This is a genomic window from Pseudoalteromonas sp. DY56-GL22, from assembly GCF_041414715.1.
Taxonomy (GTDB): Bacteria; Pseudomonadota; Gammaproteobacteria; order Enterobacterales; family Alteromonadaceae; genus Pseudoalteromonas; species Pseudoalteromonas simplex.
Window position 1 is genome coordinate 1 of record NZ_JANHZR010000012.1, and the last position, 57,671, is coordinate 57,671.

At 39.9% G+C, this 57,671-nt stretch carries 54 protein-coding genes, 1 tRNA gene and 1 pseudogene (1 of these 56 running past the window's edge); 45 read left to right on the plus strand and 11 right to left on the minus strand.

The annotated features are described in order from the left end of the window. Nucleotides 1-326: 326 nt before the first annotated feature. The 22 genes and pseudogenes from cysD to NO991_RS18865 all read left to right on the plus strand — a co-directional run bounded on the left by cysD (nt 327) and on the right by NO991_RS18865 (nt 22,864). Nucleotides 327-1,241 carry a sulfate adenylyltransferase subunit CysD gene (gene cysD, locus NO991_RS18760; protein ID WP_058583902.1) on the plus strand — a complete coding sequence of 305 codons (915 nt, stop codon included), beginning with the start codon at nt 327-329 and terminating at the stop codon, nt 1,239-1,241. 80 nt (nt 1,242-1,321) lie between these two features. Then, complete coding sequence (locus tag NO991_RS18765; protein ID WP_062566045.1) at nt 1,322-1,666, plus strand: four helix bundle protein; 345 nt, start codon at nt 1,322-1,324, stop codon at nt 1,664-1,666. A 47-nt stretch (nt 1,667-1,713) separates the two neighbouring features. Further along, the gene (cysN, locus tag NO991_RS18770; protein WP_371352279.1) at nt 1,714-3,144 is read left to right on the plus strand and encodes a sulfate adenylyltransferase subunit CysN; all 1,431 of its coding nucleotides are present in this window, start codon (nt 1,714-1,716) and stop codon (nt 3,142-3,144) included. Next, nucleotides 3,141-4,034 (plus strand): sulfotransferase, encoded by an 894-nt coding sequence (locus tag NO991_RS18775; protein ID WP_371352280.1) that lies wholly within the window; start codon nt 3,141-3,143, stop codon nt 4,032-4,034. The genes cysN and NO991_RS18775 overlap by 4 nt, the downstream gene beginning before the upstream one ends. Then, nucleotides 4,018-5,136, plus strand: coding sequence for a glycosyltransferase (locus tag NO991_RS18780; protein ID WP_371352281.1), 1,119 nt, complete (start codon nt 4,018-4,020; stop codon nt 5,134-5,136). The genes NO991_RS18775 and NO991_RS18780 overlap by 17 nt, the downstream gene beginning before the upstream one ends. Before the next feature lie 2 nt (nt 5,137-5,138). After that, nucleotides 5,139-6,260, plus strand: coding sequence for a hypothetical protein (locus NO991_RS18785; protein WP_371352282.1), 1,122 nt, complete (start codon nt 5,139-5,141; stop codon nt 6,258-6,260). Then, on the plus strand, nt 6,247-7,275 hold the full coding sequence (locus tag NO991_RS18790; protein ID WP_371352283.1) for a hypothetical protein: 1,029 nt from the start codon (nt 6,247-6,249) through the stop codon (nt 7,273-7,275). Before NO991_RS18785 ends, NO991_RS18790 begins: the two co-directional genes overlap by 14 nt. An 81-nt stretch (nt 7,276-7,356) precedes the next feature. Further along, nucleotides 7,357-8,367, plus strand: a complete 1,011-nt coding sequence (locus tag NO991_RS18795) for a glycosyltransferase (RefSeq protein ID WP_371352284.1) — start codon at nt 7,357-7,359, stop codon at nt 8,365-8,367. Nucleotide 8,368: 1 nt separating this feature from the next. Further along, entirely contained in the window at nt 8,369-8,911 is a 543-nt protein-coding gene (locus NO991_RS18800; protein WP_371352285.1) for a KdsC family phosphatase, read from the plus strand. A gap of 38 nt (nt 8,912-8,949) precedes the next feature. After that, on the plus strand, nt 8,950-9,747 hold the full coding sequence (kdsA, locus tag NO991_RS18805) for a 3-deoxy-8-phosphooctulonate synthase (protein WP_300583637.1): 798 nt from the start codon (nt 8,950-8,952) through the stop codon (nt 9,745-9,747). A 20-nt stretch (nt 9,748-9,767) separates the two neighbouring features. Then, nucleotides 9,768-10,523, plus strand: coding sequence for a 3-deoxy-manno-octulosonate cytidylyltransferase (kdsB, locus tag NO991_RS18810; protein WP_371352287.1), 756 nt, complete (start codon nt 9,768-9,770; stop codon nt 10,521-10,523). Continuing rightward, nucleotides 10,520-11,449 carry an SIS domain-containing protein gene (locus tag NO991_RS18815; protein ID WP_300583644.1) on the plus strand — a complete coding sequence of 310 codons (930 nt, stop codon included), beginning with the start codon at nt 10,520-10,522 and terminating at the stop codon, nt 11,447-11,449. The genes kdsB and NO991_RS18815 overlap by 4 nt, the downstream gene beginning before the upstream one ends. 41 nt (nt 11,450-11,490) lie before the next feature. Then, nucleotides 11,491-12,870: an undecaprenyl-phosphate glucose phosphotransferase gene (locus NO991_RS18820; protein ID WP_371352288.1), complete on the plus strand. Its 1,380-nt coding sequence runs from the start codon at nt 11,491-11,493 to the stop codon at nt 12,868-12,870. Between the two features lie 14 nt (nt 12,871-12,884). Continuing rightward, the gene (locus tag NO991_RS18825) at nt 12,885-14,219 is read left to right on the plus strand and encodes an oligosaccharide flippase family protein (RefSeq protein WP_371352289.1); all 1,335 of its coding nucleotides are present in this window, start codon (nt 12,885-12,887) and stop codon (nt 14,217-14,219) included. Nucleotides 14,220-14,318: 99 nt separating this feature from the next. Continuing rightward, nucleotides 14,319-16,046 (plus strand): SLC13 family permease, encoded by a 1,728-nt coding sequence (locus NO991_RS18830; protein ID WP_371352290.1) that lies wholly within the window; start codon nt 14,319-14,321, stop codon nt 16,044-16,046. Nucleotides 16,047-16,359: 313 nt separating this feature from the next. Next, nucleotides 16,360-16,707: a four helix bundle protein gene (locus tag NO991_RS18835; protein WP_371352291.1), complete on the plus strand. Its 348-nt coding sequence runs from the start codon at nt 16,360-16,362 to the stop codon at nt 16,705-16,707. Between the two features lie 41 nt (nt 16,708-16,748). Beyond that, nucleotides 16,749-17,348 carry an adenylyl-sulfate kinase gene (gene cysC / locus NO991_RS18840; RefSeq protein WP_371352292.1) on the plus strand — a complete coding sequence of 200 codons (600 nt, stop codon included), beginning with the start codon at nt 16,749-16,751 and terminating at the stop codon, nt 17,346-17,348. Nucleotides 17,349-17,455: 107 nt separating this feature from the next. Further along, nucleotides 17,456-18,412 (plus strand): DHH family phosphoesterase, encoded by a 957-nt coding sequence (locus NO991_RS18845; RefSeq protein ID WP_371352293.1) that lies wholly within the window; start codon nt 17,456-17,458, stop codon nt 18,410-18,412. Nucleotides 18,413-18,638: 226 nt separating this feature from the next. After that, the gene (gene galU / locus NO991_RS18850; RefSeq protein ID WP_371352294.1) at nt 18,639-19,547 is read left to right on the plus strand and encodes a UTP--glucose-1-phosphate uridylyltransferase GalU; all 909 of its coding nucleotides are present in this window, start codon (nt 18,639-18,641) and stop codon (nt 19,545-19,547) included. Nucleotides 19,548-19,661: 114 nt separating this feature from the next. After that, nucleotides 19,662-20,135 (plus strand): annotated as a pseudogene (locus NO991_RS18855) (SDR family NAD(P)-dependent oxidoreductase); the annotation flags it as partial. Between the two features lie 147 nt (nt 20,136-20,282). Beyond that, the gene (locus NO991_RS18860) at nt 20,283-22,424 is read left to right on the plus strand and encodes a YjbH domain-containing protein (RefSeq protein WP_371352295.1); all 2,142 of its coding nucleotides are present in this window, start codon (nt 20,283-20,285) and stop codon (nt 22,422-22,424) included. A gap of 95 nt (nt 22,425-22,519) precedes the next feature. Further along, a complete protein-coding gene (locus NO991_RS18865; protein WP_130167815.1) occupies nt 22,520-22,864 on the plus strand; it encodes a four helix bundle protein in 345 nt (114 codons plus the stop codon). 186 nt (nt 22,865-23,050) lie between these two features. Here NO991_RS18865 and NO991_RS18870 read toward each other — a convergent pair whose 3' ends face one another. From NO991_RS18870 to NO991_RS18880, 3 genes are all read right to left on the minus strand, one after another. Further along, complete coding sequence (locus tag NO991_RS18870) at nt 23,051-24,454, minus strand: MBL fold metallo-hydrolase RNA specificity domain-containing protein (protein WP_371352296.1); 1,404 nt, start codon at nt 24,452-24,454, stop codon at nt 23,051-23,053. Nucleotides 24,455-24,736: 282 nt separating this feature from the next. Further along, nucleotides 24,737-25,816: a phosphotransferase enzyme family protein gene (locus NO991_RS18875; protein ID WP_300363134.1), complete on the minus strand. Its 1,080-nt coding sequence runs from the start codon at nt 25,814-25,816 to the stop codon at nt 24,737-24,739. Between the two features lie 41 nt (nt 25,817-25,857). Next, on the minus strand, nt 25,858-26,745 hold the full coding sequence (locus NO991_RS18880) for an NTP transferase domain-containing protein (protein ID WP_300363136.1): 888 nt from the start codon (nt 26,743-26,745) through the stop codon (nt 25,858-25,860). Nucleotides 26,746-27,227: 482 nt separating this feature from the next. On the opposite strand from NO991_RS18880, the gene NO991_RS18885 reads away from it, so the two are divergent. The 5 genes from NO991_RS18885 to NO991_RS18905 all read left to right on the plus strand — a co-directional run bounded on the left by NO991_RS18885 (nt 27,228) and on the right by NO991_RS18905 (nt 35,314). Further along, nucleotides 27,228-27,704 carry a DUF721 domain-containing protein gene (locus NO991_RS18885; protein ID WP_300362515.1) on the plus strand — a complete coding sequence of 159 codons (477 nt, stop codon included), beginning with the start codon at nt 27,228-27,230 and terminating at the stop codon, nt 27,702-27,704. 722 nt (nt 27,705-28,426) lie between these two features. Further along, entirely contained in the window at nt 28,427-31,135 is a 2,709-nt protein-coding gene (gene secA, locus NO991_RS18890) for a preprotein translocase subunit SecA (protein WP_138619695.1), read from the plus strand. 62 nt (nt 31,136-31,197) lie between these two features. After that, nucleotides 31,198-31,599: an 8-oxo-dGTP diphosphatase MutT gene (gene mutT, locus NO991_RS18895; RefSeq protein ID WP_166341067.1), complete on the plus strand. Its 402-nt coding sequence runs from the start codon at nt 31,198-31,200 to the stop codon at nt 31,597-31,599. A 474-nt stretch (nt 31,600-32,073) separates the two neighbouring features. After that, complete coding sequence (locus NO991_RS18900) at nt 32,074-34,146, plus strand: M13 family metallopeptidase (protein ID WP_209328708.1); 2,073 nt, start codon at nt 32,074-32,076, stop codon at nt 34,144-34,146. 721 nt (nt 34,147-34,867) lie between these two features. Then, nucleotides 34,868-35,314, plus strand: coding sequence for a transposase (locus tag NO991_RS18905; protein WP_300421116.1), 447 nt, complete (start codon nt 34,868-34,870; stop codon nt 35,312-35,314). Nucleotides 35,315-35,429: 115 nt separating this feature from the next. On the opposite strand, the gene yjgA is transcribed toward NO991_RS18905, so the two are convergent. Beyond that, entirely contained in the window at nt 35,430-35,951 is a 522-nt protein-coding gene (yjgA, locus tag NO991_RS18910; protein ID WP_054552889.1) for a ribosome biogenesis factor YjgA, read from the minus strand. A 137-nt stretch (nt 35,952-36,088) separates the two neighbouring features. Between yjgA and pmbA the strand changes: the two genes are divergently transcribed. Further along, nucleotides 36,089-37,426 carry a metalloprotease PmbA gene (pmbA, locus tag NO991_RS18915; protein WP_055021365.1) on the plus strand — a complete coding sequence of 446 codons (1,338 nt, stop codon included), beginning with the start codon at nt 36,089-36,091 and terminating at the stop codon, nt 37,424-37,426. 129 nt (nt 37,427-37,555) lie between these two features. Beyond that, a complete protein-coding gene (locus tag NO991_RS18920) occupies nt 37,556-37,972 on the plus strand; it encodes a VOC family protein (protein WP_194442076.1) in 417 nt (138 codons plus the stop codon). A 546-nt stretch (nt 37,973-38,518) separates the two neighbouring features. On the opposite strand, the gene NO991_RS18925 is transcribed toward NO991_RS18920, so the two are convergent. Continuing rightward, nucleotides 38,519-39,178 (minus strand): LiaF domain-containing protein, encoded by a 660-nt coding sequence (locus NO991_RS18925; RefSeq protein WP_194442075.1) that lies wholly within the window; start codon nt 39,176-39,178, stop codon nt 38,519-38,521. 330 nt (nt 39,179-39,508) lie between these two features. Here NO991_RS18925 and NO991_RS18930 point away from each other — a divergent pair, with 330 nt between their 5' ends. Genes NO991_RS18930 through NO991_RS18945 form a run of 4 tightly spaced genes read left to right on the plus strand, consistent with a single transcriptional unit; the run spans nt 39,509 to nt 40,755 of the window. After that, nucleotides 39,509-40,075, plus strand: a complete 567-nt coding sequence (locus NO991_RS18930; RefSeq protein WP_054552867.1) for a BON domain-containing protein — start codon at nt 39,509-39,511, stop codon at nt 40,073-40,075. A gap of 57 nt (nt 40,076-40,132) precedes the next feature. Beyond that, nucleotides 40,133-40,291 carry a YqaE/Pmp3 family membrane protein gene (locus tag NO991_RS18935; RefSeq protein WP_064971745.1) on the plus strand — a complete coding sequence of 53 codons (159 nt, stop codon included), beginning with the start codon at nt 40,133-40,135 and terminating at the stop codon, nt 40,289-40,291. Between the two features lie 21 nt (nt 40,292-40,312). Beyond that, nucleotides 40,313-40,495 carry a hypothetical protein gene (locus NO991_RS18940; protein ID WP_138599296.1) on the plus strand — a complete coding sequence of 61 codons (183 nt, stop codon included), beginning with the start codon at nt 40,313-40,315 and terminating at the stop codon, nt 40,493-40,495. Between the two features lie 50 nt (nt 40,496-40,545). Beyond that, complete coding sequence (locus NO991_RS18945; RefSeq protein ID WP_054552865.1) at nt 40,546-40,755, plus strand: hypothetical protein; 210 nt, start codon at nt 40,546-40,548, stop codon at nt 40,753-40,755. On the opposite strand, the gene NO991_RS18950 is transcribed toward NO991_RS18945, so the two are convergent. Beyond that, the gene (locus NO991_RS18950) at nt 40,740-42,764 is read right to left on the minus strand and encodes a methyl-accepting chemotaxis protein (RefSeq protein ID WP_138599295.1); all 2,025 of its coding nucleotides are present in this window, start codon (nt 42,762-42,764) and stop codon (nt 40,740-40,742) included. The genes NO991_RS18945 and NO991_RS18950 overlap by 16 nt on opposite strands. Before the next feature lie 112 nt (nt 42,765-42,876). Here NO991_RS18950 and NO991_RS18955 point away from each other — a divergent pair, with 112 nt between their 5' ends. Beyond that, on the plus strand, nt 42,877-43,647 hold the full coding sequence (locus NO991_RS18955) for an NADP-binding protein (RefSeq protein WP_300544346.1): 771 nt from the start codon (nt 42,877-42,879) through the stop codon (nt 43,645-43,647). Here NO991_RS18955 and hutC read toward each other — a convergent pair whose 3' ends face one another. Beyond that, entirely contained in the window at nt 43,648-44,355 is a 708-nt protein-coding gene (gene hutC, locus NO991_RS18960) for a histidine utilization repressor (protein WP_300359254.1), read from the minus strand. Between the two features lie 142 nt (nt 44,356-44,497). On the opposite strand from hutC, the gene hutI reads away from it, so the two are divergent. Then, nucleotides 44,498-45,739, plus strand: coding sequence for an imidazolonepropionase (gene hutI / locus NO991_RS18965; protein ID WP_300359257.1), 1,242 nt, complete (start codon nt 44,498-44,500; stop codon nt 45,737-45,739). A gap of 121 nt (nt 45,740-45,860) precedes the next feature. Next, the gene (locus NO991_RS18970; RefSeq protein ID WP_300359305.1) at nt 45,861-47,531 is read left to right on the plus strand and encodes a GGDEF domain-containing phosphodiesterase; all 1,671 of its coding nucleotides are present in this window, start codon (nt 45,861-45,863) and stop codon (nt 47,529-47,531) included. Between the two features lie 50 nt (nt 47,532-47,581). Here the strand turns inward: NO991_RS18970 and NO991_RS18975 are convergent, their stop codons facing one another. Beyond that, entirely contained in the window at nt 47,582-48,502 is a 921-nt protein-coding gene (locus NO991_RS18975; protein ID WP_138616089.1) for a triacylglycerol lipase, read from the minus strand. 423 nt (nt 48,503-48,925) lie between these two features. On the opposite strand from NO991_RS18975, the gene NO991_RS18980 reads away from it, so the two are divergent. Both NO991_RS18980 and NO991_RS18985 read left to right on the plus strand, forming a co-directional pair. Continuing rightward, nucleotides 48,926-49,513: a YceI family protein gene (locus NO991_RS18980; RefSeq protein ID WP_054552858.1), complete on the plus strand. Its 588-nt coding sequence runs from the start codon at nt 48,926-48,928 to the stop codon at nt 49,511-49,513. Next, nucleotides 49,513-50,031 carry a DUF1285 domain-containing protein gene (locus tag NO991_RS18985; RefSeq protein ID WP_300359264.1) on the plus strand — a complete coding sequence of 173 codons (519 nt, stop codon included), beginning with the start codon at nt 49,513-49,515 and terminating at the stop codon, nt 50,029-50,031. Before NO991_RS18980 ends, NO991_RS18985 begins: the two co-directional genes overlap by 1 nt. Before the next feature lie 4 nt (nt 50,032-50,035). On the opposite strand, the gene yihA is transcribed toward NO991_RS18985, so the two are convergent. Then, nucleotides 50,036-50,683 carry a ribosome biogenesis GTP-binding protein YihA/YsxC gene (gene yihA / locus NO991_RS18990; RefSeq protein ID WP_138599290.1) on the minus strand — a complete coding sequence of 216 codons (648 nt, stop codon included), beginning with the start codon at nt 50,681-50,683 and terminating at the stop codon, nt 50,036-50,038. A gap of 283 nt (nt 50,684-50,966) precedes the next feature. Between yihA and NO991_RS18995 the strand changes: the two genes are divergently transcribed. From NO991_RS18995 to NO991_RS19005, 3 genes are all read left to right on the plus strand, one after another. Beyond that, a complete protein-coding gene (locus NO991_RS18995) occupies nt 50,967-51,599 on the plus strand; it encodes a cytochrome c (RefSeq protein WP_054552855.1) in 633 nt (210 codons plus the stop codon). A 750-nt stretch (nt 51,600-52,349) separates the two neighbouring features. Beyond that, nucleotides 52,350-52,949 carry a Der GTPase-activating protein YihI gene (gene yihI / locus NO991_RS19000; RefSeq protein ID WP_166341076.1) on the plus strand — a complete coding sequence of 200 codons (600 nt, stop codon included), beginning with the start codon at nt 52,350-52,352 and terminating at the stop codon, nt 52,947-52,949. Continuing rightward, nucleotides 52,946-53,461 (plus strand): DUF2489 domain-containing protein, encoded by a 516-nt coding sequence (locus NO991_RS19005; RefSeq protein WP_054561152.1) that lies wholly within the window; start codon nt 52,946-52,948, stop codon nt 53,459-53,461. Before yihI ends, NO991_RS19005 begins: the two co-directional genes overlap by 4 nt. Before the next feature lie 63 nt (nt 53,462-53,524). Here NO991_RS19005 and hemN read toward each other — a convergent pair whose 3' ends face one another. Continuing rightward, nucleotides 53,525-54,898 carry an oxygen-independent coproporphyrinogen III oxidase gene (gene hemN / locus NO991_RS19010; protein WP_300359274.1) on the minus strand — a complete coding sequence of 458 codons (1,374 nt, stop codon included), beginning with the start codon at nt 54,896-54,898 and terminating at the stop codon, nt 53,525-53,527. 274 nt (nt 54,899-55,172) lie between these two features. Between hemN and NO991_RS19015 the strand changes: the two genes are divergently transcribed. The 4 genes from NO991_RS19015 to NO991_RS19030 all read left to right on the plus strand — a co-directional run bounded on the left by NO991_RS19015 (nt 55,173) and on the right by NO991_RS19030 (nt 57,307). Further along, nucleotides 55,173-55,249, plus strand: a tRNA-Ile gene (locus NO991_RS19015). Between the two features lie 250 nt (nt 55,250-55,499). Then, the gene (locus tag NO991_RS19020; protein ID WP_371352298.1) at nt 55,500-56,207 is read left to right on the plus strand and encodes a hypothetical protein; all 708 of its coding nucleotides are present in this window, start codon (nt 55,500-55,502) and stop codon (nt 56,205-56,207) included. A gap of 21 nt (nt 56,208-56,228) precedes the next feature. Beyond that, nucleotides 56,229-56,732: an RNA polymerase sigma factor gene (locus tag NO991_RS19025; RefSeq protein ID WP_371352299.1), complete on the plus strand. Its 504-nt coding sequence runs from the start codon at nt 56,229-56,231 to the stop codon at nt 56,730-56,732. Nucleotides 56,733-56,737: 5 nt separating this feature from the next. Then, nucleotides 56,738-57,307, plus strand: a complete 570-nt coding sequence (locus NO991_RS19030) for a hypothetical protein (protein WP_054552829.1) — start codon at nt 56,738-56,740, stop codon at nt 57,305-57,307. Here NO991_RS19030 and NO991_RS19035 read toward each other — a convergent pair. Then, nucleotides 57,292-57,671 carry the 3' portion of a LysR family transcriptional regulator gene (locus NO991_RS19035; RefSeq protein WP_054552828.1) on the minus strand. It continues 526 nt past the right edge of the window, so the window shows 380 of its 906 coding nt (coding positions 527-906); its start codon lies off the right edge, out of view — the gene reads right to left on this strand; its stop codon occupies nt 57,292-57,294. The two genes, NO991_RS19030 and NO991_RS19035, sit on opposite strands and share 16 nt — an antisense overlap.

Sequence of the window (57,671 nt, forward strand, 5' to 3'; positions counted from 1 at the left end):
CCTAGAACCTAGAACCTAGAACCTAGAACCTAGAACCTAGAACCTAGAACCTAGAACCTAGAACCTAGAACCTAGAATAATAGAGTTTAATAAAAAATTTTAAATAATCTCGGTGATTGAAGTCTAATATCTGAAATCAAAGCACCGATATCCGAAAACAGACACCTGATATCTAAAACTGATATCTGAAACCTGATATCTAACCCCTGATATCTAACCTCTGATATCTTTCACTTGATATCTTTTGTCTAACCTCTGATATCTAACTTCTGACTTCTCCTGCGGCTTCTTTCTTTCGAAATCTAGCATACTTTCATGGAGTAAAAATGGAAATCTCCCAAGCCCGCATGACTCACCTAAAGCAACTAGAAGCTGAATCTATTCACATTATTCGCGAAGTTGCTGCCGAATTTGATAACCCAGTAATGCTTTACTCTGTCGGCAAAGACTCTGCGGTAATGCTGCATTTAACAATGAAAGCGTTTTACCCTGCTAAACCACCGTTTCCGTTAATGCATGTTGATACAACATGGAAATTTAAAGAAATGATCGAGTTTCGCGACAAAATGGCCGAAAAGCTAGGTTTTGATTTGTTAGTACATATTAACCAAGAAGGTGTGGATGCCGGCGTAGGCCCGTTTACTCACGGTAGTGCAAAGCATACCGACATCATGAAAACTCAAGGTTTAAAACAAGCGTTAGACAAATACCAGTTTGACGCTGCATTCGGTGGTGCACGCCGCGACGAAGAAAAATCTCGCGCTAAAGAGCGTGTTTATTCATTCCGCGATAAAAACCACCGTTGGGATCCTAAAAACCAGCGCCCAGAGTTATGGAATACTTTTAACGGTAAAGTAAACAAAGGCGAAAGCATTCGTGTATTCCCATTAAGTAACTGGACTGAGCTTGATATTTGGCAATACATCTACCTAGAAAACATCGATATTGTACCACTTTACCTAGCAGCAGAGCGCCCAGTGGTTGAGCGTGACGGTACATTAATTATGGTTGATGACGAACGTATGCCACTTGAAGAAGGTGAAGTACCAATGAAGAAAATGGTACGCTTTAGAACCCTAGGTTGCTACCCATTAACAGGTGCGGTTGAATCTAACGCCACAACGCTACCAGAAATCATTCAAGAAATGTTACTAACAAAAACATCAGAGCGCCAAGGCCGTGTAATCGACCACGATTCATCAGGCTCAATGGAGAAAAAGAAAATGGAAGGTTACTTTTAAAAAGCCGTAAGCTCTAAGCTCTAAGCTGTAAGTCTTAAGTGGATTAAAGACTTTACTAAATAGATACAACAAGGATTGTTATGAATTTTGAAAATTTAGAAGTTTGGAAGCGTTCGGCAAGGTTGTCTTCGAATATTTATAAAGGAACAACTGAATTGCGGGATTACGGCTTTCGAGATCAGCTGACTAGAGCTGGCTTATCAGTACCTAGTAACATCGCGGAAGGGATGAGTAGAGATAGTAATAAAGAAAAACGTCGATTTTTAGATATTGCTCGCTCATCGCTTTCAGAAGCTCGGACTCAAATTTATATCGGAATAGAGATAGGATATTTATCTAACGATATAGGGTCTATATGGGTTGCAGAAACAAAAGAGTTACAGGCAATGCTTTGTGGCCTGAAAAACTCAATAGAAAGTATTTAGACTTCAAGCTTATGGCTTATAGCTTATAGCTTAAGTAAGGATGGAAAATGACTGAACAAATTACCCAAAACCTTCTTGAAACAGATATCGAAGGTTACTTAAAACAACACGAAAATAAAGATCTATTACGCTTTTTAACCTGTGGTAATGTTGATGACGGTAAATCAACATTAATTGGCCGTTTATTACATGATTCAAAATTAATTTTTGAAGATCACATGGCGGCTATCAAAAACGATTCAAAAAAATTCAATACCACAGACGAAGAGTTCGATTTAGCGTTACTTGTAGATGGTCTTCAGTCAGAACGTGAGCAAGGTATTACTATTGATGTAGCTTACCGTTATTTTGCCACTGAAAAGCGTAAGTTTATTATTGCTGACTGCCCAGGGCACGAACAATACACGCGTAATATGGCAACCGGTGCATCTAACTGCGACCTTGCTATTGTGATGATTGATGCGCGTAAAGGTGTACAAACACAAACAAAACGCCACAGCTATATTGCATCACTACTTGGCCTTAAGCACGTAATTGTAGCCATTAATAAAATGGATTTAGTTGATTACAGCCAAGATGTTTACCGCCAAATTAAAGCTGATTACAAAGCCTTTGCTGAGCAATTAGATATTCCTGATGTACGCTTTGTACCAATCTCGGCGCTTAAAGGCGATAACGTTGTTGATAAAGGTAGTAACCTAGACTGGTACCCGGGTGCCACATTAATGCAATTACTTGATACAGTAACCATTAGTGACGATAAAAACTTAGATACTTTCCGCCTACCTGTACAGTATGTTAATCGCCCTAATTTAGATTTCCGCGGTTTTTGTGGCACCATTGCCAGTGGCATTATTAATGTAGGCGACCAAGTTACAGCATTCCCATCAGGTAAAACATCATCAGTAGAGCGTATTGTTACTGCCGATGGCGATTTACCAACGGCTTTTGCAGGACAAGCCATAACATTAACCTTAAAAGACGAAATTGATATCTCTCGTGGTGATGTCATTGTTAAGTCAAGTACCGATCAAAAGCAGCTACCTACAACTAGCTCAAACTTTGCAGCAACCATTGTGTGGATGGCCGATGCCGCAATGCAACCAGGTAAAGAGTACGAGCTAAAAATTGGTACTAAAAACACCTTTGGTAAAATCAGCAATATCAACCACCGTATTGATGTAAACACCCTAGAGCAAATTGATGCCAGTGAATTACAACTAAACGAAATTGCAAATTGTACTATCGAAACATCTGCCCCAGTGGTGATTGACCAATATAAACAAGTGGTAGGCACAGGCTCGTTCATCATCATTGACCGCTTAACCAATGTAACGGTTGGTGCGGGTATGATCACAAATACAACGAGTGAGCCACAAAGCTCGAATTTTGAAACTCGTGTTTATACAGATGCTGAGAAGGCTTTGAATAAATATATATGTGAACATTACCCTGAATGGGATTGTAAGAGAATATGAAAAAAACAATCGTAAATACATTTATAGCTGGTTCTCCTAAGTGTGGAACTACAGCCTTATATTCTATTTTAAATAGATCTAAAATAATTTTTTTTCCTGAGTATAAAGAGCCTCACTTTTTTGCTGATGATTTGGGTGGGTATAAGGCCCATGATAATATTGGTGACTTTCATAGTTTGTATAGTAAACTAAAAGATGAAAAGATAGTTGGTGACGCTTCGATATTTAATCTTTACTCTAATTCCGCATTGAAAAATATTAAAAATTATAACCCAGATGCAAAAATAATTTTAATGCTAAGAAATCCAGTTGATGCCGTACCATCTTTTCATGGTCAGTTACTTTATACTCAAGATGAAAATATCGAATCTTTGGAAGAGGCTTGGGATTTGTCAGGAAAGAGGGTCAAAGGTGTAAATGCACTGGAAACATGTAAATGTGAAAAAATATTGGACTATAAGAAAATTTACTGTTACGGAACTCAGCTAGAGAAACTTTATTCGATCTTTGATAGAGAACAGGTCCATGTTGTTATATATGATAAATTTAAAAACGATTATGAAGGAGAACTAGTTAAGTTGTTTTCTTTTCTGGATATTAAATATGAATTTATTGAAAATGAGATAGTTAATGAAAATACAAAAAATAGAATTAATTGGTTTGCTAGGCTTTTAAGGCGTCCACCTAAATTTCTCGTCATTTTAAAAAGGTTAATTATGGGAAGGGGAGAGAATTTTATTTATAGGTTTTTATTAAATTTAAACACCAAAAAGAAATTGAGAGACCCTGTATCAGATGAACTTAAATATCGTATTTATTTAAATTATAAAAGTGAAATAGCTGCGTTAGAATCAATATTAGGAATGAAATTAGATGAGTGGAAAATCTAAAAATGTTGCTTTTATAGTTAGAAATACAGATTTTGGCGGAATAAACTCTGTGACTTTAGAGTTGGTTAGAGAAATGAAAAAGGTAGGTGATGTTAATCCTATTGTTTTTTCTCTATCAAAATCTAAGAATAATATATTTTCAGACTTTGAGGTTCATTGTTTAAAAGGTTATTTGAATGGAATGGTGGGTTTTCTTAACAGAGTTTTTAATAAGTTTTTACCGCTCCTTGGTGGCTTTTTGTTAAAGCCTCACTTTGTTAGAAAGCTAGAGGTTGAGCTATCTAAGTTTGGTTATATAGACAAGGTTTTTTTGTGTGGGTTTGGTGTATATAGTTTTTTTCCTAGATTAAATAATGGTAAATTCTATTATATTTCGCATAGTATAAAGTCTAAGATGTTAAAAAATAGAAATAAATTTACTTATAAGTTGAGTTTGTACTTACTAAAAAAATCAGTTGAGTTAGATAAGTTAGTTGTTGTTTCTGAAGCTGTTAAAAAAGACTGGCTTAGAAATGTTAATCTAAATGAATCGAATATTTATAAAAGAATTTATAATCCTATTAATTGTGAAAGGATTCAAAATTTATCATATGACGTGAAATTAGATGACTTTGATAAATACTTTGTTTTTTGTGGTCGCCTATCAGTTGAAAAAAATATTTTTTTAATTATAGATAGTTTTGTGGATAGTGGTATTGATTTTCCACTATTGCTGATAGGTGACGGCCCCCTTAAAAGTGATGTATCCAATTATATTAAGGAAAGACGTTTAGAATCGAAGGTTAAGTTGGTAGGAGCATTGAGAAACCCTTATCCGTTAATTAGGCGAGCTCAAGCGCTAATTCTATTTAGTCAATATGAAGGGTTACCAACAGTAGCTTTAGAGGCAATCTGTTTAAATGTAAACCTTTTAATAGGTGAGTGTGGAGGGGCGGCTCTCGATGTGATAGATAAAAATCAACACGATAAAATTATTCCTGATAATAATACGGAAGAATTAACAAGTGCCATCTGTGAAGTCGCGCTAGGAAAAGAAAGAAAATTCAGTTTAAAAAATGACTTTTTGCCTCAAAGAGTAGTCATGAAGTACCTACAGGATTAACTGTGACTTTTAAAATACTTTTATTTTTATCATTGTTTTTAAGTACTTTTACCTTTTCATCCGGTGGGGATGGTTCTGGACTTTACAAAATATATTATCCTATAGTTTTGTTTTTTACTTTGACTACTCTTTTTTTTAGTAAAGGGTTGAAGGTTTATAAAGATGTGTATCTTTTCTTTTTATTTTTTTTGTTATACCTTCTAGTTTCCTTTTTAAATAATGCTAGTGTTGATTTTTATATTGTTGCAGCAGTGTTAGCTGTTTGTGGTCTTTCTTTATCATTATCTATCTTGAATGACCCAGTTTCTGCCGTATTAGTCATCAGAGCTTTTATTTTATTTAATATGGCTTTTCTAACTTATCAATTTCTTTATACAGTAATATTAGGTGAGGGGGTTTATTTGCATGGCAAACTCTTTTCATTTTCTAGAGAGGTTTACAGCCTAGTAGAAATGGGAACATTTTATCGAATGTCAGGGTATCACCTTGAGCCTGGTAGCTATGCAACAGTTATTGCATTGATGCTTTTCCTATATAAATATCTCAATAATGGTAAAGTTGAAACTCCTATTCATTTTTGTTCACTGTCTTTACTATTAACATTCTCTGTTATTGGTTTTATTCTTTTTACAATCTTTTATTTAAGTTATTTTAAGGATACACTTTCATTTAAAAGGTCATTTTTTATTTTAATGGTTTTAGCTTTATTCTGCAGTATACTTATATATGAAATGGGCGTTTTTTCTTATGTAGAGCAAAGATTTGCATTTGGTGCATCAGGTGATAGTTCTGCAAGTGTTAAAATGGCAAATCTTTATTATTTTATTCAAAATTATGATTTGGAAAAGTTTTTGATCGGGTATGGGATGAAACCAGACCTTATTCTATGTTCTACATGTGGTCACGTACAAAGTAACGGCGTGATCTTCAATTTGTTTTTTCTGACAGGGGTTATATTAACATTTTTTTTCTTTGCATTACTTTATTATTCAGGTGCTTTAAAAGTATTTCTCCCCCTAATAATAGGTTTTTCTATAATTAGATACGGGCCTAGTTTTATTATCTTTTGGTTAGTTTTTTCATTCATGCTTAATGCCAGGTCTTACAAATATGCAATCCAGTAGAGTTTTATTTTTACAACCAAGACCTTATTTTGAAGAGTTATTGGGGTGCGATTTTGATGAAGGGATTACTGCTGTATTTGGTATTTGTTTTTCTTTAAATGTTTCAAAACATCTATCTAAATTTGACTTGGTTGTTAGTTGCCTTGATCATGATATTTCATGTAGAAAACTATGTGAAATTGCAGAAGGAATAGGCATACCTACTGCATACTTTATGGATGGTATATATGATAATGATAATGCCAAAAATTCATGGGTTTTTAAGAAAAATAATACCATTCAATTTGGGGTTGATTGTTATACTTTTATTTTCACACCTTCACCTAAGTCAATAGAAAAGTTAAATTTAAAGTCGGTTGTTTTTAAATATATTCCGATGAGAGTTCACTACCTTGTTTCTCAGGATGAGGGGAATAGAAGGGATATATTGATAACGACGGCAAATACACCTTATTTCGATGAACTTGAGAAGGAAAGTTTAATATCACTTTTAACAAGGTTGATTGTATTTTTAGATGCCGCGTCTTTACCTTATAAGTTAAGACTTTTTGATGGTGACTTATTAAAAGCTGTTTCTGATCGGTTGGGTTATTTACCGAAAAATTACACTAACTCAAATTTTGAAGATTACGCTTACTCTGGTTTATATTTGTTTTCCACAATATCATCGGTCTTTGTTCCTTTTAATCAGCAAGGGGGAGTAACAATTGAGTTATCTCATAGGTCAAAGAGTTCAACTGAAGATTTTGTTGATTACTCTATTGGAAATGAGTTTTCTCTTAGAGATTTGGAAAATATTTTCAAAATAGTGCCAAACTTTTCAAGTTGCTCAGAAAAGCTTGTAGATATGAAGTTTTTAGTAGATGAAGCTTTGAGTGTTGAGAGGAATTTAAACACTTCTTCAAGTAATATTTTTCCTAAATTTTATCTTAATTTTAATTTTGTATATAGATATGTATATAAGGTTTTTAAAATTAATAAATATAAAAAGCAACTTCTTCGGTTTTTAAATTGACTTTTAGAGTGGTTTTAATTTTTTATGATTATAGTTCATATTATCGAATCATCTGCGACTGGTACTTTGTCAATCGTGAATATGGCGGCAAATCATCAGACTAAAGTTAATGATGTTACGGTTATATTCTCACGTAGGCCTGATACCCCTGAAAATATAAAAAAAACCTTTGCTAATGATGTAAAGTTAATTGAAGATAGATTACAAGCAAAGTATTTTCCCTTCTCAGTATTTTCACTAAGAAAGCATATAAAAAACTTAAACCCAGATGTAGTTCACTGTCATTCTTCTTTTGCAGGTTTTGTCGGGCGTCTGGCTGCAATTGGATTTAAATCAAAGGTATTTTACAGCCCACACTGCATTTCTTTTATGCGCAAAGATATTAGCTTTTTTAAAAGAACTTTGTTTAAGCTATTTGAGAAAATAGGCTGCTTAAAGAACAGTACTTATATTGCTTGTTCGCAAAGTGAGCAGTATGTAATAAAAGCCGAATTGCCAGGTTCCCGAGTCGTATTATTGGAAAATGCTGTTGATTTACGTGACTTTCGAAAGGAGTTAAATGTAAGCCCTAAAATTCAACGCATAATTACTGTTGGAGGCATTCGACCACAAAAAGGCCCTGAAGAGTTTGCAAAAATAGCACAAAGCTTTGACGGTTCTGATATTGAGTTTGTTTGGATTGGCGATGGTGATTTAGAGCATAAGCAGGCATTACTCGATGCGGGAGTGGTGGTTACAGGGTGGCTACCTCGCCAGCAGGTAATTGAAGAGCTCTATCAATCAGATCTTTACCTTTCTACAGCGCGTTGGGAAGGTATGCCAGTGTCAATCATTGAAGCTTGTGCTGCTGGTTTACCTGTAGTCGCGCGAAATTGTGATGGCAACAAAGACATCATTAATAATAAAAAAAATGGGCTTTTATTTGACACTACTGAGTGTGCAATAAAGTATATTTCTGATTGTATAAATGACGTTAATTTTGCGAACCAATTAGCAAATGCTGCAAATAGCCAAGTCTTTGAGCGCTTTTCTATCGTTCGCTTTCATCAACAATTAAGTGAAATATACAAATCTAGTAATAGGGATCATTGAAGTGAAGCAAGTCAAAGTAGTTTTATTTGATGTTGATGGAGTTATGACTGATGGCAGCATTTATATCGATTCGACAGGCGAAAGTTTTAAAAAGTTTAATGTAAAAGATGGCCTAGCAATAGAGCTGTTACGCAGTCATGGTATCAAAACCGGAGTGGTATCAGGTAAGGCAAGTGCTGCTTTAACAGAGCGTTGTGAAAAGCTAGGTTTTGATTACATTATTACAGGCTGTAAAAACAAGTTGCCTAGAGTCCAAGCTATTTGCAATGAGCTGAATATAAATTGGCAGCAAGTTGCGTTTGTTGGTGATGATGTTCTAGATATACCAGTAATGGAAAAGTGCGGTATCAGCTTTGCTCCTAAAGATGCCCATGAGCTTGTTTTTAAATATGCAACACATGTAACAGAGGCAAGAGGGGGAAGCGGCGTAGTAAGAGAGGTTACTGATAAACTTTTACTCTCTCGTTTTGAAACCTTAGAACAAATTTATGGCGTATTACTAAGCAAAATTATCGCTGATGACGTTGCTAGTATGGAACAGTAAAGAATATTTTTTAGAATTATATAGTACAAGGATTACCCATGTTCTTAATTGCAGGCCCATGCGTTATCGAATCAGAAAAGCTGGTTTTTGAAGTCGCTGAAAAAATGAAAAGAGTAACTGAAGAGCTAGGTGTTGAATACATCTTTAAAGCGAGCTTTGATAAAGCTAATCGTAGTTCTACTTCGAGCTACCGAGGTCCGGGCGTTGAAGAAGGCTTGCGTATCTTAGCTAAGGTTAAATCAGACTTAGGTCTTCGCGTATTAACAGATGTACATGAAGATACACCTATTGATGAGGTAGCGAGTGTTGTTGATGTATTGCAAACACCTGCATTTTTAGTGCGTCAAACAAACTTTATTCAAAAAGTGGCACGTGCGGGTAAGCCTGTTAATATTAAGAAAGGCCAATTTCAAGCCCCTTGGGATATGCAGCAAGTTGTCAATAAATGCCATGAAGTGGGCAATAAAGACATTTGGTTATGTGACCGCGGTACCTCTTTTGGTTATAACACGTTAATTAGTGACATGCGTGGTTTACCTGTAATGCGAAATACTGGTTGTAAAGTAGTTTTTGACGCAACTCATTCTGTGCAACAGCCGGGTGGTCAAGGTACAATCTCGGGCGGGCAGAGAGAAATGGTACCAGTACTTGCAAGGGCTGCTGTTGCGGTAGGTATTGATGGCTTGTTCACTGAAACTCATCCAGAACCGAGCGTTGCACTTAGTGATGGACCAAACATGATTCCACTCGAGCACATGCATGAAATGCTAGAAACTCTGTTAGAAATTGATGCAGTGACACACAAGCGTCCATTTTTAGAAAGTAAATTAGTTTAATATTTTTGTAGCTATTTGTGATGGATGAAGTGAAATTTAAAGTAGTAATACCAGCTCGGTACGGCTCTTCGCGGTTACCTGCTAAACCGTTATTAGAAATATGCGGCAAACCAGTTTTTTGGCATGTTGTACAAAGGGTTCTTGAGGCTGGTGTCGCTATAGATGACATTTTTATTGCTACTGATGACACTCGAATAGAAGAGGCAGCTAAAGCGCTGTCTCTTCCTGTTGTAATGACTAGTGATAAACACGTAAGTGGTACAGACCGGGTTCATGAAGTCGCGCTTAAAATGGCATGGCCTGATTCAACACTCGTAATGAATGTTCAAGGTGATGAACCACTTATACCTGAGAGTTTAATTCGTGAGTTAATTGATTTCACTCAGCAAAATAACAATTTTAGTGTTACTACTGCCGCAACACCAATAACAAAGCAAACTGACTTTAATAATCCAAATGTTGTTAAGGCTATAGTAAGTGAACACAATGAAGCGTTATATTTTACTCGTGCACCAGCTCCAATAAACCGTGATACTCCTGATGATCTTTCAGCTGCAAAACGGCATGTTGGTGTGTATGTGTATAAAGTGTCAGCGTTAAAAACAATATGTGAACTGCCTGAGTCGCATTTAGAAAAGCTTGAAAAGTTAGAACAATTAAGAGCGTTGAGTAATGGTCTTTCTATAGGTGTAATGGACTACATTGGTGATATTCCTCATGGGATCGACACCAAAGAAGATTATTTAGCAGTAAAACAGAAAATGGAAAATTTATGAATACCTTAGAAATAGCGAAAAGAGTGATTAGCAATGAGGTTGATGCATTGCATGCTATTAGTGAACAGTTAGATGAGCAGTTCGATGCTGCTATCAAGCTTATATTAGCCACACAAGGCCGTACAATTATTTGCGGTATGGGTAAGTCGGGTATTATAGGTAAAAAAATAGCGGCATCATTTGCAAGCACTGGTACACCAAGTTTTTTTATGCATCCTGGCGAAGCTTTTCATGGCGATTTAGGTATGATTACGGCAGATGATGTATTTATTGCTATTTCTAACTCTGGCGAAACCGATGAAGTGCTAAAGTTGCTGCCGTTTCTAAAAGATAATCATAACAAAATAATCGCGATAACAGGTAATCCTGCATCTACTTTAGCTAAAAATGCCCATTACCATCTAAACATTGCAGTACCTGCTGAAGCTTGCCCGTTGCAATTAGCGCCAACCTCTTCGACCACAGCAACCTTGGTTATGGGTGATGCTTTAACAATTGCTTTAATGGAGTTAAGAGGGTTTCAGCCTGAAAATTTTGCAAGATTTCATCCAGGCGGCAGTTTAGGTAGAAAATTATTAAGCAAAGTCGCCAATGAAATGTTTAAAGAGAGCCTGCCTGTAGTATCACCAGAAACACCATTGAGCGAAGTCATTAATGTAATGTCAAAAGGTGCTCTTGGATTGACTTTAATTATTAATAATGGCCAGTTAAATGCAATAATTACTGATGGCGATTTAAGAAGGGCGATAGAAAAGTTTGGTAAAGACCTTTTTGATTTAACTGCAAAGCATATAGCCAGTTGTATGCCTGTCACTATTGAGCCTGATACTTCCATGGCTATTGCATATGAAGTAATGCAAGATAAAGGGATTAACTGCTTAATAGTCTGTGACGGTAAAGAAGTTGTTGGTGTTTTGAAAAAATAACAATTATATTTTAAAAGTTTGTTAGAACTCGGGATTCTATAATGAGTAAAGGTTTCGCAAAAGAAAACCACGTATTGGTGGCATTAATGCACCGCTGTTCAGATTTGTTTGCCATTCTTTTTGGTTTTGCTGTTTCAATGTGGCTTATAAATGGTGATATTTGGCCGCAAAAAAGCTTTATCCTCACTTTATTTTTAAGCTTTGCAATCGCGTTTTGGTTGTATCCATATTTAGGTATGTATAGAACCTGGCGTGGCGAATCTAAACTGAAAGAAGTTGGTTTAGCTACTTATTGTTGGACTATTAATCAATTAATTCTTGGTGCAATTTATTATATATCTGATAACTCAATAAATTATGACAACACTTTGTTCATCTACTGGTATTTGCTTGGGCTTGTTGCTTTAGTTGCCATCAGGTTTACTATTCGCGTGTTACTAAATAAATATCGCTCAAAAGGTGGTAACCAGCGTCATGTGGTTGTAATTGGTGATGGTAATATAGCAAATCGTATGGTTGCAAAAGTGTATAACTCACCGTGGACAGGTTACAGAATTGTGGGTTCATTTGGTGATGAACCATTAACCGATTGTAATTTGTTGGGTGACTTTAATGAAATAGAAAATTACATCAATGAGCACTGTGAAGAAATCGATCAAATTTGGATTGCATTGCCGCTTTCTGACGAGTTGCTAGTTGAACAAATACTTCATGGCTTAAGAAATGCAACGCAAACTATACGTTATATCCCAGATATGCGTGGGTTTAGGCTTATAAACCACTCTGTGAGTGATATTGCCGGTATGCCTGTAATAAACCTAAGTATGTCACCTATCAGTGGCAGTAACCAGTTACTAAAATCATTAGAAGATAAGTTTTTATCAGGTATTATTTTACTCATGATAAGCCCGATTCTTATTGCCCTGGCTATTGGTGTAAAATTAACTTCTCCTGGGCCTGTTTTTTACCGACAAGAGCGAGTGAGTTGGAATAACAAAAAATTTATGATGCTAAAGTTTCGTTCAATGCCACAAAACAGTGAGAAAGATGGGGTTCAATGGGGCGGTGCCAAAAATAAAACGAATACTAAATTTGGGCAGTTTATACGAAAAACAAGTTTAGATGAGTTACCTCAGTTTATAAATGTGCTTAAAGGAGACATGTCTATAGTTGGACCAAGGCCTGAAAGAACGGTGTTTGTAGAGCAATTTAAAGATGAAATACCGGGCTACATGCAAAAGCATATGGTGAAAGCGGGTATTACCGGGTGGGCGCAAATTAATGGTTGGCGTGGTGATACTGACTTGCAAAAACGTATAGATTGCGATCTTTACTACATTGACAACTGGTCAGTCTGGTTCGATATAAAAATAATCTTCTTGACCATATTTAAAGGCTTTGTGAATAAAAATGCCTACTAATTTTAGTAGGCATTTTGCACTTATTACTCCGTAATCAAACCGAGACTCTCATGCTTTCTAAAGTTAAAACAGTTCTTAGTGACACAGAGCATCGCCATACTGCAATAAATGCCGCTATAGCTCTTTCAATTAGGGTTTTAGGTGCAGGTATGGCATTTTTTTTTAATTTAATTATTGCAAGGCAATTGGGTGCTGAGCAGTCAGGCTACTTTTTTCTTGCGCTTGCTTTAGTTATGTTACTGTCTGCAGTAGCTAGGCTTGGCTTTGATAATACTGTATTGCGTTTTACATCAGCCGATGCAGGCTATGGCTATACAGTAAAGGCAATATTAAATTTTGCACTTAAATGTGTTCTGCCGGTTTCGTTTGTATTTACTGTAATTACTTACACTCTTGCCCCTTGGGTTGCAGAAAATATATTTAATAAACCAGGACTTGCAAAAAGCTTACAATATATTGCCCCTGCAATAATAGGTTTAAGTGTTGTTTTTTTAGTAGCAATGAGCTTGCAAGCACGTCATAAACTCATTGCTAGTATCCCCTGCCAAAATATTGCCCATTTTATGCTTTGTGGTGCGGCAATTATTGTATTTTCGGTTGACTCTGCAAGTACAGCTGCGCTTTATTTGAGCTTATCGTTAGGTATAACATCCAGTTTTTTTTATTGGTTAAGTATTAAAAATTTAAATAATAATGGTGAAAAGACTGAACCTAAAAAGCTTTGGCATAGCGCAAGGCCTAACTGGTTCATCATAATGATGAACCAATCGGTGCAATGGAGCGCACCAATAATCATAGGTGTATTTTTAGTTGCAGAACAGGTGGCTTTTTTTAGCGTTGCACAGCGTGTTGCACTTTTAACCTCGTTTATATTAATGGCGGTAAATTTAGTTGTTGCACCAAAGTTTTCAGCCTTTCATGCAAAAGGTGATGATGTAGGTATTCGTAAAACTGCGTTATTTTCTGTGCGATTACTCGTACTAAGTGCATTACCCATAGTGCTATTTATGTTGGCTTTTCCTGAATTTTTAATGGGGCTTTTTGGTGAAGAGTTTAGGCAAGGAGCTCTAATTTTGCAGATTTTAGTTTTAGGGCAAGCTGTAAATGTTGTTACAGGTTCAGTTGGCTTCTTATTGCAAATGACTGGTCATGAGCGCGATATGCGTTTAGTAACTTTAATCAGCGGCTTTGGTGTTTTAATAAGTGTGCCTATCTTCACTAAGTTTTTTGGTGCTTTTGGTGCAGCGGCAGCCACGGCGTTTTTTATTAGCGTGCAAAATTTACTTGCTGTTTATTTTGTTAAAAAACGATTAGGTTTTAATACCTTAATGTTTTGGCAGAAGATATGATTTGGCGAGCTACGAGCTACGAGCTACGAGCTACGAGCTACGAGCTACGAGCTACGAGCTACGAGCTACGAGCTACGAGCTACGAATAAGGATATTTGAATGATTTTACAACAATGGTTGATAGTGGTTATATTTATTACAACCATTGTAGGCTTAATAAAATTTCAAAAATTTCCTGAGCGTGTATTTGCTGCAGCTTGTTTAGCCTGCTTTGCCTCTAACCTGGTTTCTACCGAGCAGCTTTTGAATAATGCAGTTAATCAAGGTTTAGTCACATTACTGCTTTTAGTGGTGTGTGCATTTGCTTTTGAACGCACCAGTTTTTTACGAAAACTGGCCAATGTTTTATTTAATGGCTCTGTGGTCAAGTCTTATGTTCGAACCTTATTCGCAACGATTTTGGCTTCTGGTTTTTTAAACAATACCGCAGTGGTTGCTACTTTAATTAGCCCGGTAAAAAACAATAAGCTCATTGCCCCTACCAAACTTTTACTGCCCCTTTCTTATGCCGCTATTTTAGGTGGTACACTGACCTTAATTGGCACCTCAACTAACTTAATAGTTAACTCTATGCTGATTGAACGTGGTGCAGAGGGTTTTAAATTTTTTGATTTTTTACCTATCGGTTTAGCTGCCGTGGCTGCATGTGTACTGGTAATGGCACTCACGATTAATCGCTTAAAAGGCAAAGTCTGTAAAGATGAAACCTCTAGCGATTATTTTGTTGAAGCTAAAGTGAATGCTGGCTCACCACTGATAGGTAAAACTGTAGAGCAAAATGGTTTGCGTAGCTTAGAAGCACTATTTTTGGTTGAGGTAGTTCGCGATAATCGCTTAATTTCGCCCGTTTCGCCGACGCAGATGATCCGTGAAGGCGATAAACTTATTTTTTCGGGCGATGTCACTAAAGTACTGGTGCTACAGCAATTTGAGGGTTTGAGTTTATTTGCTGAGCAAGATGGTTTACTACGCGATAACTTAACCGAAGTCGTTATAAAGCCAGGTGCTGCTGTGGTAGGTAAAACCCTAAAAACCGCGGGCTTTCGTGCAAGGTTTGATGCCGCCGTAGTGGCAGTGCGCCGCGAAGGCGAAAAGCTCTCGGGCAAACTAGGTGATATCACCATTCAAAGCGGCGACTTTTTGATTCTTGCAGTTGGCCCTGACTTTGCTAAACGTACTAACTTAACGAAAAACTTTTTTATACTTAGCGGTGTTAAAGCCGACAACATGCTTAAAGGCTTAAAGGAGCACATTGTCACTTGGGGTTTTGTGGCAACCATTGCTGGCTCGTTAATTTTTGATATTAGCTTATTAAAAAGTTTTATTTTTTACTTAGCCGTGCTGGTGGGTTGCCGCTGTTTGTCGCTAAATGAAATTAAGCGACGTTTTCCGTTAGAGCTTTGGCTTATTGTAATGAGCGCTTTAACTCTCGCTACAGCCTTAGATAATTCTGGAGTATCTAAACTAATAGCCGAGCAAGTCGAAGGCTTACTTGCAGGACAAAGCGTTTATATCGCCTTCATTGGTGTATTTTTACTTACTCTATTATTTACAGAGTTAATAACTAACAACGCAGCAGCAGCGCTTACATTCCCCATTGCATTTACCATAGCCCAAGGCTTAGGCGTAAGTTACATGCCATTTGTACTTGCAGTCGCCTTTGCCGCAAGTGGCAGTTTTATTAGCCCTTACGGCTACCAGACCAACCTAATGGTTTACAATGCCGGCAACTACAAACTAACCGATTTCATAAAGTTCGGCCTACCGATCTCAATCACCTACAGCCTCGTGGTACTGACCCTGATACCCGTGTTTTTTCCGTTTTAGAAAAGCCATTAGGCTTTGGGTGATAGGGGCTAGGTGCTAGGGGTTAGGCGCTAGGTTTATTTTGCGATAAGGTTTAGTTGTGAATGGATTTCACTTAATGGCGAAGGGACTAATTATGAAGTTTGAACAAATGGATGTGTGGAAGAAGTCATCACGATTAGCATGTGAAATATATAAAAATAACGTTTTGCCTATCGTTCCTAATCACATATCTCTCAGTACTCTAAAGTAAATGCACTGTGTTTTACGTTTTAAATCGAACTTTATAGAGGTAAGATATTAGAAGTCAGATATCAGAAGGAGCTGAGCTGCGATGAATTTTGAAAAGTTAGATGTTTGGAAAAGAGCCGTTCAATTAAGTGCAGAAATTTATAAAACAACGTCTCAATTAAATTATTATGCTTTCAGGAGCCAACTAACTCGTTCAGGCCTTTCAGTGCCAAGCAATATTGCAGAGGGAGTCTGTAGAGATAGCTTTAAAGAAAAGAGTCGCTTTATTGATATTGCTAGAGCCTCTTTAGCTGAAGCTAGAACTCAAATTTACATTGGTTTAGAGGTTGGTTATATAGGGCGTGAAGTTGCTTTAAGCTGGATTGCAGAGTCAAAAGAGTTAGCAGCCATGTTAACAAGTTTAAAGAATCGATTTGACTCTGAAATCTGAAATCTGAAATCTGAAATCTGAACCCAAATCCAAGAGGTACCATGACCGAGAACATTGTATGGCACGATCAAACTGTTTCGCGTGCTGAAAAAGAACAACATAAAGGGCATAAGCCGGTATTACTTTGGTATACGGGGTTAAGTGGCTCTGGTAAGTCGACTATTGCGAATGCGGTTGAGGCCAAGTTATTTGAATTAGGTTGTCATACTTATCTGCTTGATGGCGACAATGTACGCATGGGCTTAAACAAGGGTCTGACTTTTAGCGACGAAGACCGCATTGAAAATATTCGCCGTATTAGCGAAGTAGCTAAGCTGTTTGTTGATGCCGGTTTAATTGTATCAACGGCGTTTATTTCACCGTTTAAAGAAGACCGTGCTCGTGCTCGCAGTATTATGAACCAGGGTGAATTTGTAGAAGTTTTTATCGATACGCCATTAGAAATTTGCGAAAGCCGTGACCCTAAAGGGTTATACAAAAAAGCCCGAGCTGGTGAGATCCCTAACTTTACAGGTATTAGCTCTGCGTTTGATACACCAGAGCAACCAGAGATCCATGTAAAAACAGCACAGCAAAGCATTGAGCAAAGCGTTGAACAAATTATTGGTTATTTACGCGAAGCAGGGATTATAGAAATCTAGAGCCAGAAACCTGACGTCTAAAATCTGATATCTAACTTCTAATCTCTGACGTCTAACCTCTAACTTCTAACATCTATAATCTGACTTCTATTATTCTTTGAGATTTTATGAACTACGATATTTTTAACGGTGATGCCGATGGCATCATCGCACTATTACAGTTACAGCTCGCCAACCCTGTTGAAAGCGTGAAAGTAACCGGCGTTAAACGTGATATTCAACTACTAAAAAAAATTACCCCCAAAGCTGGTGATAATATTCGTGTACTTGATATTTCGATGGAAAAAAACATGGCAGAGTTGCACGACGCTCTATGCGTAGGTGCACGTGTTATGTATGTAGATCATCATAAAGCGGGTGATGTACCAAACCATGCTAACCTCTTTGCCCATATCGATTTAGATGCAAACATGTGTACAAGCTTAATTGTGAGCGACCTTATCGATAAGCAATATCACTTATGGGCTATTACAGCTGCTTATGGCGATAATTTATTTGCAAAAGCCGATAGCGAAGCCGATAAACTTGGTTTAACAGAGCTCGAAAAGTCACAACTTAAAGCATTTGGTATTTATATTAACTATAACGGCTATGGCAGTGAGGTAGCCGATTTACACTTTGCCCCAGCAGACTTATTTAACGAGCTATTAAAATATAAGTCACCCCTTGATGCTATTAACGACCAAGAGTCGGTTTATTACGTATTAGAAAAAGCTTATAAAGCCGATATGCAAAAAGCAGCCGATGCTAAAGTTTTACATGATTGCGATACAGCAAAGGTTATTTTACTTGATGACGCCCCATGGGCGCGCCGTGTAAGTGGCGTACTAGGTAACGACCTTGCAAACCAAGCACCTAATAAAGCCCATGCAGTACTTACCTATAATAATAAAGGAAGCTATACCGTAAGTGTAAGAGCGCCTCTTAATAATAAACAAGGCGCTGTTGATGTATGCTGCCAATTTGCCACCGGCGGCGGCCGCGCTGCTGCAGCAGGTATAAACGAACTAGACCAACATCAAGTTGAACAGTTTATTACTACTCTAGTTAATTTTTATAACTAACCCCTTGCTAGTGGCACCCCAGCCACTAGCATCTTTTAGCTCCTAGCTCCTAGCTCCTAGCTCCTAGCTCCTAGCTCCTAGAACCTATCGTTCCCTGTTCATCCTCCGTCAATATTATTACTGCTAAATTGGTTATAAATCTTTTTTTACTATTGCGCAAAATAAGTTAATAACTCATACTTTGTAATTATTTATTCTTATCACTACAATTAAGGGACTAAACATTATGAAAGCTGTCATTCCTGTTGCAGGCCTTGGTACACGTATGTTACCGATGACAAAGGCAATTCCTAAAGAAATGCTGCCGCTGGTTGATAAACCGCTTATTCAATACATAGTAAACGAATGTGTTGCTGCGGGTATTAAAGAAGTTGTATTGGTTACTCACAGCTCTAAAAATGCTATTGAAAACCACTTTGATACCAGCTTTGAGCTTGAAGCAACTCTCGAAAAGCGCGTAAAACGTACTTTGCTTGAAGAAGTGCGCTCTATCTGCCCACCCGATGTAACCATTATGCACGTACGCCAAGGCGAGGCTAAAGGATTAGGCCATGCTGTTATGTGTGCAAAACCAATTGTTGGCGATGACGACTTTGTTGTTGTATTACCTGATGTTATTTTAGATAGCTACACTGCAGATCAAAAAACCGAAAATATTGCTGCTATGATTAAGCGCTTTAATGAAGTTAAAGCAAGCCAAATTATGCTCGAGCCAGTACCAAAAGAAAGCGTACATAAATATGGTATTGCTGATATCGGCGGCGTTAAAATTAAAGCGGGCGAAAGTGCGCCAATCAAGACTATGGTCGAAAAGCCAAAAGCAGAAGAAGCACCATCTAATTTAGCTGTTGTTGGCCGTTATGTGTTATCTAAAGCGATTTGGCCACTACTTGCAAAAACACCAGCAGGTACGGGCGGTGAAATTCAACTTACCGATGCAATCGATGAGTTAATGAAGCACGAAATCGTTGAGGCTTTCCACATGAGTGGGCGTGCTCACGACTGCGGTGACAAACTGGGCTATTTAAAAGCAATTGTTGAATACAGCATGCGTGACGAAAACCTAGGTGCTGAATTTACTGATTTCGTAACTCAAATGGTAGCGCCTTCAGAAAGACATCTGAAGGCAGTCTAGTTTTACAGAGTATTGAGCGCATTAATTAAAAATTAATTTAGGGCCAGAGAATCTATATTCTCTGGCCCTTACTTTTGTTACGTATAGTAAAAAATTATAAGTAATTGAAGTGTTATGACCACTTTAGTCACCGGCGGAGCCGGGTACATCGGTTCTCACACCGTTTTAGAGTTACTACAACAAGGCACAGACGTTGTTGTACTATATAATTTAAGCAATTCATCAAATGAGTCATTGGCTCGCGTAAAACAAATCAGCGGCAAAGACGTCACGTTTTATCAAGGTGATATTTTAGATAGAGCCTGTTTAGACAAAATCTTCAGTGAACACACGATTGATAGTGTTATTCACTTCGCAGGTTTAAAAGCGGTTGTAAAACCTATTGAGTATTATCAAAACAACGTACAAGGCACACTGACTCTGGTTGATGCGATGCGTGATGCTGGCGTATTCAAGTTAGTATTTAGCTCATCAGCAACCGTATACGGTGACCCAGCAAGCTTACCAATTCGTGAAGATTTCCCAGTTGTCGGTACAACTAACCCGTATGGCACATCAAAACTAATGGTTGAGATGATGCTGCAAGATACATGGCGCTGGCAAAAAAGTAACCCATATGGCTATTAAAAATACATACTGATGTTTAACTTTTAAACTCTGGGTTAATTTATAAAATAGAGTTTAAGTGTTATATTGATTACATTAAGGAATTAAAATTTTAATCTGGAATAAATAATGTTTAAGCGAAATAAATTATTTCTAGCCTGCTTGGCAATGTTGTCAGCAAATAGCGTTCATAGTAAAGAAGTTAATAATTATCAGGCCTTTGCAGGTTTTTCTGGATTGTTCAACACACCAAATGCTGAGGTGCTAGACAAAGGAACGGTTAGTTTTTCTTTTAACAATCAAATTTTTTCGTTAGATAAAAAGTATGTAGATGGCCACACTTTTCTTGCAAGTGCAGGTCTTTTCGAGGGACTGGAAGTTAGCGGGCAAATCGCCAGTGATACAATGCATGATAATATGCTTACAAGAAAAGGGGATGGTCAACTAAGAGATCTTTCTTTTAATGCCAAGTATCAGATTCCATATATTCCAAAAGATTGGTTTAGTTTAGCTATTGGTGGTAAAGACATTGGAGGTGATGTCAACTTTTATGAAACATATTATGCTGTTGTTTCAAAAGAGTTATTGGGCTTTAGGTTTTCAGCAGGTATAGCTAAAAGTGATAGACCATACGGGGAAATGGATGGTGTGTTTGGTGGGGTTGAGTACCAAGTGTTCGACTGGTTTAGCCTGCAAGCTGAGCATGATGCAGAAGCATTTAATGCGGGTGCTAAAGTCACAATTCCTAAAGCGTGGCTATATGATATTGGTGAGCTAACCTTTACCAGCCGTTTTTATAGTAATACCGATTACTCTGAAGAAGACACTTACTGGGGTGTTGACTTTAGTATGCCGCTTTCGAGCGAAGATAAACAAAATTATAAAAAAGTTGAAGCAGCCCCTTATGTAGCACCGGTTGCATCTCAACCAATTGCTAAAATTGATGATCACGGCATTGGTTTTATTCAAACAGCTATGGCGCCAGAATTGGCTGAACAAGCAAAAGCTCTTATGGTTGCAAGTGTAAAACAAGCCCCAGCTGCCAATACGCAAAAACTAGCTAACTCAAGTTTAAATAGCCAAGTAATCGAATTAAAAGAAGCGTTAATAAACGATGGCTTTGAAAATGTAGTGATTGGTTATAACCTTGATACCGTATTCGTTAACTTTGAAAACTCAGTATTTAACCGTAATGACATCGATGCAATTGGTGTAGTGCTTGGTCGTATTGCTGAGAGTGTAACAAATGAAAGCACGCACTTTAATGTACAGCTTTCTAAAACAGATATTCCTTTAATTGCTATTCAGGGCAAAGTTGACAACTATCGCTTGTTTATCGAAAAAGGCGTAAGCCCAGATCTAAATATACAGCAAGGCAAAGCAAATATTCCTGAAGGTGTGGTATGGGCAGGTAAGGCGGAGGTTAGCCCTTATTTTAAACCTCGCTTAACCTTGAGCCCCGCTACTTCAACTACTTATGCAACAGATTTAGGGGTATTAGATTACTCCCTAGGTTTACGAGCCGAGCTTGACGTACCATTATGGCAAGGTGGTGGTATAAAGGTAACTGGGCAGACTATTATAGACGAAACTAGTGATTTTGAAGATAACGGTGTATTCGATAATTACAGCCTAGACGAAGGCGTTGTAAATGCAGTGCTACACCAAACCTTTAAGTTGCCATATGGTTTTTATAACCAAACGCAAATAGGTTTTTATAAAGATTACTTTGACTACAAAGCCATTATTAATGAGACTGCTTGGTTAAGTCCAGAGGGCCGCCATATTGTAAGTGCAAAGGTTGCTTATTTTGATTACGCAGACTATCGAGCATCTCGTGAGTACGAAACACTTACATACCAGTATAACTGGGTGGAGCAGGATATTACTTTTCATGCTACAGCCGGTAAGTATTTTTATGGTGACAGTGGCTATGAGTTAGAAAGTCGCTTTTGGTTTGGTGATAGCTACATAGCAGTATTTTATGAAAATACAGATGCACAAATAGCCGGTGTGGGAATTAATATACCTCTCACCCCACGTAAAGACATGAAAGTCACACCATTTGGTCAACTAAAAGGTCGCGACAATTGGCGTTTGGGGTTAAGTACACAAGTAGGTGAAAGAAATGTGCTTGTATTCAACCAAGCGTATGCACCTTCGTCACAAATCACCTTGGATAAAACGATGTACAAACGTGGCCGTTTAACTTCGAGCTATATTTATAGCAACTTAGCGCGGATGAAAGAAGCGTATGAGAGTTATAAATAGTAGCGACTCGCAGTAGCGGGGGGCAAGAAACGGAATACGAGAAACGAGAAACGAGAATCGAGATACGAGTCAGATACTGATGCCAAGGAGTGGCTATGTACTACGAGAGATTAGATGTATGGAAAAGATCTTTTCAATTAAGTCTTTTAGTTTATAGAAGTTTTTATTTACTCAAAGATTTTAGTTTAAAAGATCAAATGTGTCGCTGCTCGGTTTCAATTCCAAGTAACATCGCTGAAGGGTATGAGCGCTTTTCCAAAAAAGAAAGAGCTCATTTCCTTTCTATAGCTAAAGGCTCCGTCGGTGAACTCAAAACACAAGTTATGCTTGCTTTTGAATTGGGTTACTTGCACAAGGAAAACTACTTACTCATAACAAATGAGTGTGAAGAAATTGGTAAAATGTTAGGTAAATTAATGTACTTACATAAAAATAATTAATTTACCCTTGTATACTCGCAACTCGCAACTCGCAACTCGCAACTCGCAACTCGCAACTCGCAACTCGCAACTCGCAACTCGCAACTCGCAACTCGCAACTCGCAACTCGCAACTCGCAACTCGCAACTCGCAACTCGCAACTCGCAACTCGCAACTCGCAACTCGCAACTCGCAACTCGTTACTCACTAACCACTAACTTCTACTTTTGTCCCTTCGCCTAACTCTGCTTTAAGCTTTTCTGCTAGTACTTGTTTGGCTTGCTCATCACCGTGGACGATTTTGATAACACTTGGCTTTTTGCGCATACCGGTGACAAATCTGATTAATCCTTTTTGATCTGCATGGGCGCTGTAGCCGCTAATGGTATGAACTTGCGCTTTAACCATTACCTTTTGATTATCGATAAATACATAGCCGCCGCGAGGGCCGTATTTTTGAATCTCTTGGCCTAATGTTCCTTGCCCTTGGTAGCCTACAAAAATGACATCGGTTGTTTTGTCGGGTAAAAACCGTTCTAGATAATTAACTATCCTGCCGCCATTACACATTCCGCTGGCAGCTATGATTATTGCGGGCTGTTGTTTTGAGGCTAAAAAGTTTATGAGGGCAAGGTGTTCTTGGTGGCTATTAATGGTATGTAGTTGCTTAAAGTCGAGCGGGTGGCGACCTTGTTTTACGCGTTTTTTTGCTTCGTTATCCCACAGCGCTTTAAAGTGTAAATATTCATTCGTGAAGTTGGCTGCCATTGGCGAATCTACGATAATTTGCAGTTTATGCCACATAGAACGTTTGCTTGCAGAATGAATAAGCTGTTCAAATTCATAGAGCAGCTCTTGAGTTCGGCCAATGCTAAAAGCCGGTATGAGTACTACGCCATTATCGCTTACGGCACGTTCTATAACCTTTTTAAGAACGGCTACACGCTCTTTACGACCTTGATGGTTTTTATCACCATAGGTTGACTCAATAACTAATGTATCGGCGCGGTAAGGCGGTTTTGGCGTTGGTAATAATGGCGTGTAAGGTGCACCTAAATCACCTGAAAATACCACTCTATGCGAGTTTGGTTTTTTGCCTAGCTCAATTTCAACATAGGCAGAGCCTAAAATGTGCCCAGCACGTTGCAGACGAATTTTATATAATGAGTTTTGATTACTTGAGGCTACTTTTTCGGGGCTAAAGCCCACTCCTACGAGAATGCAGTACCATGTGTTGAAATCAAGAGAGACAATCTGTTGTTTGAGTAACTTTAAGCAAGTGCGGATCATTGCTTCGTCCCGTGTTACCCCCACTTTTAAGGCATCTTCAATCACCATAGGCAATAGCTTGGCGGTGGCAACCGAGGTAAAAATAGGCCCTTTGAAACCTGCAGCAAGTAAGTAGGGTATGCGACCAACATGGTCTATATGGCAATGTGTGACAATCAGCGCTTTTACCGTTGATATATCAAATTCAATTGCAAGATCTTGTTTACTGTCTTCCCCTTGAAATAGCCCACAATCAACAAGTACAGAATTTGTGTCATCAATAAATAGCTGGTGGCAAGACCCAGTTACGCCTTTCACCGCTCCGTGGTGTTTTATATGCATAATAATCTCTTTATTTTCAAGTTAGAGTTTTAGAATAGAAGTTATTGACTTATAGAGCAATGGGGCGAGCGAGCAGCTATTCACGGCTAAAGCCGTTCCTACATTTTGATGTAGGCGTGAAATTTTAGGAGCTGTCAGCTGTCAGTTTGAAGATCAATTTTGGTTATGCATTTATTTGTGAGCTGGGCGCTGTAAGTCAGACGCGCCAAGCAAGCGTGACGCCTACGATAACTCGTACCTCGTTCCCCGCACCTCGTCCCTCGCAACTCGCATCTCGCATCTCTAACCTTTATTTATCTCTAATATCGCTTTTAATGTATGTTCTTTTTCAAGAATATCGCGATATAAAGCAAACTGGTTGCGGGCGCGTTCTAAGTTGTGGTTTGCATGCTTGGTGGCAAAGTAATTATCGCCATCAATAAAGTCTGTTAAAAAGCGTAGGCCAATCATAAAGGTCATGACTTTGGTGCCTAGCCAGAAGCTTTCTTTTTCGGCATCGGTGATCACATCTTGTAGTGGTTCAACATAACCTTTAACGATGGCGGCGAAGATCTCTTCACGAACACGTACATTACTTAGGTTGGTTGAATCTTCTTGCTCAGGTGAGCAGAAGGTACGCACCATATCGCCAAAATCAAATAACCAATAACCAGGCATACAGGTATCGAGGTCGATGACTGCTTTAGCATCATCTGACTGTGTGCAAAACAGCATGTTGTTGATTTTTGTGTCGTTATGGCATGGTCTTAAAGGAATGTTTCCTTCAAGTTGTTTTAACTCATCAACTAAAGATTGTTGAGCTAAACAAAAATCGATGTCGTCTTGGCAAAGGGCCAAACGGTTTACAGAGTCTTTTTCGATTACCTTTTTAAAGGCGTCAAAGCGCATCGCTAAGTTATGAAAATCAGGGATCACATGATGAAGCTTTTCAGCCTGAAAATCTTGTAATGCTAGCGCGAATTGTCCAAATGCATTGGCTGCAGTTTGTGCTTGCGAGATAGTTGCTACTACATCTTCACTATAACTGCCGCCAATAAATTCGAGTGCACGCCAAACACCTTGATCGCATTCAACTAAAAAGTCGCTTTCGATAGTTGGAACATGACGAATAATTTCTAGGCTGTATTCACCATTGTCGTGTTTTTCACTAAGGTGCTGCTCAATTAGTCGTGCATTTTCAACTAGGTGCTTAGGGTTAGGAAACACATCGGTATTTAACTTTTGCACAACCAAGGCGTTTTCTTCTGATTTAAGTAACATGGTTGTGTTGATGTGGCCATTGCCAATTGGCTTTAGCGTTACGTTATCTGTGCTTAAGCCAAAGTGCTCAGAAAGATAAGTTGCAACAGGATTAGACTTCATTAATTTTCCATTACTTATTTTTTGCAAGAAGAGGCGAGGGTTTAATCGTTTAGCTTACGACGTAACTGACATAAAGTGTGTGCTATTGCATCCAGTTCAGCTTTGTAGGTTACGCCATACCATGGCTCTTGTGCAGTATAAACGGTTACAGCTTGGCGGTTATCTTGAATCGCGAGTTGTATCTCATTTGGTAAATAATACTCTTTCGTGACACCGTTGTCAGTATTTTCTAAAAACTCAATAAAGCCTGTTTCTAAGTCATTAAATAAACTGGGTGTTATTCCCCAAAAGCTCATTGAACCTAAGGCATCTTCGGCAATTTGTGATCTCTCACCATGTGGATTGTTGCCTTTTAAAACATTATTTTCTAGTTTGATATCTAGGTATTCAACCACATCAGTTAAATGCTGGTGGCTATCAACAGAGCATACACCACGATTTACACCACCTTCTTCGGAGAGTGTATCTTTTATTGGGTAACCTACCATCGCCCAATTGCTATGCTGTTTGAAGTGCTCACTAATAATGGCAAATGAAGACTCGCCATAATAGTCATCGGCTGTAATGACAATAGCAGGGTTATTTACATAGAGTTTTGCGCAAAGCAAAGCATGACCTGTGCCCCATGGCTTTTGGCGTTTAGCAGCTAGGTGCTCATAACCACAAGGCACAGCACTAATTTCTTGCTCAACTAGGATTACTTCGAGCGACTCAGGCAGGCGCGGTAAAATCGTCGCTTCAAACTCAGCACGAATTTTTTTATTAATGATGATCACCGCTTGGTTAACTCCCGCTTTAACCGCATCCTGAATACTCAGTTCCATGATGGTACAGCCCAGCCCAGGAATTTCGGCAATTTGTTTGTTTCCGCCAAAGCGGCTACCCAGCCCACCAGCCAATACGATTAAAGTAAGAGAGTGTTGAGTCATCGCGAAAGTTAAATAAAAAACAAAGGAAAAGTGTACCAGAAACAATCACGCAGGAGGAAGAAAAGCTTTCAGCTGTCAGTTTTGAGCCGAACGGTGTTGTTTGTGGGCTCTTTAATGATTTCCCGGCTTGGTGTTGAATGTTAGACGCGCCAAGCAAGCGTGACGCCTACGTTTGATGTAGGCGTGAAATTTATTTCGCGCGGAGGTTTTATAACAGAAGATAAACTTCAGAAGTCGTATTTTTAGTAGTTAGAATTCAGAAGTTAGATATCAGTTGATCGAGAGGGTGGTTTTATTTTTTGTGTAATTTAACAAAGAACTTGCTACACATGAAATGTATTTTACCTTGTTATAACCACTAACCACTAACCACTAACCACTAACCACTAACCACTAACCACTGTTTTCGAACCTAATAGCTTCATATTTACGTAGGTGATATATTCTCTTTGTGGTGATTAACCTTTTTAGGTAGACGATTAATGGCAAAAGATAGATACGCGCCAAAAGCTGTTGGCGATATTATGGCGGGCTTGAGTGGTCGCTTGGCATCTTATGCTGGTAAAACCCAAGGCTTGTCTTCTCAACAAACCATTCTTGATGACTTCTTAGGTGAAACGCTTTCGAAAAAATGTCGGGTAAGTAATTACCGTGATGGTACTTTGATGATAGAAGCAGTTTCGGCACCGATTGCACTGCGTTTAAATTACTTAAAAATGGATATGCTTTCACATTTTCGTGCCGCTGGCATGGTCGAGCTTGGGCAAATTAAAATTATTGCCAACCCACAGGCAACACAGCGCTTATCAGCAACAAATAAGCCAGAGCAAAAGCATGTTTCTAAACGTCAAATGAGCGAACAAACGGCTGATTACCTCAGCGCCATTGCCGCAGATGCCCCTCCATCGTTAAAAGCCAAGTTAGAGCGTTTAGCGCAACATGGGCGGAAAAAGAAGTAAAGCCGTCAGCTTTCAGCCGTCAGTTTGAAGCCGAATTGTGTTGTTTGTAAGTCAGACATAGGTTGGTGAAATGGCGCAGTATGTCAGACGCGCCAAGCAAGCGTGACGCCTATGGTGTAGGCGTGAAATTTATTTCGCGCGAAAATATTTGCACAAAGAGAAGTGAATGAGAAAAGAATGAGAAAGCGATAATGTGCTTTTTTGTTTTCTTTTAAGCGCAGCGTCTCATCCTCTTTGTGCGATTAAATGTCTTTGATGTAGGCGTGAAATTTATTTCGCGTGTTATCTTGTAGGTCGTGCTTTAGCGCGTCATTGGTGAAGGAGATGTAATGTATTGTCGCCATAAATGACCACCTACATTTACAAAGTCGAATTTCGTCCATCGCATCGCCTTTTTTCTCCCCTAATCTTGATTTTATTCTTATTGTCGCCATATCTATTCAGTAATCTTGTTTTCACCCTTTTTATGGGGTTAGATCAAAGATTACGGCTGATTTTTAAATTTTCTTGCTGAAAATCCATATCTTCATAAACAGAAGGTTTGATGTTGCGCAGACTCTGGTATGATAGCGCACGAAATAAGCGGTGTTTTGAACAGCGTACTGATAAATTGTTAATTAATATGCCCTACATCATGAGCATAAGCGCATATTAATTATCAATTGAAGAAAGTGGGTTAGCTAATGACTAGCTAACAAAGAATATATTGTAACGGTTTTATCATGATATCTAATTTATTTACCAAGATTTTTGGTAGTCGCAATGACCGCACTATTAAAAACCTAAGAAAGACGGTCGCTCTAATTAATGCGCTTGAAAAGCAATTAGAAGCGCTTTCTGATGAAGATTTAAAAGCAAAAACAGCTGAATTTAGAGAGCGTTACGATAACGGACAAAGCCTAGATGACATTTTACCAGAAGCATTTGCTGTGGTACGTGAAGCATCTAAGCGTGTAAATGGCATGCGTCACTTCGACGTACAGCTACTAGGTGGTATGGTTTTACATCAAGGTCGCATTGCAGAAATGCGTACCGGTGAAGGTAAAACACTAACAGCAACATTACCTGCCTACCTTCGTGGTTTAACAGGTAAAGGTGTTCACGTAATTACCGTGAACGACTACCTTGCAAAACGTGACGCCGAAACTAACCGCCCATTATTTGAGTTCTTAGGCCTAACAGTAGGCTGTAACGTACCAGGCATGATGCCACAGCAGAAGAAAATCGCTTACGCTGCCGACATCACTTACGGTACAAATAACGAATTTGGCTTTGATTATCTGCGCGATAACATGGCATTTAGCATTGAAGAGCGTGTACAACGCCCACTTTACTACGCTGTAGTGGATGAGGTGGATTCAATCCTAATCGATGAAGCGCGTACGCCGCTGATTATCTCAGGCCCAGCTGAAGACAGCTCTGAGCTTTACATCGAAATCAATAAAATTGTGCCTGACCTAGAGCTACAAGAAAAAGAAGATGAAGAAGGCGTTGAAGGCGATGGCGATTACACGATCGATGAAAAGTCTAAGCAAGTTCACTTAACTGAACGTGGCCAAATTAAAGTTGAAGAGCTACTAATTGAGCGCGGCTTAATTCAAGAAGGTGATTCACTTTACTCAGCTTCAAGCATCACATTATTAAGCCATGTGTATGCGGCACTTCGTGCTCACAAGCTTTATCAAAAAGACGTTGATTACGTTGTTAAAGAAAACGAAGTTATCATCGTTGATGAGCACACAGGCCGTACAATGGAAGGTCGTCGTTGGTCAGAAGGTTTGCACCAAGCTGTTGAAGCAAAAGAAGGTGTACGCATTCAAAACGAAAACCAAACATTGGCATCAATCACATTCCAAAACTACTTCCGTTTATACGACACGCTAGCGGGTATGACAGGTACAGCAGACACAGAAGCGTTTGAGTTCCAGTCTATCTATGGTCTAGACACAGTAGTAATGCCAACTAATAAACCGATGATCCGTGACGATCGTGCTGATCTTGTGTACCTAACACAAGAAGAAAAGTACGAAGCAATCCTTGCTGATATCAAAGATTGTCAAGAACGTGGTCAACCGGTACTTGTGGGTACTATCTCTATCGAAAGTTCTGAGTATTTATCACAGTTCTTACGTAAAGAAAAAATTAAGCACAACGTACTTAATGCTAAGTTCCACGCACAAGAAGCAGACATTGTTGCCGATGCAGGTTTACCTGGCACAGTAACTATTGCAACTAACATGGCTGGTCGTGGTACCGATATCGTGTTAGGTGGTAACTGGAACAGTGAAGTTGAAAAGCTAGAAAACCCAACTGATGAACAAATCAAAGCGATTAAAGATGAGTGGCAAAAACGCCACGATGCAGTAATCGAAGCGGGTGGTTTACACATCATTGGTACTGAACGTCACGAGTCTCGTCGTATCGATAACCAGCTACGTGGTCGTTCTGGTCGTCAAGGTGATGCGGGTTCAAGCCGTTTCTACTTATCAATGGACGACGCGCTAATGCGTATCTTCGCTGGTGAGCGCATGACTAACATGATGCGTAAACTAGGTATGCAACGCGGTGAAGCAATTGAGCACCCTTGGGTTAACCGCGCAATCGAAAACGCGCAGCGTAAAGTTGAAGCACGTAACTTTGACGTTCGTAAGCAATTACTTGAGTACGATGACGTAGCGAATGATCAACGTCGTGTTGTTTACTCGCAACGTAACGAGCTTCTTGAAGAAGGCGATATTTCAGAAACTATCACTGCAATTCGTGGCGATGTGCTAAATGGTACAATCGACCAGTACATTGCACCGCAAAGCCTTGCTGAAATGTGGGATATCCCAGGTCTTGAAGAGCGCTTAAAACAAGATTTCTTAATCGAGCTGCCAATTTCACAATGGCTAGCTGACGATAGCAAACTATACGAAGAGAAACTTCGTGAGCGTATCGAAGAAGCGGTTGAGCAAGCATACAAACAAAAAGAAGAGATGGTAGGCGAGTCTGTACTACGTCAATTCGAAAAAGCGATTATGCTACAAAGCTTAGACCAACATTGGAAAGATCATTTGGCTGCGATGGACCACCTTCGTCAAGGTATCCACTTACGTGGTTACGCACAGAAGAATCCTAAGCAAGAGTACAAGCGCGAGTCGTTCGAGCTATTCTCTGAAATGCTTGAGAACTTAAAAGTCGACGTTGTGGGTATTTTAAGTAAAGTACAAGTTCGCGCTGAAGAAGATGTTGAAAAAGTTGAAGAGCAACATCGTCGTAGCGAAAATGCGCCACGTGAATACCAACACGAAGAAGCTGAGCACATCGGTGGCGAAACACCAGAAGGTGCTGTAGTTACACAACGTGCAGAGCCAAAAGTCGGCCGTAACGAGCCGTGTCCTTGTGGTTCAGGTAATAAATATAAGCAGTGTTGCGGTAAATTAAAATAACCAAAACACGGTGATAAAAAGCGACGCTTGCGTCGCTTTTTTTATGATTAAGGAAACAACAAATGACTAAAAAAGTAGTGCATGTTGCAGTTGGTGTTATTTATAAAGATCAGCAATTATTTATTTGTAAACGCCCAGACGACAAACACCAAGGCGGCTTATGGGAATTCCCAGGCGGTAAAGTAGAGCAGGGCGAAAGCGTATTTACTGCGCTACAGCGCGAGCTATTAGAAGAAGTAAACCTAACCGTAAATGGCAGTGAAGAGCTAATGGTTATCGAACATGACTACGGCGATAAGTGCGTACGCTTAGATGTGCACATTGTTGATGATTTCACAGGCACAGCCCATGGCGCAGAAGGCCAACAAGGGAAATGGGTCGCACTAAACGAGCTTGATGATTACAGCTTCCCTGCCGCCAATGTTGAGATTATCGAAAAAATAAAGCAGAAGTACGAGCAGTAACAGCCGTCAGCTTTCAGTTTGAAGCTGAACAGCATTGTTTGCGGGTTCTTTATTAATTTGCAGACTTGGTGCTGAATGTAAGACCCGCCAAGCAAGCGTGACGCCTACGATTGATGTAGGCGTGAAATTTATTTCGCGCGAAAATAATTGCATAAAGAGAAGAGAATGAGAAAAAAGAGGAAGTGATAAAAATGTTTTTTATTTCCTCTTAAGCGAAGCGCCTCTTACCCTCTTTGTGAATCATAGAAACATTGCGCGATGTAAAATCGCGCCTACAATGACCACTAACCACTTAACCTCCCCCTCTCATCGCTCAAAAATGCGGCTTATCTTGTTTTGATAAGAATTGTTACATATTCGGTTTTGTTGTTTTGCTCGAGAGGTTTATTATGGAAACAGCGAAAAACTAACTGTTGGTATGGTTTACTCGTTTTTCGATAAATACTTTATAAATTAAATTGGTACGGGAACCCCATGAGAAAAGTAACACTTACCGCGGCAAGTATTGCACTTGCGCTCGGTCTTGTTGGTTGTGGTGAAAAAGAACAAGAAACTAAAGCACCAGCAACTGCGACCGTCACTGAAGCAAAAGCACCTTTAAACTCTGGCATTGAACTGGCGAACATGGACAAGTCTGTTCGCGCACAAGATGACTTTTACTATCACGTAAACGGCGAATGGTTAGAGAAAACAGAAATTCCAGGTGATAAATCAAACTACGGTTCATTCACTCAGCTTTACGATGACTCGCAAAAAGCGATGAAAGAAGTATTAGAAAAAGCAGCGGCAAATAAAGACGTAAAGCCAGGCTCTGATGAAGCTAAACTAGCTGCATTCTATAACAGCTACATGGACGAAGCAGGCCGTGAAGCGGCAGGCATCAAGCCATTAACACCAGTGTTAGAAAGCGTTGATGCAGTTAAGAACAAGTCTGATCTTGTTGCTTTAATGGCTGAACTTCGCATTAAAGGTGGTAGCCTACCGTTTGGTTGGTACGTAAACAACGACGCGAAAAACTCTAGCGAAAACGCGATGTATGTTTATCAGTCAGGTTTAGGTTTACCAGATCGCGACTACTACTTAAAAGATGAAGAAAAATTCACAAAAATTCGTGAAGCTTACCAAGCATATGTAACAGCAATCTTAAGCAAGGCCGGTGTTGCTGATGCAGAATCTGCGGCTAAAGCAATTATTGATCTTGAAACAAGCATTGCTGATGCGCAGTGGAGCCGTGTAGAAAGCCGTGATGCGACTAAATCTTACAATAAGATGAGCGTTGCAGATGCAAACAAACTTACTGGTGAGTTTGATTTTGCAGCTTACCTTGATGCATCAGGTATCAAAACTGACGATGTAATCATTCGCCAACCTAGCTACCTAGAAAAATTCGCAGGTATCTACAACGATACAGACTTAGCAACGTGGCAGAACTACCTTAAGTTCCACTTTGTTAGCAACTATGCTCGCCTATTAGATAAAGAGCTAGTAGACCTTAACTTTGATTTCTACAGCACAACACTTCGCGGTGTTACAGAGCAATCTCCACTTTGGAAAAAAGCGGTTGATGCATCAAACGGTGTACTAGGCGAAATCTTAGGTAAAGTATACGTTAAAGAAAACTTCCCGCCTGAAGCGAAAGCGCGTATGGAAGAGTTAGTTGATAACGTAATCAAAGGTTATGCAGTCGCGATTGAAAACCTTGAGTGGATGAGCCCTGAAACAAAAATCGCGGCTAAAGAAAAGCTTGATAAGTTCACACCAAAAATTGGTTACCCAGATAAATGGAAAGACTATTCTGCACTTGAAGTGAAAGGTGACGATTTAGTAGGTAACTACATTCGCCACAGCGAGTGGGAATATGCAGACATGACTGCAAAACTAGGTAAGCCAGTTGACCGTTCTGAGTGGCACATGACACCACAAACAGTAAACGCTTACTACAACCCTGTGAACAACGAGATTGTATTCCCTGCGGCTATCTTACAACCGCCATTCTTCAACCTAGAAGCTGATGACGCTGTGAACTACGGTGCAATCGGTGCGGTAATCGGCCACGAATTAGGTCACGGCTTTGATGACCAAGGTGCGAAGTACGATGGTGATGGTAACTTACGTAACTGGTGGAGCGAATCAGACCTTAAACAGTTTGAAGAGCGCACGGGTCAGCTAGTTGCTCAATATAACGAGTACAAACCATTTGAAGATGCTAGCGTAAATGGTCAGCTTACATTAGGTGAAAACATTGGTGACTTAGGTGGCTTAACAGTTGCTTATACAGCATACCAGTTATCACTTGGTGATGAAAAAGCGCCTATTATTGATGGTTACACAGGTGATCAGCGTTTCTTCATGGGTTGGTCGCAAATTTGGCGTCGTAAATATCGTGACGAAGAGTTACGTAACCGCCTAATGACAGACCCTCATTCACCAAGCCATTACCGCGTAATCGGTATTCTTTCAAACATGCCAGAATTCTATCAGGCATTTGATGTGAAAGAAGGTGACAAAATGTATATCAAACCAGAAGATCGCGTAAAAATCTGGTAATTGATTATCGACTTTAAAAAAGGCTCTGAGTGAACGCTCAGAGCCTTTTTTTGTTTGGAGCTGTCAGCTTTAAGCCGACATTTGATGTAGACGTGAAATTTATGTCACGCGATGGTTGTGTATTAAGTGGTGTTCAACCCGCGCCAAGCAAGCGTGACGCCTAAGGTTGATGTAGGCATGAAATTTATTTCGCGCGATGGTTGAGTATTGTGTGGTGTTTAAGAAGCGCCAAGCAAGCGTGACGCCTACGGTTTGATGTAGGCGTGAAATTTATTTCGCGTTATGGTTGTTTATTGTTTGATGTTTCAGGCGCGCCAAGCAAGCGTGACGCCTACGCTTGTGGTAGGCGTGAAATTTATTTCGCGAGATGGTTGAGTATTGTGTGATGTTCAAGACGCGCCAAGCAAGCATGACGCCTACGGTGTTGTAGGCGTGAAATTTATTTCGCGCGATGGTTGTGTATTGTGTGATGTTCAAGACGCGCCAAGCAAGCGTGACGCTTACGTTTGATGTAGGCGTGAAATTCATTTCGCGCGATGGGTGAGTATTGTGTGGTGTTTAAGACGCGCCAAGCAAGCGTGACGCCTACGGTTTGATGTAGGCGTGAAATTTATTTCGCGCGATGTTTTTGTATTGTGAGGTTCAAACATTTTTGGTGTAAATTGGCTAGGTGTGTTTTTAAGTTCTAAGATCAGGTTTTACCTTCAGGATTGATAGGTTTATGTTTTCGTCAAGGAAGAGGCTTAAAGGGCGTACCTCACATTCAAACTGCTATTATTCAGTAACTCTTTGTTGTGAGAATCGAGTGCCTATATTTGCCAATTACTCATATGCAGTTGATGCTGCCAAAGCAATTTACCATTTAGAAGATAAAGTGGAGACAATCTGCTTTGTCCTTATGCCTGACCATTTACATTGGATATTTCAACTTCGCCCTCAGCAAAACTTATCAGCAGTAATTAAGCTGTACAAAAGCATGGTGACCATGTCTATTCGTAAGAGAGAGGGGCGCAAAGTAGTGGTTTGGCAAAATAATTTTTATGATCATCAAATCAGAGATGAAAATGACCTAATACATCAAGCTCGATATATAGTCGCAAACCCTCTACGCGCAAAATTAGTCAAGCACGTTGGCGATTACCCGTTTTGGAATTGTATTTGGTTGTAGAGACGTTGAAATTTATGTCGCGCGATGGTTGTGTATTAAGTGGTGTTCAACACGCGCCAAGCAAGCGTGACGCCTACGGTGTTGTAGGCGTGAAATTAATTTCGCGCGAAGGAAATCAAAGCATAATCGCATCTTTTAGATACTGGAATAACTCTTTGTAATTCTTTGCTGGCTTTTCTGCTTTTACTTCTTTTGCGGCGCTGCGCACTAATTGGCGCATTTTTTGGCGCTCAAGAGACGGGTATTGATCGATTGTTGAATTGATCAGGTCGTCACCTTGTTTAATTAAATCATCACGCAGGATTTCGATTTTGTTCATCAAAACATCCGCTTGATTGTTTTTATTAAGCATGATGTCGATCATCGCTTGGATTTCATCAACGTTTTCTGTGGTACGTAACACTTTTGCGATGTAGTTTAAGTTACGACGGTAAGCATCGCTCTTGTCACTTACTTTATCAGAAACAACAAGGGCTTCTTTTAAATCATGATTAAGCGGTAAACGATCGCGCTGCTTTTTCGGCATTTTTGCAATTTCAGCACCCAGACCATGATATTGCATGGCTTCACGTTTTAATTCGCTTTTTGATACGTAAATAATTTCTTCTTCGATAAGTGGCTTTTTCTTCTTCGCCATAAGGATGCTCATTCAGTAAACTTAACTATTCGCTATTATACGCCATTTAGTTAATGATTAATATTAGCTGATGCAGGTCTCGCAGTGTGTTAGCATTCGTTACACTATAAAAAATATCAGAACCTAGGACACACAAGATGAAAGATCCTATTTATCAACACATTTCTGAAGTGAAAGACGCAGTAAGCGAAGTACTGGAGCATGCAAAAAAATTGGGTGCTACTGCGGCTGAAGCGGCGATGTCGAGCACATCAGGTTTGTCTGTCAGTACGCGCATGGGCGAAGTTGAAACAATAGAGTTTAACCAAGACGGTGGCTTAGGTATCAGTGTTTATGTGGGTAATAACAAAGGGTCTGCTTCAACGGCTGACTTAAACCCGAAAACATTACGTACAGTGGTCGAAAAAGCCATTGATATTGCAAAGTTCACCTCTGACGACCCATTTAATGGTATCGCGGATAAAGAGTTACTTGAATTTGCACCGCAAGATTTAGATTTATACCACCCGTGGGAAGTAAGCCCTGAGCAAGGTGTGGAATTTTGTCATCAAGCAGAGCAAGCGGCGTTGAACGCCGATGAGCGCATTGTAAATTCAGACGGTGCGAGTTTTTCTTCTCACCAAGGTTTACGTGTTTATGGTAACAGCCATGGCATGATTGCAGGTTACCCGCGTACGCGTCATAGCATTAGTACGATGGTGATTGGTAAAGAAGGCGAGCAAATGCAGCGCGACTCAGCTTATACCATCGCACGTCATAAAGATGATTTAAATGACGCTGCAAAAGTAGGCCTCGAAGCGGCAACCGAAACCTTGGCTAAACTTAACAGCCAAAAGCTCGGTACTATGAAAGTGCCTGTGATCTTTAGAGCAGATATTGCTAACTCATTATTCGGCCATTTAGTGTCGGCGATTGGTGGCGGCGCGCTTTATCGTAAATCGAGCTTCTTGCTTGATAGCTTAGGCACTAAAGTATTTAGCGATTGTGTGAATATCTCTGAGCGCCCGCATTTATTAAAAGGTTTAGCGTCTTCACCGTTTGATGCTGAAGGTTTAAAAACTGTAGACCGTGAAATTATTCAAGGCGGTGAGCTGCAAACTTACCTATTAGCAAGCTATGCAGCACGCAAACTGTCTATGGCACCAACGGGTCATGCTGGTGGTATTCATAACTGGCTAGTTGAACAAACCCATGCCGATTTAAAAGCGCTATTAAAAACCATGGGCACAGGCTTATTAGTAACTGAACTTATGGGCCAAGGTGTGAACACGGTAACGGGTGATTACTCACGTGGCGCAGCTGGCTTCTGGGTTGAGAATGGTGAAATCCAATACCCAGTCAGTGAAATCACAATTGCTGGTAACTTAAAAGATATGTTTAAGGCCGTTGTGGGCTTAGGTGGCGACATCGAGCGTCGTGGTGGTATTCAAACAGGCTCTGTATTGATAGAACAAATGCAGGTTGCTGGTAGCTGATTCATCAATAACTACTCAATTTTTGAAGCCTCACGTTTGTGGGGCTTTTTTATTTGAAAAAAAGCTTTACCTAAACTTAACTTGAGGTTTTATCTTGGTGGCAGTTTAAAAATAAAAAGGAAAACTACCATGTATTTAGAACACGTAAACCTTGTTGTTAGTAATGTTGATGCCATGCTGCACTTTTATAAAGCGGCATTCCCGCACTGGCGTGTGCGTAGCCAAGGCGATAGCAAATGGTCGGGCAAACCGCGCAAGTGGCTGCACTTTGGTGATGATTACCAATATCTTGCATTAAGCGATAACGGTGAAGCTGAAAACCGTGATTTAGCCGGCCACCAAGTAGGTCTTGCTCATTTTGCCTATGTGACAAACGATATTAATGCCATAGTTGAACGCCTGGCTTCGGCTGGTTATGAAATTGATAAACACGGCCCAGAAAATCCTTATCGTAAAAATGTATATTTCATCGACCCAGCAGGTTTTGAAGTTGAGTTTGTAGAGTATTTTAGTGATATCCCGAGTGAGAGGAATAATGACTTGTGAAGGAGCCGTCAGCTATCAGCTGTCAGTTTTGAGCCGAGCGGTGTTGTTTGTAGGTCAGGCATTGATTGATGGAATGGCGTTGTATGTACGACGCGCCAAGCAAGCGTGACGCCTACGATGTAGGCGGGAAATTTATTTCGCGCGAAAATATTTGCACAAAGAGAAGAGAATGAGGAAAGAATGAGGAAGTGATATTTATCTTTTCTTGTTTCCTCTGAAGCGCAGCGCCTCATTATCTATTTGTGAGATTAATTATCTTTGATGTAGGTGTGAAGTTTATTTCGCGCGAAAATATTTGCACAAAGAGAAGTGAATGAGAAGAGAATGAGTAAACCACAAGATCATTTTTTACTTCCTCTAAAGCGCAGCGTCTCTTAACCTCTTTGTGCGATTAAATGTCTTTGATGTAGGCGTGAAATTTATTTCGCGCGTTATCTTATTATATTGCGCGATGTAAAACTGCGGCTACGATAACTCGCACCTAGCACCTAGCACCTAGCACCTAGCACCTAGCACCTAGCACCTAGCACCTAGCATCTCACAACTTTACCGCACCTTATTCATCTCTTTCCAACTGGCTTTTAGGCTGTTGGCGAAGCTGATGAACTTTTCTTTCATGGTACGTTTAACTGAAATCTCGACTGAGCCTAGCCATACATTACCTTCAATAGTGATGGTTGGGCCTTGGCCTTTGTTTAAGGCGACTGATTTGTTCTCTACGCTACCAATTACGCTAAATAATTTTGATACCACATTTACATGTTCTGGTACGTAGATTTCATCGTTACCTAAAATACAGTTCACGTAAATGGTGACGTGCTGATGTTGGAAAATTGCTTCGCTAAAGTCGAGTTCAATTGAACCTAAGCAGTTGGTTAGGTGAATTTCTTTTGGTACTACCCATTGGCCGCTGCGCTCATTTGAGCCCAGAATACTGCGTAGCTGCAGGCTTTCGTTGTCGCTGCTGTGGCTGTAGTGAGGTTTAAATTGCGCATGCTTTTGCGATTTGTAGTCAATATCCGCTTTCAGATCTAAATCAGCAACAAGCTCAACCAGTACTTCGTTGCTGGTGGCTTCCATTGCCTGATCTAGGCGGCGTTCAAATGCTTCGGCTGAAATAACAGCATGACTGTAGTTATAAATGAGTTGATCAATGACTTCTTCTCTTACTTGATCGATTGGGCGGTCTTCAAGTTTAACGGCCATGGTAGTTCCCTGTTGTGATTTTAAAGGTGATTCTTTAGTTATTAATTACAAAGCAAAGCTTAGGCCAGATTTTATTTCTATATAAATCATGAGGTTGTCTTTTTAGACGAATAAGCAATTTCGTTAAATTAACCACAGATTAATAAAATCAGCAACTAAATGGTTATTTTTGCAACATTGTGAACATCTTACCGAGCAGCTTGTAAATCTTTACCGAAATGAATATAAATCACCGCTGAATAGGTGTTTAACCTACTGAAATTTAAAGAATAAATAGTTGGCATCATAGTCGCATTATTTAAACTGTCTTTAATCAAAAGGAGAAAGATTATGAACACTTTTAACAAATCTATGATTGCGGCTTTAGTAATTGGTGCAACTAGCATGTCAGCTCAGGCAAGCAGCTGGGAAAATGAAAGTAAAGATGCTTGGATTGATGGTAAGGCGGAAACTGTGCTTCTTATGAACACAAACCTTAACAACTTTGACATCAACACTGATGTAACGAATGGCAAGGTTGTACTTACAGGTAAAGTTGATAGCGAATTAGATAAAGAGCTTGCTGAAGAGTTAGTTCTTAGCCTAGACGGTGTTAGCTCTGTTGATAACAAACTAACGGTTGTTAAAAACATGAAAGCTAAGCACATGAAATCAGACAAAGCTGATTCTGCAGAAAGCGACTTAACCGATGCAAAAATCAGTACTGTAATCACCACACGTTATTTATTTAACTCAGAAGTAGGTGGTACAGATATCGATGTTGATACCGACAACGGTGTAGTAACACTAAAAGGTACTGTTGAGTCTGATGCAGAAAAGCAATTAGCGGTAAGCATTGCTGAAAACGCTGAAGATGTTCGCAAAGTAATCGATGAATTAACGATTGTTGCTGAATAATAGCAAGCCCTATATAGCCCAGCTTTGGCTGGGCTTATCTTTTTCAAGGAGTGAGTCATGGATTTAATACGTATTATTTTATCGGTTTTAATTCCACCTCTCGGCGTATTTTTACAGGTAGGTTTAGGTGCGCAGTTCTGGATTAATATTCTTTTAACTCTATTAGGGTATATTCCAGGTTTGATTCATGCTGTGTATATCATCGCTAAGCGATAATCACCGCATTAATCTACAAGGATGGGTAATGGAGCACAGCAAGGAAGGGCTGTAGGAGTAACGGACGATAAAGCGCAAGGAGTTTACAGTATGGATAATGTAACTAAGCACAAAGGACAACAAGGAAGTAACAAGGCGTTATGGAGTAGCGCACAATGGCAACGCTTTATGGATAAGGTGAATGGAGATGACAGCAAGGATTAAGCTTAGGCTTGGAGCCCAAACGGATGAAGCTAGCGTAAGGAGGAGACTATATGGAACAAGTACAAACGCAATCAAAACAAGGATTGACCAATAATGGAGTTGCTTTATGGAACAAGCAACAGTGGCACGAATTTATGGAACACGCGAAAGCGGTTGCGCCACGATTAACAGGGAAGGCTGACGATAAAAACCCGATGTCATCTTCAGGTGACATCGGGTTTTTAACTACTTCAGCAATTTATCTTTATAACTTAAATTGATTTACTGTCTTATTTAGAGACTCTGCTAACTCATTCAAATCACGTGCTTCATCCGCCAATTCATGGGCATGATCCGCAGTGCTATTCACTAAGTGATTAATCGCTGCCAAGCTATTGTTAATATCTTCTGCAACCACAGTTTGCTGCTCTGTCGAAGTCGCAATTTGATGACTTTGATCTTGTACATTTGTCACAGATTGCGCGATATCTTGCAATGCTTGCAATACAATTTGTGTTTGCTCAACTGAGCCTTCAGCACGCTCTTGACCTTGTTGCATCATGGTCGATGCTTGTTGGGCAATTTGCTGTAAACGGCTGATCATGTTGCGAATATCATCTGTTGACTCTTGCGTTCTGCTTGCTAGTGAACGAACTTCATCAGCAACAACTGCGAAACCTCGGCCTTGCTCGCCAGCACGGGCTGCTTCTATCGCTGCGTTAAGTGCCAGTAAGTTAGTTTGCTCAGCGATTGAGTTGATAACATCAACCACCGCGCCGATATTGCCACTTTCTTGTTCAAGACCCGCAACGACTTTAGACGCTTCACCAATGTGACTTGCAAGAGCGGTCATGACTGACTGAGCTTGAGTTGAGCGCTTAGTGCCATCTGCGGTAATGGTTTGCACTTCTTCAGCTGCATTATTGGTATGTTGCGCGTTACGTGAAATTTCGAGAACAGTTGAGGCCATTTCGGTTACTGCCGCACTTACGCTATCAACTTGTTGCTTTTCTTGCTGAATTTCATCATTGGTTTTTTGCGATACGGTTTTCAATTGGGCTGCGGCTTGGCTTAATTGCTCAGCTTGTGCTGCAGTATTCAGCATCATTGCACGTAATTTATCGATGAAAGTATTCATGTGATGAGCAAGCTGTCCTACTTCATCCTGACTTTTTATCTCGATTTTTTGTGTTAGATCGCCATCACCTGATGCGATATCACGCATGATGTAAGTGAGTTTAGTCAGCGGCTTGGTGATCATTTGCGTGGCCCAGAAGATCATCGCAATAATAATCGCAAGAATGATGATCACGGATGTTGTGGTTGTCATCACCGCATCATTTACTGGCTCATCAATCATACTGGTCGGAATTAAAATACCCACATACCAATCAAGGTAAGGGCTTTCTAATTCAAGGCGATTGTATACAACGTAATATTGCTCGCCTTTGAATGTGACAAAGCTGCTACCCTCTTTTTGGCTTTTCATCGCGCGGTTTAATTCGCTAAAGCCCGAGGTGTCGTTAAATTGCTTTTCGAGGGCATCTAAGCCTTCTTTGCCATTAGGGCCTTCGTCTGTGATAGATAGTTTATGTCCAGTTCGTTTTGAAAAGTGCACTACCTTCTGGTTACTGTCGAGTAAAAAGCCAAAGCCTTGGCCATCAAATCGAATAGCTTCAACCATGTCGTTGATATTATTAAGCTGTAAATCAACACCACCAAAACCAACAAGCTTGTTTTGTTTATAAACAGGCTGTTGTACAACTGCAGAGGCGATACCTGTGGTTAAATCAACAGAAATAGGGCCAACATACAACTTATTAATTTTTAATGCATCTTGCCACCAACCACGTTTGTAAGCGTAATATGGTTGGCCATTATAAGTGGCTGTACGCTCGTTTTCTTTGAAGTACTCACCTGTGGTCGCAGAAGCAAAGAAGGCTGATAAAATGTTATCATCGTTACCACTAATACGAACAAAATCTTGATTAACGCTGCTGTAACCAGGCTGACTATCTAAGCTTTGATCGCGCTGAGTCCAGTTATCGAACCAGTTAACTAAATGCGGGTTTGTTACAAAGGTTTCGACAACTTTGCCGTATTTGGCAAAATAGGCCTGCATTGACAGTCGCTCACTTTGCAAATAGCTGTCGGCTTCGCGTTGAATTGCATGACGTGAGAGATCAGCAATATGGTTTACAAAAAAGCTAGACGCGATGATTAGTAGCACACTTATCGTCCCGCCAATGAGCAGAAGTATTTTTTTACGTAAAGAGAGGTTGTTTAACATAGTGCACGCGTTTTTATTATAGGTTAGAGTTATCTATCTAATCATATTTGCACCTAAATCGCTACACTGTTAAGCGAAGGTTAATAATAAATGCTAAGGGACAGTTGAGTAAATGAGTACTGAAAATAATAAACTGGTTGTTTTAGGTGCCGGCTGGCTTGGAAATGCACTTTGTGTTGAGGCAAATAAATTAGCATGGCAAGTACAGGGAACACATCGCGGTGGCGAGCACGAATATGACTTTCAGCGCCAGTTTATACTTGAAGGTGATGTGCTCAAGCATGAGCTGTCGCTTGAAAATGCTTGGTGGGTCTGCGCTATTCCACCGCGTAGTCGTAGCTCAGAAAGTAACTATTTAGCGACTTTGCAAGCAGGGCTTGAACTTGCTAAGCAACTAAATTGTAAAGGCTTTATTTTATGTTCTTCGACAGGAGTTTATCCATCTAACAATGGTCAATATGACGAAACTACAGAAATTATTTGCCAATCAGCACGTCAACAACAGCTATATGATGCTGAACAGTTAGTGCTAAGTGCTGGTGGTAAAGTATTGCGCTTGGCTGGTCTTGTAGGGCCTGGGCGCGATCCGGGTAGGTTTGTTGCCGGTAAAGAACTGACTAGCTCAAGTCAGCAAGTGGTAAACATGGTTCAGCAGCAAGATGTGATAGCGGCGATTTTTTCAGTACTTGAAAATTGGTCAAACGCGAGCAGTATTTATAATGTGGTTAATCCGGCACATCCTACAAAAGCAGATTACTACCAGCAAAAATGTGCTGAGCAGGGCAAACAGCCACCGACTTTTACTAGTCATGATAAAGGCGAGCGCCTTATTGATGGCTCAGCGATTGAGTCACTGAGTTTTCGTTATCAAGCGCCTATTTAGTTATTTTTTAAAAGTAAGGTGGCCGCCTAATCGGTATTTACTGCCTGGTGATACTAAACGGGCAAAGCTCACAATACCTTGTGATGACCAAGTTCGGCGGATCACTTGTAAGCATGGCTCTTCGTTATAAAGGTTCAGCCATTCGCACATTTCTTGGTTGGGCATAATCGCTTCGACTGTATGGCGTGCCTCGGTGAGCGGGGCGTTTTGCGATAAGTATTCATGAGGCGTTAGGCTATGGAAATCCTGCTGTAAGTAATCTTTAGCAAGAGCGGGGTTCACAAAGCGTTCTTCAACTTGCAGAGGTTGCTCGTTTTCATTGTGTACAATCACACTTCTGTAAACATGGCTGTCGACCTCGACACCCAAAGCAATCGCAATTGGTGCTATAGCGCTTATAGACTCCATTACTAAAATGGTACAGCTATGATGGTTACTTCGCGCTTTTACCTCATCAGCAATATTTTTAATTTCTAATAACGATGATTGTGATTTGAAGCTAGCCACAAAAGTACCTAGGCCTTGGCTACGGGTTAATATACCTGCATCTGTTAATTCACTGAGTGCTCGTCTTGCAGTCATACGACTAACTTTAAACTGGTTGGTAAGCTCATTTTCAGAGGGCACTCGGTGATTTTCTTGCCAAGCTCCAGAACGAATATTTTCCAGAATGAACTCTTTTATTTGCGCAAATTTAGGAACACTCATTATGCGTGTATATGTGGTGAGTAAACAGTATGTTTGAAGGTGACATAATTATCTTGTATATACAAGGTGAGTTGATAAACTTTAAGCAAATTTAAACTTAGTCTCGTAATGGGCCTATCGCAAGTATCAATGTAGGTGAAAAATGCACACAACCAATAATGATCAAGCTTTCTGGGATTTAGTGATCACAGATGCCAACATCGCCACAATGGACCCAGCCATCGAAGCACCTTATGGTGCTATTGAAAATGCAGCTATTGCTGTTAAAGATGGCAAAATTGCTTGGTTAGGTGAGCAAGCCGATTTACCAGAGTTTGATGCGCTAGCTACGCCAACATTGTCAGCAAAAGGGCAATGGTTAACCCCCGGGTTAATTGATTGCCACACTCACTTAGTGTTCGCGGGTAGCCGTGCAGAAGAATTTGAGCAGCGTTTACAAGGTGTAAGCTATGAGCAAATAGCTGCAAACGGTGGCGGTATTGCAAGTACCGTACGTGCAACGCGAGAAGCCGATCACGAAGCTTTATTTGTCAGTGCAAAAGAGCGCTTAAATGCATTATATGCAGAAGGTGTGACGACGGTAGAGATTAAATCTGGCTACGGTCTTGATTGCGAAAACGAAATTAAACTTCTCGAAGTGGCACGTTTACTCGGTGAAAATCACCCTGTTGATGTTAAAACCACGTTTTTAGGTGCGCATGCATTACCGCCTGAATATAAAGGCCGTAGCGATGAGTACATTGATCTGGTGTGCGGTGAAATGCTTGACCGTGTTGTTGAAGCTGATTTAGCTGATGCAGTTGATGCTTTTTGTGAAAACGTTGGCTTTAGTAATGAGCAAACTCGCCGTGTGTTTGAAGCGGCTAAAAAACACAACTTACCGGTTAAGTTGCACGCTGAGCAGTTATCTAATCAACATGGTGCAGAGCTTGTTGCTGAATTTAATGGCTTATCTGCGGATCATATTGAACACTTAGATGAAGCTGGTATTCAGGCAATGGCCAAAGCGGGTACTACAGCAGTTTTATTACCAGGTGCATTTTACTTCTTACGTGAAACAAAGTATCCGCCAATTGAACTACTGCAGCAGTACCAAGTTCCAATTGCTATTTCAACTGACTTCAACCCGGGTACTTCGCCTTTATGTTCATTGCATTTGATGATGAACATGGCATGCACTATTTTTCGGATGACACCAGAGCAAGCATTAGCAGGGGTAACTCGAAACGCTGCAGGTGCTTTAGGACTTGATGATCGTGGTGTGTTAAAGGTAGGCGCACGTGCTGATATTGCCCATTGGCAAATAACCCATCCAGCACAATTAAGTTACCAATTTGGCGTAAATAAACTGTTAAATCTGTGGATTTTGGGTAGACTTAATTAGATAAGTCTTTTTTACGTAGTATTTTTACATGTCTTTGATTGCCAGCTTAGCAAGTAGTAGCGTGAGCCTTGCAAATTTAAGTAGCGATGTTGTGCCAGTGTTTTTAGCTGGTTGCGTTCTTATGGCAATGATTTGTGCCTTATGTGTTACTCAAAATTCTATTTTAAGGCTGAGCTTAGTCGTCAATGGCGTGCTTGGATTAGCAATTCTTAGTCTTGGCATGCCTTGGTTAGTGTTATTGTTAAGTGCAAGTGTTTGTTTTCATTTGTGGCAGGCATTTCGCACAACTAATTGGCTAGCAATCATTATTTCAGTTGTTGCTGCGATTGTATTAACAGTACTTTATTCAGCTCATTTATTGTTACATACTGCTCTTTACTGGCTTGTTTTTTCTGTCGTTATTTTGTGTATATCAGGCTTTTTTAACTATGAAGAACCTGAAGAAGAGCAAGTGGTCGTTGAGCCACTTCACACTGACGAGTTAGATGCGACACCTCTTACAGGCTTACCCGATCGCAACGTCTTAAAAAATAGCTTTATTGCTTGGACCGAGGAGCATGATGCTAACTGCGCGTTAGTGATGCTTCGCCTTGAAGGTTTTAACGATGTAAACCAACACATAGGTCGAGACTTTGGTGATTTGTTATTAGCGCAATCAGCAACCCGAATTAAACAGCAGCTCAATGTTGATAATGTTCTTAATATAGTGGGTAATTCAGGCAAAGCCGAAAAGTTGGCGCATTTAGGGGGCTTAAACTTTGCGTTTATTTGTTCATTAGAGGAACAAAAGCACCTTCATGAGCAACTAATTAGTCAAATTCGCCATGTTACTTTAAAGCCATTTAATGTTGCCAATTGCACCATTGAAGTTAAAGTTCGTGCCAGTTATGTAGTTTGTGATGAGCCTGAATACAGCTTTGAAAACTTCATTTCGTTTGCCAATCTAGCGCTTGATTCAAATCCAGACAAAGCGATTGTGCCTTATCATCCACAAATGATGATTGAGCAATTGGAGCAGCAAGCACGACTACGTGAGTTAGCACACCTTGATTTTGCAAGTGAACTAGAGTTGTATTTTCAGCCAGTTATTCGTAATAGCGATGAGCAAATCGAATTTTTAGAATTGCTGTTACGTTGGCAGCATCCTAAGCAAGGGATTCTTTCTGCGAATAAATTTATAGATGATATACGTGTTGCAGGCCTAAGCTATCCTGTGGCTGCTTTTGTTATTGAGCGTGCAGCAGAACTTGCTATGGCACTACGAATGGAAGGTATTGAATTACCTCTTAGTATAAATGTGTTTGGCCCTGAGATGCTGCACGAAGAATTTATTGAGTTTGTTGACCGTATCATGGCTGAGCATCGACTAGAGCCGGGTGATTTAATTATCGAGTGCCCGCTTGATTTATTTATGAGTTTAGATGATCAAGGTAAAGCGATGGTTGCAAGGCTCAATAGTATTGGTATCAAATTATGTATCGATGGTTTTGGTGACACACCTATTTGGCTAGCTAAGCTTCCGAATCTTAATGTTGAGTATATTAAAGTGGCGGCTTCACTTACCGCTGATTTTGCTCATCAAAGTCAAATTCGAAGCCTCGTTTCGGGCATGGTCGATATGCACAATCAAAATAATGCAAAAGTGATTTGTGAAGGAGTTGAAACTCTAGAGCAACTTAAGTTTGTAAAGTCGCTTAAAACCTATGCTGCACAGGGCTATTATTTTAATTACCCATTGAGTAGTGTTGGTATGATGTCATGGCTTAAACAATGGCGTTTGGAACATCAATAAGCATAAAGCTGTGCTCTCCCTCTGGTAGGCTTCACGATACAACACCGCTTTTATAACCCTAGTTTCTGTAGCCTTGTCACGTGGCTACGGTAAAGTTCAACTGGATCAACTTCACGAAAACTATGTAAACCAATAAATTGGTTAATCTCATCGAGATGATTCATTTTGTAATCATCTTTGATCACATGCCCTAAATGGCTACTACAGCGTGAAATGAGGCCGTCACTGTGACCTAAGATAAATAATGAGCCAAATAACATGGATAAGTCACTTAAATCTAAGATATTAGTGAGTGTTTCTGTGCCGCTCCAAGAAAAGTAGTATACGCCATTGCTTGCAAGCATATTACCTTGTTCGCACTCGTTTTTGGGCAAGCCTTCGGGGTACTTTTGATTAAATGTTGCTGCTCCTTGTGTGCTTAAACTATTTATTGCACCGAGTGTATTTTGCGGTAATTGACTATTGCCTGATAATAACGAAATAACACCACCGAATGCATCGAATACTAATCGAGTTGTATATTCTGCTTGAGAGCCGGGTGTTAGCTCTTTATTAATAAGATCAATAATGCCACTGCCATAATTTGCACCGCCTACACTGGTAACTGAGGCAATTAGATCAGGCCTGATAGATGCAACATAGCGTGCAGTTTGCGCACCTTGACTGTGACCAATCAAGTTTACTTTTTTAGCACTAGTCAGAGCTAAGATTGATTCTATTTGAGTGAGTAATTGCTCGCCTCGGACTTCTGAACTATTGATAGCAGAAACGGCAGGTGTGAAGACTAAAGTACCATCTTTTTCCAGAATTGTAGCGATATTGTAGAAGTAATCGATTCCGAGCAGGTTATCGAATCCCATTAGCCCATGAACTAAAACAACTGGATATTGGGTAGTTGTTTTTTTGGCATTGCACCAAGGGCTCAACAAAAAAAGTAAGGTAACAAATAAAATTAACGGGATTTTTTTCATACCTTTTACTCTTCTACTTCAATATTTATCACCAACAAGCCTTAAAAAAGCCTGATTTTAGTGCGCTTTTAATTCACCTTACCTTAAATTTGGGTTCTCTGTAATGTTAAATTAAAGTAAGCAGGAAAAGATGGTTTTAGTGTTTCGTTATATGTTTATCAATTTGTGTTTTTTCTGCGGTTAAGCAATTTATTTTTAATCTGGTATTTGATAAAGTCCGCGCCGTCCTCATCCTGTAGGACATCCTGTTGATGATGCATCTGAAAGGATGCAACGTATTGATAGCTTCTCCCCAGTTTGCTATAACGACTCACTCCTTGTTGAGTGAGTCGCTTTTTCTTTTCTTATCATACAATTCATTGCACAAATACACGCAAGTGATACCATCAAAGTGATTCTTATTTACTTTCGAAGGAATGCGTTATGTTTAAATCTTTGGCAATAGCTGCCTTTTCATTATCGAGTATTTTAGTTGCCCCTTTAGCCAGCGCAAATTGGCAAGTTAATAATGAGCAAAGTAACGTAAGCTTTGTATCTATTAAAAAGAACTCTATTGCAGAAGCACATCATTTCAAAAACGTGTCGGGTACACTTAACGAACAAGGTCAATTTAAGTTGATGATCGACCTGACATCGGTTGAAACTCTGATCCCTATCCGCAATGAGCGCATGACTAAGTTGTTATTTGAAACAGCTAAATTCCCTAATGCAGTGTTAACTGCTGACTTAAGCAAAGCGCTGTTAACGCTAAAACCAGGTCAACATGTGCTGAAAGGGTTAAAAGCTGAATTAGACTTTCATGGCAACAAGAAAGAGCTAACGATTGATGTTCTAGCTAATATGTCAGCAAAGGGCGATATTAGCGTGTCATCTTTTACGCCAGTTATTATTAATGCGAGTGATTTCAAAGTAACAGAAGGCATTAGTGAACTACAAAAGCTTGCGGGCTTACCATCAATTGCAACGGCGGTTCCTGTAACATTTTCTTTGACGCTAGATAAAGAAAAATAATGCAATCACTTGCTGACTTAGAAGCCGCTCTTCAGACGCCCGATAAACCTTTTGATCAATGGCAGCCACAAAACTGTGGGCAAGTGCCAATAACGATTGATGCGCAAGGGCGGTGGTTTTATGGCGGCAGTGAAATAAAACGCGAGGCAATGGTTAAACTCTTTGCCTCTGTGCTTTGCAAAGAGGCAGATAGTTATTTTTTAAAAACACCCGTCGAGAAAATGGCCATCACTGTCATTGATGTGCCTTTTATTATTGTTGATTGGCGTTTTGAAGAGACAGAGCAAGGCGTTGCTCTATGTTGTGTCGATAATTTACAGCGCGCTTGGTTGGTATCAGCAAAGCAACCACTATTACTGAGAGAATTTGAAGGTGTTAGTGTGCCTTATCTTCAATTAGCACATGGCTTGGCTGCGAGGGTATCGAGAAATGTTTATTATCAGTGGGCTGAAATAGCCTGCTCAGATGAGCAGGGCTATTATATAGAATCATTAGCCAAGCGTTATTACTTGGCCTAAGCACTTAGTCTTCTGGTTGTTCGTCAGACTCAGGTGCTTGCGCTTCAATAGGGCCTAAAAACCACTCATCGAGCTTTTTAGCAACTTCAGGTAAGCCGGTGCCTTTTAGTGAAGAGAAGGCATGTACTGTAATATCACCATCTAAACTACTTAACTCACGACGAACTTGTAAAACTTGAGCTTTACGCGCGCCTTGTTTTAGCTTGTCAGCTTTAGTTAATAGTGCCAGCACTGGAATTTCGCTGCCCACCGCCCAGTCGATTAAGTCACGGTCTAAATCTTTTAACGGGTGGCGAATATCCATCAAAACAACGATACCTTTTAAGCTTTGACGTTTTTGTAAATATTCACCTAGCGACTTTTGCCATTTCTTTTTCATTTCGATAGGCACTTTCGCAAAACCATAGCCCGGTAAGTCGATAAGGCGCTTATCGGCATCAAGTTCAAAGGTATTGATCAGCTGAGTACGACCAGGTGTTTTAGAAGTACGCGCTAACTTTTGATCAGTTAACGTGTTTAAAGCACTTGATTTACCCGCATTAGAGCGACCAGCAAACGCGACTTCAATCCCCGTATCAGCAGGTAAGCGTGAGATATCAGGTGCGCTGGTAACAAAGGACGCAGTATTGTATTTGATACGAGATTTGAGCACAGGCTCTCCTAGTCTTTTATAAAAAATAACAAACAGTGGCTAATTTCCACTTAAGGCACGTATTTTATACTATTAAAGCAGCATTCAAAAGCGTATTTAAGCGTGCTAAATTGGCTTTAAATTAGGAAAATTACTAGGTGTAAACTTAATCTAAGTCAAATCCCTATAAATTATGAGCTTAATGTGGGCAGAAAACGTGCCAGAGAATTTATTATCGTGTAGAATATAGAAATCACAACATCCATATTGTAGATGATACAGGGTCGGAAACAGAGAATTCACCATGAAAAAAATAGCACTATCTTTAACTATATTGCTTGGTACGTTGTCAGCAAGCAACGCAACAGCATTTGATGGCGATGTAAACGCAGGTAAAGAGAAATCGGCAACGTGTGCGGCTTGTCACGGCCCAGACGGTAATGCACCGGTTAATATCTACCCTAAAATTGCAGGCCAACACGCAGATTATATCTATAAACAATTACAAGAGTTTAAATTAGGTATGACATCTGGCGGCAAAGAAGGTCGTATGGATCCAGTAATGAGTGGTATGGCTATGCCGCTTAGCGATCAAGACATGAAAGACCTAGCAGCTTACTTCTCTTCTTTAAATATGTCTGAAGGTGCAACACCTAAAGATGTAGTAGAAGTAGGTCAGCAGCTTTATAAAGCCGGTGATGCAGAGCGTGGTATTCCAGCATGTGCTGCGTGTCACGGTCCTCGTGGTAACGGTACATCACTAGCTAAATTCCCGAAAATTTCGTTCCAACATCCAGAATACATCAAGTCACAACTTGAAAAATTCCGTGATGGTACGCGTAATAACGACTTAAACGGTATGATGCAAGACATCGCTAAAAAGCTAACAGACAAAGACATCGAAGTACTTTCAAAATACTTAGGTGGCTTACACTAAAGTCTGATTGCGGAAAGAAATGCTCCGCAGTAGTATGTAAAGAGTTTGAAAAAGCAGCGCAAGCTGCTTTTTTTGTACCTAACGTATGTCGAAATTTCCCACTCCCTTGTGAGACATTGACCATATCTAGCTGTAAGCCAAGTCTTATTTTTATTTCACTATTTTTGCTAAGTCTTTGTTATTAATTAAAATGACAATGTTGCAATAAGTCATCTGTAAGAAAAATTATATAAATTAGTTGTAACAATTTTATTAATAAGTAAATTAACCACTGTCGCTGAGACAGCAAAAACAACATGGACAATGTAATAAGGAAAGTAACTGCGGCAAATCTTTAGGGGTTGACACTAGTTAGGTGTCCTAAAGGAAATAACAAAAAAGTGTCAGGATTGACCGAGAATAATAAAAGCTCATGGAAGTTTAATAATAAAAACAAAATGGAATGCTACACGGAAGGTTAAAACAATAACAAAATGGATAAACAATAATAATAAAAATAATAAAGACTAAAAAGTCGAAGGGAGAAGTGTCCAGATAATTGGCGCTCAGATTAGTAGGCGGTAGAGATGTTTTCTCTACCGCCTTTTTATTTGTCCTGTTACAATAGCCACCGTTTGTACTAAAAGTATGAAAAGTGCGCAGTTCGTCAAGTTGACCAACCACATCCGCACATCGAATTCTTCTGGTTATGCCAGCATTACAATGCCACAAAGGCGTTGTGCACAACCTCTTAAGTGAGATGATCAAGATATGAGTAGAAAGAAAAAGTCGCGTAAAATTCCATCGAATGGTCCTGTACGTCTGAGCAAAGAAAAGCTTAGAGAGATGCGCGCGTTAAAAGAGCAGCGAGTTAAAAAGACCAAAGGTGCTAAACCTGGGTCTCGAAATGCACCTGATGCACAAAATGCAGAAAACACTGCTGCAAACAATCAACCGAAAGATAAGCGTGTTGGTAGTAAAAAGCCGATTTCTTTAGTTGCGCCTAAGGCTGAGCCGAAAGTTGAAATGAAACGCAACTTAAAACCTATGGTTGAGCTTAAGAAAGTGACTGAGCCTGAACTAACACCAGAGCAAGAGTTAGAAGCGCTAGAGAATGACGAGCGTCTACTTAAGCTGGTTGAGCGTCATGAGCGCGGTGAGTTATTAACAGGTAAAGACGCTAAGTACTTCAATAGCCGTATTGCTCGCCACCAAGCACTTTGCGAGTTATTAGGCATTGAAGATGAAGACGAGTACGAAGATGACTTTGAAGATGATTCATACGATGAAGGTGAATCTGACTTCGATAAGTACTTATCTGATGATTTAGCCAACGAATGGTTTGATGACGAAGATGAGGATGAGCGATGAGCACAACCTTGATTATTGCCATTGTAATTGGTGCGGCAATTATCGCAGGGCTTGCGTTTTATGCAGGGCAACTTCTGTATAAACTAAAAGAGCAAAATAAGCTTATCGCCAAGAAGCAAGCTGAGCATGAGCAAAAGCTTGCGGCATCAAAAGCAAAGCGTAATGCAAAGCTAGCCGATAGCATTCATTTAATTGCCCGTGCAATGAATGAAGAGCAATGTGAGTTCTCAGAAGGCTGCTTACGTATTTGGGTGCTGATCTCTCAATACAGCTTTGCTGAAGAGTTTGAGCTAAGTGAGCGCTACCCAGGCATATTTAAAATGTACGAAGTCGTAAAAGATATGCCAACGCACGATGCCCGTAAGAAATACTCTAAAAAAGAGATTTTTAAAATGGACACCGCTCGCTGGCGTGCTGAAGAGCAGCATAGCGATGAAATTAAAGCAGATTGCGCACGTATAATTGAAGAGTTTAAAGCCGCTCCAGGCAGCGAAAACGTAGTATTCAATTAAGTTGACGTATCGTTGAATTAAACAAAATAAAAAGCAGAGCCTAGGCTCTGCTTTTTTGTTGGGCTAGATAACTCGTGAGAAACGAGTTTGCTTGATTTGTTGTTGTAGGTGCGCATCAAAGCACATACAAATAATACGAATAAATAAATTACCGCGAGCTGTTACTGTGATCTTATCTTGGCTAACAGACACCAAGCCATCAGCTAGTAATGGGTCGAGTGCCTGTAGTGCCTCGCAGAAGTAGCTGGCAAAGTTAATATTAAACTGTTTTTCGATTGCTGGAATATCCAGCTCAAACTGGCAGATCAATTGTTTGATCGCTGCGGCACGTAACGTATCGTCATCAGTTAAAGCAACACCTTTACAGATTGCACTGCCATAGCCTTCTTGCAAGGCTTTGTAATAGTGCTTTAACTCTTTTTCGTTTTGTAAAATGGCATTGCCTATTTGCGAAATAGATGACACACCCAAACCTAATAAGTCACATTGGCCATGCGTTGTGTAACCTTGGAAATTACGGTGTAATTGACCTGCGTTTTGTGCAATTGCTAGTTCATTGTCTTTACGGGCAAAGTGGTCCATACCAATAAACTGATAACCCGCCGCTAACATCTGCTCAAGGGTATTTTTGAACATAGTGAGCTTGTCGCCAGCAGATGGTAAGTCAGCGTCTTTAATTTTACGCTGAGCAGCGAATCTATCTGGTAAGTGGGCATAGTTAAATACCGACACGCGATCAGGGTTTAACTCTATCAGCTGCGCAATCGTCTCTTTAAAACTCTCTGGTGTTTGCAGTGGCAAACCGTAAATCATATCTGCATTAATAGACTTAAAGCCAAGTTCACGAGCCTCACTTATTAAACCTTTTACAGATTGCACGCTTTGTGGGCGATTAACTGCCAGCTGCACATCATCATTGAAATCCTGAATACCAAACGAGACACGATTGAAGCCAAGTTTACGTAGGTGAACTAGCATGCCATCAGCTAAAGAACGAGGGTCAATCTCAATACCGCGTTCGGCATCATCAGAAAAATTAAAATGCTGCTCAACCAGCGCCATTAAGCGACTCATTTGCTCTGCCGATAAGAACGTTGGTGTACCACCCCCTAAATGCAGTTGCTCAACGTTATAATCGGCAAAAAGTGTTGCTTGCTCAGCAATTTCAAGCGCTAAGTTATCTAGGTATAAATCGGCTTTAGATTGATGACGAGTGATCACCTTATTACAACCACAGTAATAACAAAGCTGACTGCAAAAAGGGATATGGATATACAGCGATAAAGAACGGCTTTTCGACGCTGCAATCGCGTTAATCATATCTTGTTGCTTATAACCATCAGCTAAAGACAATGCCGTTGGGTAAGATGTATATCGAGGCCCAGAAATATTGTACTTGTTGATCAGAGATTGATCCCAGCTTGGTAAATTTATCACAGTCAGCACTCCGCAATTGATTGAGCGGCTATTTTAACGAGTTTAGCAAGTTAGCTATTTGATCTAGAACAATGTCGGAGAATAGAAACGAATCGGCAATGCTTTAAGGTCGTTGTAAAAACAAAGAGTTTACTATTTGAGCAGTTGATTTAGTGATTGTTAAAATAAAGGGTTTTGCTAGTGACAAGGTTGCAAAAACTTTTTATACTGCATCCCGCTTTAGTCAGTCAAACCTGTTAAACGCATCAAAAAATTTAGCTTTCGCTAATACAATGGCCCCTTAGCTCAGTTGGTTAGAGCACACGACTCATAATCGTTAGGTCCCCAGTTCAAGTCTGGGAGGGGCCACCATTTTCTTGCTGTAAAAAACCAAAAACCAAAGCTTAAATCTATCTCAAGCAGCTGCGTTCCACTATTGTTCCACCTCTTTTTTATCTTTAAAAATTCAACGAAATAAAATTATTTTTAATTTTTTAAAAATATTTTGTCAGGTTTTCTGTGTTTGTCTCGTCTATAGCTGCAAATGACACGAAGTTGTTCCTATTAGGTGGTAGCGATAGGCAGTGTCTTGTGTATTAATTTTTACGAAAAGGACAAACTCATGACGACTACAACATCAACTGTGAATACGCTAAAACTTGATTCAACAAATGCACCATTTAGTGATGCTGCTGTTTGGTTAAAAGAAGGCTGGGGGCTATTTAAAAAAGCACCGTTTAAACTTTTTTTACTGATGACGCTGTTCGCTATTGTGCCAGGCTTAGTGCAGCTATTACCTGCACCTACAGGTTTAACTGTATCAAAATGGTTAGCGCCTATGTTAATGGCAACGGTGTGGCCATTGTTGTTTAACCTGAATAATCAGCAAGGCTTTTCATTTAAGCACAATGCAACATGGGCGAAGTGGGGGCGAGTTGCCGTGTGGTCAGTTGTTGGTATTTTACTGGCGCTGGTGCAATTTGCTGTTGGGAGTACTTTGATTGGTAGTGAGCAGTTATCGGCTTTATTGTCAGGTCAGTTTGTTGATGTTGAGCGCTGGCGTGTAGGGGTCATGTTTGTATCAATTGTTCCTGTAAATATGTTGCTTATGTTTGTGGTACCTCTGTTACTTTTAAACAATGCTTCGCTTAGTGCAGCTGTTAAAGAAGGCATTACAACGGCACTAAAGGTGATTAAACCATTAAGCATGCTTTGTTTGATTAATATGCTCGTTACCTTTGCTGCCTCTTATAGTCTGTTACCTATGTTGTTGGTAGGGCCGGTATTAGCATGTACCTACTTTTGTGCCTATAATCGTTTGTTCAAATAATAATAAAAACATGGAAGTACAGTGAAAGCTGATGTTCAAATAAACACATTGCTGAATGAATACGCGCCGCTGTTGGCGCGTGTTGCTGCAACTTACGAGATCAATCAAGCGCTACAAGATGAGCTAATCCAAGAGATGTCGCTGGCTGTTTGGCGCGCTTTTGAAAGCAATGACTCATCACCCGATGTTGCCTTTCGTGGCGATGCCAGCATAAAAACCTATATTGCCCGAGTAGCTCACAATAAAGCGGTTGATCATGTGATAAAAGAGCAAAACCGCAAAGAGGTGGCAAGCTCTGAAAGTATTGATTACACCCAAGCCTTAAGTGCGCATAAGTCACCAGACGACAGTTTAGATTTAATGGCTGCCCTTCGTAAATTAACGCTGAAATATCGGCAGGTGCTTGCTTTACAGCTTGAAGGGTTTAATCAAAGTGAGATAGCTCAAACGCTGGGACTGTCTGAAGATGCTGTTGCTAAACGTGCCAGTAGAGCAAGACAGCAAATTGCGAGCCTAATGGAGTAAATAAAGTGGATAAATTCGAAGCAGATGATCAATTAGCTAAGTGGCAGCAGGCATTCGTGCAGGCAACGCCGAAAGTGGATAGTGCAGCGTTAATAGCACAAACGCAAAAGTCGCGAACTAAGTTAAAGCTAAAAGGGTTAATCGACTCATTTTTAGGTGTTGTGGTAACCGTATTTTGTATTTACGCCATGTTGTTTGAAGCAAAAAATACCTATGAAACCATTATGTTTGCGCTATTAGTGCCTATTCCTCTAGGTTTTGGAATTTGGTCATACCGTTTAAGGCGAAAGCTGTGGCGAGCAGAAACACTAGACGTTAATGCAATGCTTAATTTTAAAGAGAATCAGCTGAAGCACCAAGTTCATTACTGGCATGTGAGTTTTATTGGCTGCGTTGTGCTTTGGTGCGCTTTGTTAATCGCTGCCTTGTTTAATATGGTTATGTTTAAAACATACAGCCTATGGCTTATCCAGCTTGGTATTAATGGTATTATCGTGCTGGCTGTTTATATACGCTATAAAAAATTAAAAACACAGCTAGCTGTAGCACTTGAGAGCATTCAAGCAATGCGCTGATGTGCCGCTCTCACTTTTGCTGCGAATTTATTTAACCAGCCAGTAGCTAAACTTGGTTTGTAAACCAGCTCGAGGCGCTCTTGGCAAGTGTAGTTACAGTCTAAGACATCGATGACTTTGAGGGCTGGATCGTTTGCAATAAAATCAGGGACGTATGCTAATGCAATCCCTTGTTTGACGAGTGACAGTAAGGTGCTGAAATCGTTGCAACGATAACTTATGGTTCTAGGTACTTTGTCATCTCGCCAACCATCTGAGCCGATCCCCCTAGTTACGCCACAAAAGGGTGAAATACTCGGACAAGCAAAACTAAATTGAAAAAGCTCTCTGTTGGTGAGTGAACCCTTACTAAACTGTTCGAATA

Bases quoted from the DNA above. Each gene is read 5' to 3' on its own strand.
- cysD (WP_058583902.1), top strand. From the start codon at position 327: ATGGAAATCTCCCAAGCCCGCATGACTCACCTAAAGCAACTAGAAGCT.
- NO991_RS18765 (WP_062566045.1), top strand. From the start codon at position 1,322: ATGAATTTTGAAAATTTAGAAGTTTGGAAGCGTTCGGCAAGGTTGTCT.
- cysN (WP_371352279.1), top strand. From the start codon at position 1,714: ATGACTGAACAAATTACCCAAAACCTTCTTGAAACAGATATCGAAGGT.
- NO991_RS18775 (WP_371352280.1), top strand. From the start codon at position 3,141: ATGAAAAAAACAATCGTAAATACATTTATAGCTGGTTCTCCTAAGTGT.
- NO991_RS18780 (WP_371352281.1), top strand. From the start codon at position 4,018: ATGAGTGGAAAATCTAAAAATGTTGCTTTTATAGTTAGAAATACAGAT.
- NO991_RS18790 (WP_371352283.1), top strand. From the start codon at position 6,247: ATGCAATCCAGTAGAGTTTTATTTTTACAACCAAGACCTTATTTTGAA.
- NO991_RS18795 (WP_371352284.1), top strand. From the start codon at position 7,357: ATGGCGGCAAATCATCAGACTAAAGTTAATGATGTTACGGTTATATTC.
- kdsA (WP_300583637.1), top strand. From the start codon at position 8,950: ATGTTCTTAATTGCAGGCCCATGCGTTATCGAATCAGAAAAGCTGGTT.
- kdsB (WP_371352287.1), top strand. From the start codon at position 9,768: ATGGATGAAGTGAAATTTAAAGTAGTAATACCAGCTCGGTACGGCTCT.
- NO991_RS18815 (WP_300583644.1), top strand. From the start codon at position 10,520: ATGAATACCTTAGAAATAGCGAAAAGAGTGATTAGCAATGAGGTTGAT.
- NO991_RS18820 (WP_371352288.1), top strand. From the start codon at position 11,491: ATGAGTAAAGGTTTCGCAAAAGAAAACCACGTATTGGTGGCATTAATG.
- NO991_RS18830 (WP_371352290.1), top strand. From the start codon at position 14,319: ATGATTTTACAACAATGGTTGATAGTGGTTATATTTATTACAACCATT.
- NO991_RS18835 (WP_371352291.1), top strand. From the start codon at position 16,360: ATGAATTTTGAAAAGTTAGATGTTTGGAAAAGAGCCGTTCAATTAAGT.
- cysC (WP_371352292.1), top strand. From the start codon at position 16,749: ATGACCGAGAACATTGTATGGCACGATCAAACTGTTTCGCGTGCTGAA.
- NO991_RS18845 (WP_371352293.1), top strand. From the start codon at position 17,456: ATGAACTACGATATTTTTAACGGTGATGCCGATGGCATCATCGCACTA.
- galU (WP_371352294.1), top strand. From the start codon at position 18,639: ATGAAAGCTGTCATTCCTGTTGCAGGCCTTGGTACACGTATGTTACCG.
- NO991_RS18860 (WP_371352295.1), top strand. From the start codon at position 20,283: ATGTTTAAGCGAAATAAATTATTTCTAGCCTGCTTGGCAATGTTGTCA.
- NO991_RS18865 (WP_130167815.1), top strand. From the start codon at position 22,520: ATGTACTACGAGAGATTAGATGTATGGAAAAGATCTTTTCAATTAAGT.
- NO991_RS18870 (WP_371352296.1), bottom strand. From the start codon at position 24,454: ATGCATATAAAACACCACGGAGCGGTGAAAGGCGTAACTGGGTCTTGC.
- NO991_RS18875 (WP_300363134.1), bottom strand. From the start codon at position 25,816: ATGAAGTCTAATCCTGTTGCAACTTATCTTTCTGAGCACTTTGGCTTA.
- NO991_RS18880 (WP_300363136.1), bottom strand. From the start codon at position 26,745: ATGACTCAACACTCTCTTACTTTAATCGTATTGGCTGGTGGGCTGGGT.
- NO991_RS18885 (WP_300362515.1), top strand. From the start codon at position 27,228: ATGGCAAAAGATAGATACGCGCCAAAAGCTGTTGGCGATATTATGGCG.
- secA (WP_138619695.1), top strand. From the start codon at position 28,427: ATGATATCTAATTTATTTACCAAGATTTTTGGTAGTCGCAATGACCGC.
- mutT (WP_166341067.1), top strand. From the start codon at position 31,198: ATGACTAAAAAAGTAGTGCATGTTGCAGTTGGTGTTATTTATAAAGAT.
- NO991_RS18900 (WP_209328708.1), top strand. From the start codon at position 32,074: ATGAGAAAAGTAACACTTACCGCGGCAAGTATTGCACTTGCGCTCGGT.
- NO991_RS18905 (WP_300421116.1), top strand. From the start codon at position 34,868: ATGTTTTCGTCAAGGAAGAGGCTTAAAGGGCGTACCTCACATTCAAAC.
- yjgA (WP_054552889.1), bottom strand. From the start codon at position 35,951: ATGGCGAAGAAGAAAAAGCCACTTATCGAAGAAGAAATTATTTACGTA.
- pmbA (WP_055021365.1), top strand. From the start codon at position 36,089: ATGAAAGATCCTATTTATCAACACATTTCTGAAGTGAAAGACGCAGTA.
- NO991_RS18920 (WP_194442076.1), top strand. From the start codon at position 37,556: ATGTATTTAGAACACGTAAACCTTGTTGTTAGTAATGTTGATGCCATG.
- NO991_RS18925 (WP_194442075.1), bottom strand. From the start codon at position 39,178: ATGGCCGTTAAACTTGAAGACCGCCCAATCGATCAAGTAAGAGAAGAA.
- NO991_RS18930 (WP_054552867.1), top strand. From the start codon at position 39,509: ATGAACACTTTTAACAAATCTATGATTGCGGCTTTAGTAATTGGTGCA.
- NO991_RS18935 (WP_064971745.1), top strand. From the start codon at position 40,133: ATGGATTTAATACGTATTATTTTATCGGTTTTAATTCCACCTCTCGGC.
- NO991_RS18940 (WP_138599296.1), top strand. From the start codon at position 40,313: ATGGGTAATGGAGCACAGCAAGGAAGGGCTGTAGGAGTAACGGACGAT.
- NO991_RS18945 (WP_054552865.1), top strand. From the start codon at position 40,546: ATGGAACAAGTACAAACGCAATCAAAACAAGGATTGACCAATAATGGA.
- NO991_RS18950 (WP_138599295.1), bottom strand. From the start codon at position 42,764: ATGTTAAACAACCTCTCTTTACGTAAAAAAATACTTCTGCTCATTGGC.
- NO991_RS18955 (WP_300544346.1), top strand. From the start codon at position 42,877: ATGAGTACTGAAAATAATAAACTGGTTGTTTTAGGTGCCGGCTGGCTT.
- hutC (WP_300359254.1), bottom strand. From the start codon at position 44,355: ATGAGTGTTCCTAAATTTGCGCAAATAAAAGAGTTCATTCTGGAAAAT.
- hutI (WP_300359257.1), top strand. From the start codon at position 44,498: ATGCACACAACCAATAATGATCAAGCTTTCTGGGATTTAGTGATCACA.
- NO991_RS18970 (WP_300359305.1), top strand. From the start codon at position 45,861: ATGGCAATGATTTGTGCCTTATGTGTTACTCAAAATTCTATTTTAAGG.
- NO991_RS18975 (WP_138616089.1), bottom strand. From the start codon at position 48,502: ATGAAAAAAATCCCGTTAATTTTATTTGTTACCTTACTTTTTTTGTTG.
- NO991_RS18980 (WP_054552858.1), top strand. From the start codon at position 48,926: ATGTTTAAATCTTTGGCAATAGCTGCCTTTTCATTATCGAGTATTTTA.
- NO991_RS18985 (WP_300359264.1), top strand. From the start codon at position 49,513: ATGCAATCACTTGCTGACTTAGAAGCCGCTCTTCAGACGCCCGATAAA.
- NO991_RS18995 (WP_054552855.1), top strand. From the start codon at position 50,967: ATGAAAAAAATAGCACTATCTTTAACTATATTGCTTGGTACGTTGTCA.
- yihI (WP_166341076.1), top strand. From the start codon at position 52,350: ATGAGTAGAAAGAAAAAGTCGCGTAAAATTCCATCGAATGGTCCTGTA.
- NO991_RS19005 (WP_054561152.1), top strand. From the start codon at position 52,946: ATGAGCACAACCTTGATTATTGCCATTGTAATTGGTGCGGCAATTATC.
- NO991_RS19020 (WP_371352298.1), top strand. From the start codon at position 55,500: ATGACGACTACAACATCAACTGTGAATACGCTAAAACTTGATTCAACA.